The sequence below is a fragment of the Stenotrophomonas maltophilia genome, from assembly GCF_013464915.1.
GTDB classification, from domain to species: domain Bacteria; phylum Pseudomonadota; class Gammaproteobacteria; order Xanthomonadales; family Xanthomonadaceae; genus Stenotrophomonas; species Stenotrophomonas maltophilia_AT.
In genome coordinates this window covers 1-57,671 of the sequence record NZ_RAVT01000026.1, presented here as the reverse complement: position 1 = coordinate 57,671, position 57,671 = coordinate 1, and the positions used below count along the sequence as shown (strand labels likewise).

Genomic DNA, 57,671 nt, shown 5'->3' with positions numbered 1-57,671 from the left:
GGCGGCTGGAGTCTGGTAGTGCCGGCCGCTGGCCGGCAGCCTCATCAGGCAACCACCCCGATGCCTCGATGAAGGCCCGCACCGCCTCCGGATCGGCGTAATCCAGCTCGATCATCCGCGCGATCCCCGCCTTCTCATCGGCCTGCTGCCGCATGTACTCCTGCGCTATGCGATACCCGGCGTAGTACCCCAGATCACTCACCCCGAACGGATTGCGGGCGCTGTTGTACAGCCAGTTGTCCAGATCCTCGCCGTCCATTTCAGCGACGAAGCGCGCGCGGATTTCAGCCTCGTGCGCGGGCCCGTAGGCATACAGCGGCAACGCCGGCCGGCGCCCACTCAACCGCTCTGCCACGTACTCAGCCACACCCTCGCGCACCGCGTACTGGGCAAGGCTGCCGGTGGTCTCACGCTGCTGCGTGTGCACGTACTCGTGCAGGTTGTTCTGTGCGTTGTTCGTGCCCGGCCGGCTGTCGTAGAAGATCCGCAGGCGGTCGCGCATCTTCACGGGGAGTTCGCTCACGTCCACGTGCTCATCGCCCAGCGCCATCTCCGCGCCAATCAGTACCTTGTCGCCCAGTGTGGTGCCGCCGGTGCGCAGCACACCCACTGCATAGGTGATGGTGGCCGGGCGCAGGGCAGGGTAGAGCGCACGGAACGCGGCCAGATCGCGTTCCAGCGTGGCACTGGCCTGCTGCGCGTTGGCGGTGAGCGGTCGTACCGAGGCCCAGAAGCGCGGCCACGCGTTCATGGCCTCGGCGTATTCGTGGGCGGTGTAGTTGCGCACCTGCATCAGCGCATGCAGGCCGGGGCTGCCCGGATCGATGTAGTGCTGCTGGACCAGCGCCACCTGGCGTTCGGCATCGGGTTCGGCGCGCACCGCATCGTAGGTGGCCCAGAAGCGGGTGATGTCGTCGGTGACGATCTGGGACGGGGCGGCCATGGCTGTGCAGGGCAGCAGCAGGGCGGCAAGCAGGCTGAAGGGCAGGCGCATCCGGAGTTCCGCGGTGGGACCACAACTGGGATGCGCCATTGGCCCGGAAGGTTTAAGCCCGCGGCCCAGATCGAGGTAGTGCCGGCCGCTGGCCGGCAGCCTCGGCACACCAGGGTTTCACGCGACCCACCAAAGTAGGGTAGAATGCCCACCCCGCCGAAAGGCCGGGGCAGTGCAATGGGCCGTTAGCTCAGTCGGTAGAGCAGAAGACTTTTAATCTTTTGGTCGAAGGTTCGAATCCTTCACGGCCCACCATTGCATCAATGACCCAGGTCATCCAGAAAGGCACCGCCAAGCGGTGCCTTTTTTGTTGCTTGCCGCCAAACGCCTACCGGGCCTTGGCACCCTGCGCTCGGGCCGCCTCGCGTTCCGCTGCTGCCTGTGCGGCAGAGGCTGCGGCGTTGGCGGCCCGTTCGGCCGCAGCACGATCCGCATCGAACCGCGCCTGCCGCTGGGCGCTGTAGGTGCGTTCCAGTTCTGCCGACGCGACGTAGCTTTCCGGATGCTTCGAGGCGCAGGCCTGCTGCACAAGCTGCACAGCGCGATCGGACAGGCCAGGCTGAATGTTGCTGAGCAGGCAATCGGCGTACGGTACGGATGCAGCGGGGCCAGCAGCCAGCGCGGCAACGATCACGACATTCAACATGCAAACCTCCTTGTAGGTTTCGATGGGACTCGGGATCGGTCCGGCGCCAGTATGGGCCGGTTCGTGGCACTGGTGCATCTACTCCGGCCGCACATCCCGGCACACCAGCTCCGCCAGGCTGCGGACGGCGAAGAACAGCCCCTCGACCAGGCCCTCATCCAGATGGCATTCCAGTGTTTCCATCGATCAACAGCGGTCAGCAGTGCGCAGCATCTCCGCCACGGTCAGAATGCCGACGCCGTCGAGCAGCGTGGAGTGGGGCCACCTACCCGCCCCTCCTGGGGCTCCTGCAGGTTCTGGTGCCGCAGCCGTAGACCATTGCCTAGCTTAAAAAACTGAGCTGCCAGTTGATACGAGCACGCCCGCGGTGGAGCTGTAACCTGGCGAGCCCGTCATGCCGGAGCATGACGGGTCCCGGACGACGCAATGCGCTGATCGACGCAACTTCCCGTCGCCTGCCAGGAGCAGGCCAGCGTGTTCGGCGGGGAGTAGTCGCCGCATGCATTCGTTGCTCCTATACGCACGGTCCGGCGAGAAATGTGGATAGCCTGATGGCCGACGGCTGATTGGCCATGCTCCGAAGGCAATGAGCCTAACCGCCAACTCTTCCTGCCACGGAGTAGAGTGGCTCGAGGATCCACTCGTACAGTCGTCTACGCTCTCCCATGATGTCCGCTTCCAAACGCATCCCAGGGCGCAGTGCTTCCGGCACCCCATACGCCAGAACACTTTGCTTATCCAAGGAAACAAGCACCCGGTAGACGGGCTCTCCGGTTTCACCTCTGGAGTTGGCAGCTGCAACTGCACTTCTAGAAACACGAATGACCGTGCCTTCGTGGCTTCCAAATTTCTGGTATGGATAGGCCAGATAACGCAGTAGCACGCGATCACCGGGCTTGACGAACCCTATTGCGGCGCTTGGAACCAACAGTTGTGCGCGCAACTGTGACCCTTCTGGCAGGAGGCTAAGAATCGGTTGACCGATTTGCACCGCCTGCCCCGTTTCTACCAATCTACTGGCAACCAGACCAGAGACCGGAGCGCGCAACAACAACTCGCCGCTGGCCTCTGCCTGAACAGACTCCTGGCTGAGCGCCGCCAAGTCACGCTCAGTCGTAGCTTGGGCAGCACGCCGCTGCTCGGGAAGTTCTGCAAGTGACTGGTCTAGTTGAGCAAGCGTGCGGCGCATTGACGTTGCCTGACGCTGCAGAGATTGCTGTGCATTGAGCATGTCCAACATCGACTGTTCCTGCTGGCCAAGTTGGATCAAGCTGACATAGCGTTGATCGACCACTTGACGAAAGCGCTGAACTGTTTCCTGGCCAATGCGCACCTGCTCCCCACGAGTGTGGATCTCGCCTTCGATTTGCTTCAACTCACGACGCAATGCGTCGCGTTGCTGCTCAATGCCACGCTGCTGGACCTGCAGTTGTCGATCTTGTGCGTCCTGAAGCGTGCCCAAGCTCACAGCCCGAGTCTCTTGACCATCACGCATGACCTTAAGCGCATCGTCACCAGCTGCCGTGACTCGTGGCACGTTGATCAAGAGCAATGCCGCCTGGCGCTGAACACGGTCGCCTTCTTCTGCATGCAGAGCGGCGACAACGCCAGCAGAAGGCGCTACGACCGTGGAGAGGCCAAGATCCGGAACCAACTCGCCCTCCACCCTCGACCGTCGGGTGTACTCTCCAAAGGTGAAGAAGCCCAACACAACTGCAGCAGAGCTGGCCGCCAAGATCGCGAGCACCCACAGCTTGATGGGCTGGGCAAGTGAGATGCTTCCAAGCCAACTTCCTCGCTTGGCTTCGAGAACTTCCCGGCGAAACAGCCCGTTCATGCAAGCACCTCGCTGGTAACTGACCGCTCGCTCTCCGGACTTGTCGAAGGGTGCAGTTCGCGAACGATCGCGCCTGCATGCATGACCAGTACTCGATCGGCGCTGGCAATCGTCTCTGGACGATGCGCAATGACGATGCGCGTCAAGTCAAGCTGACGCACTGCCTCGTTGACCTGACGTTCGCGCTCCACGTCAAGGTGACTGGTCGCCTCGTCCAGGAACAACAACTGGGGTTTCCGATACAAGGCTCGCGCCAGGATCACCCGTTGCTTCTGGCCACCAGACAAAGTGGTGCCCATATCGCCAATCAGACTGTTGTATCCCATGCTCATTGCTGCGATGTCGTCGTTCACTGCAGCGAGCTTGGCCGCCTCCCGAATACGATCTTCGTCAATACTCTCACTCTCAAAGCTGATGTTATCGCTAATGCTTCCGGCAAAAAGTTGATCATTCTGCATCACTGCGCCAATGACGCGGCGGTAGTGCTCCATTCCAATATTCTGCAGTGGAACCCCGCCAATCCGGATTTGCCCTTCGGTTGGCGTCAGGAGTCCAAGCAACAGCTTAAGAAGAGTGGTCTTTCCACAGCCAGATGCCCCAACAATTGCGACCGACTCTCCGGGCTCGATCGACAAGTTGCAGCTGCGAATCACCCACGGCTCCCCAGACGCATAGCGGAAGCTCAGGTTCTCCACCTCAATACGCAACTCGGTCGGCAGGCCCAGTCCGCCTCCACACTCTCCGGTAGCTTCAGGCTCGGTCAGCACGATGTCAGATAGCCGCTCTCCATGCAGCCTGAGCATCCGGAACTCTACCCATTTTTCGATCAGACCACTGATCCTTTGAGCGAACTGATCCTTGTAGGCGAGGTAAGCGATGAGCATGCCAACCGAGAAAACGTTCTGCATCGCCAAGATAGCTCCGATCCAGATGACTGCAATGCGCTCTATACCAAAGATGAGTTGACTGGTGCCGTTGAACGCCAGCCCGAATCGCGCAAGCCCAACGTCGCGATTGATCGTTTCATTCATCAAGTTGTAGTAGCCCGAGCGGCGTAGCGTTTCCCTGCCTGCAATCTTGATGGACTGCACGCCCCGAATGGTCTCCATCAAATGGCTCTGCTGAAGGGCCGATGCGATCAGCTGCTGCTCAGTACCGTTGCGAAGAGCACGGAATGCCAAGGTTCGCACGATCAGGTAGAGACTGACGGCGAGCAGCGTCACCAATGCAAGCTTCCAGCTATAGAGCAGCATCATGCCAAGCGTCACGACCGCCATGAGGCCATCAATCAAGGCTTCCACAAAGCTTGTCGTAAGGGTCCGCTGGATGGCCTGCACGCTGCTCATGCGTGAGGTGATATCACCCAGATGGCGCTTCTCGTAGAAATCAAGTGGAAGCCGAATCAAATGGCTGAAGACATTTCCCATCCATTGTAGGCCGAGTCGATTGGAGAGATGGATGACTGCCCATCCCCGCACCGCTCCAATTCCTATCTGCAGTAGCAGTGCAAAGCCAAACCCAATGCCGAGGACCGTCAGAAGATCTCGATCTGCCGCGATCAACACCTGATCGACGACCCACTGCATGAAGAAGGGGGCCAGCAACACAAAGACCTGCAAAGCCAGTGATAGAAGAAGAATGAGCCCAAGTGCGCGCCATAGACCACTGACCCTGCCGGTCAATTGTGAAATTGCGATCGCGGGCGCCGGTATGGATGGACGCATATCAGTATCGGGGTTCAGCTCTAGAGCAACTCCCGTGAAATGATGTGAGAACTCCGCCAAAGGCAGAACGCGTTTTCCGAATGCCGGATCAAGGACCGTAACGTGACGCTTGCTGACGTGTGTGAGAACAACGAAGTGATTGAGGTCCCAATGCAGGATGCATGGAAGTCTTAGATCCGCCAAGTGCTCCAGATCCAATCGTAGTGGGCGGCAGAGAAAGCCCATCTGCACCGCGATGTCCATCAGCTGGGAGAGTGTCGCACCCTTGAGGGATAGCGAATGTCGCCTGCGCAACTCGCGCACGCCTATCCGATTTCCATGATGGGAGGCAATCATGGCTAGGCAAGCAAGGCCGCACTCAGCAGCTTCTGATTGTAGAACAGCATCCATTGCTTCGCGTTTCCTGGGTAATCGCCAAGCCGCCAAAGAGCCAATGTGGCCGCAGCGGCTTTGAGAAGAGGGTGACGGCGGACGTTCTTTCCGTTCTCCATAAATACACAGAAGGAGTCGGAGTTCGCAATAGCTACTTCTTAGTGAGCGCGGCTTGCGAGTGACCTTCGATCAGTAGTGGGTGCTGCAATGGATTGAAATTATTCCTACGTCGATTGTTGTTGACGGAGCGAGAACCCAGATGTTATCCCTGGTCCCAAGATTGATTGGTTCAACGGTTGGGGCCTCGGCGCGCCGCAGGGCAATGTAGATGTCTATTGAATGTTGATTTCGATGCAGGGACGAATCGTCCAGGTTTGAAAAGCTTGGTGGGAGGATGTCGAGTCGATGCGCGTGCCGGGAGATTCATTGACCGTCCGGTGTCGCTGCTTGGAATTCCTGATGTGTCAGGAGCCCATGGCGTAGGGTATGCGCCTTTTTGAAAAGGAGTTTTTATGCGTGAACTGACTATCTTTGAAGTGTCTGAAGTCTCCGGCGCTGCGTCTCTGGCTCAGCCGATTGACAATCCCCAGTCGGAGTACGGGAAAACCCTCAACGACGCCGCTCAGCTGCTGGATAACATTGGATCCGCCATCGGCATCTGGCTGTACGATACGTTCAACTAAGCGCCAATCGAAATGAGTGCGAGGGAAGGGCGCAACCTTCCCTCGCCTTCGGAGGGTACTAGCATCAGACTCAGGGATGTCGTTGGGATTGTGGTCGCCGCCGTATTCCTGCGGGCCGCATTGGAAATTCTTGCTGGATCCGTGTATCGAGGGGACGCGTACTACTGGTCGTTGCTGTTCCAGTTGGTGATGTATGGCGTCATGTTCGCCTTGTTGCGCAGAGATGCCTTGCTCGTTGGGATGTACAGCGGAAGCAGGCTTGGCAAACCTCTCCTTGTCGCGATTGCCCTGGCCGCTGCATTCGTGGGGGTTACGGTGGCAGGTCAACAGGTCATCAGGGACGTTGCTTCACGTGTTGGAACGGGAGATTTTCTGACGCCGGCAGCTGTCGTTTCTCATGGCACGTATTCGATGTTCAGCGCCAGGGTGGTGGCATTCGTTGTCGTAACGTGCCTGGTTGCCCCATTCGTTGAGGAAGTCATTTTTCGCGGGGTTCTGATCGGGCGGGGTGTGATCAGAGGCAGCAATGTCAGGAGGGTTGTGGTCTCATCTTTGATCTTCGCTGCGTTCCACGCGTTGTCCGGCCACATCGTCAATGCCTTCATCTTCTCCATGGTCTGCGGCTTTCTCTTCTGTCATTTCAGGTCGATAGTTCCTGCATTCGCGTTCCACGCCACGTTCAATATGCTCGCCTTCCTGTGGAGCTACTACCTTGCCCATGATGGCGCGGGGGGAGTGATGGACCAGACGATGTTTGGAGTGGATGCGTACCATTTGTGGTTCTGGGTTTCCATCACTGCCTTTGCGGGCTGTACTTTCTGGATACGTAGACGCGGGGCGTGGCGGGAGCACGGTTTGCATCGATGAACGCCAGCGGAGCCCGCAAGCGGACTTGGGGGGCGATGATCAGTAGATCAACGTCGCGCTGATTCATTGTTCAGTGCCATCGCCGTTCTGCTGAACGGAGCTTCGGTAAGGCCGGTGTCGGCCTCTTTCACTTGGGGCCTTTTTGCCAGCCCCGCGTTGGGCTCCGGATTCATCCGATACTTCACGAGCCCGTGCAGCAGCATCATGTTCCGCTGCAGGAGGGGGCGCATGTAGTGCCTTCCCGCTGTGCGCCTACTCCAGCCGCACATCCCGGCACACCAGTTCCGCCAGCCCACGGACGGCGAAGAACAGCCCCTCGACCACGCCTTCATCCAGATGGCGTTCCGGCGCTGCCATTGCCCGGCAGCGGTCGGCCGCGTGCAGCATCTCTGCTACGGTCAGCATGCCGATGGCCGTCCGTTCCACGCGCGACAGTGCGACCTTGCGTCCGGCGGAAAGCCTGGTTTCAGGCCAGGGCAGGCCATCCGCACCCTCGCCAGCGCGGATACGCTCAAGGCAGCCCAGGAAGGTGCTCAGTTCGGGCGAGGGGTTGTCATTGTCATCGTTGACGCTGGCGGTATCTGAAGCATAGGTCGGACGCTGGGTCATGTCGGCTTCCTCGGCGCTGGGGGGAATGCCACCGCGCAGGACGGGTGGCAGGCGATGCGTGGCTGCAAGCCGGAATGACATCACGCAGTAACCGGCGGGCCCGAAGACCCCCACGCACCGCCCACCATGAAGGCCGACGGATCACCCGCCGGCACGGTCCAAAGACAGTGTCGGCGGGTGAGCGCAAACAACAGCGTGAATGTCATTGCGGGCTTGCAGGCCCGGGCCACCCGTTGTCGGTGGCGCTGCATGGTGTTTACGCACGCGCTTGGATTTCAATGAGGATTCTCCGAAGAGAAATGCGGAACCAAGGCGCGCGACGATGGTGGCGCAGGCGCATCTGATGCAGCAAGCGACAGCACGCGACGTGTTCATGCTTGCGCCCGGTCTATCGCGTTGGCAAATGTCGAGAACAGCTGGTGGCGGCGATGATGCCGTGATGTATCACGCGGAAAGTTGGCGTGATTTTCGCCTGCAGTGATGGCATGACCTGCGAGTCATGTCCTCAAATATCGGTGCATTTGCGACGCCTTGGCGCTGGCGTCCACGTTGGGGGGATGCATTGTAGAGCCGAGCCATGCGCGGCTGCGGTTTGCACCAAGGCCTAGCCGAGCGTGGGCTAGGCTCTACAGTGATCCATCGACGCATGGCGTGGATCTACGCATCTGGCAGGGGTGTTGAGCGTGCCGAAGCCGCCAATGCCTGCGGCAGGGCGGTATCCTCGGTCTCTTTCCCAGGATGGGTTTTCCCCATGCGCCTCATCGTGCTGTCGCTGTTGTTGTCCGCTGTCTCCACCACGCCACTGATGGCCGCCGAACCGGCGCCGTCCGCGCAGACAACGCCGGCCACGCCGCTGGTGATCGGCGAGACCTTCACCATCGAATCGAAGGCGCTGGGCGAGACCCGCCGCATCAACGTCTATCGCCCGCAGCCCTGGGGCCTGGACCCGAAAACGCCGCTGCCGGTGCTCTACATGCCCGATGGCGGCATCGGCGAGGACTTCCTGCATGTGGCCGGGCTGGTGCAGGTGCTGAGCGGCAACGGCAGCATGCGTCCGTTCCTGCTGGTCGGCATCGAGAACACCGAGCGCCGCCGCGACATGACCGGCCCCAGCAACGACCCGCAGGACCAGAAGATTGCGCCGCGCATCGGCGGCTCGGCGGCCTACCGCACGTTCCTGCGCGATGAACTGATGCCGCAGGTGCGCCAGCGTTACCCGACCACCGACGAGCGCGCGCTGATCGGTGAATCGTTGGCCGGCCTGTTCGTGGTTGAAACGCTGCTGCAGGAACCGACACTGTTCAACAGCTACATCGCGCTGGACCCCAGCCTGTGGTGGAACCGGGGCACGATGTTGGCCGCTGCGGCCAAGCGGCTGCCGGCGGTGACGCGTGCGCAGCCGCGCGTGTTCCTGGCCAGCAGTGGGCAGCCGGAGCTGGCTGCGTCCGCCGCGCAGTTGGCCACGCTGCTGCAGCAGGCATCGCCGTCGCCGCTGGTGAAATACCTGCCGCTGCCGGAGGAAACCCACGCCACCATCTATCATCCGGCCGCATTGCAGGCGCTGCGCACGCTGTTCCCGGCGCCGCCGCCGGCCTCGCCCTGACCGCACTGGCAGCGGCTTGCGCACCATGCAAGGATGCGGCAGCGGCGCCATCCGGTGCGCCGCCCGCAACGGGAGAGTGTGGATGCTGCGTGTGCGTGGATGGAGTGTGGCGGCCTGCCTGGCCGTGAGTGGCTGTGCGATGTCGGTGGCGCCGCCGGCAGCGCAGAGTGAAGCGAAGGAGAGCCCGGCCACCGCTGCGCCGGGTGTGGTACTGCCGGATACCGAAGCGCTGCGCGTGCACGACCCGGTCGGCCGCGATTACCCGGTCTGGGTGGCGTTGCCGGCCGACTACGCCGCACATCCGGAAAAGCACTACCCGGTGCTGTACGTGACCGATGCGCTGTACAGTTTTCCGTTGGTGCGCAGCGTGCGCAACATGGTGGGGCAGAAGGGCGTCAACCTGGAGGATTTCATCCTGGTCGGGCTGCCGCCGCAGGAGGGCCTGACTTCCAAGCAGAGCCGCTCGCGCGATTACACGCCCAGCGACCCGGCGCGTACCGATCCGCGTGATTACAGCGATGACGTCAGCTACGGCGGCGCGGCGCACTACCGCGATTTCCTCGCTGAGCAGGTGCTGCCGATGATCGATGCGCGCTACCGCACCGATCCGGCGCGGCGTGCCTATGCGGGTCATTCCTATGGTGGCCTGTTCGGGGCCTATGTGCTGACCACGCGCCCGGACATGTTCCGCACCTACATCCTGTCCAGCCCATCGCTGTGGTTCGACGACCATCGGGTGCCGCGCATGCAGGCCGAGGCCAAGGCGCCGGCGCAGCCGACCACGGTGGTGTTGTCGGTGGGCAGCTTTGAAACGGTCAAGCCTGAGCCGCGATATTTCACCCGCAACGACATGCTGCGCCACAACGCCGAATTCGCCGAGCAGCTGCGCAGCAGCGGGCGATCGGTGAAGGTGGAGAACATGGTGATCGATGACGAGGACCACTTCACCGTCTACCCGGACATGATCACCCGTGCGCTGCTGAAGGTGTTCCCGGGTACCGGACCGTACAGCAGCGGTTGATGGTGGGCGGCATCCACGCATGGCGTGGATCTACTGCAAAAAACCGGTAGATCCACGCCGTGCGTGGATGAATGCCTCAGGCCGCCTGTGCATCCGGTCCGGTCAACACGCCCACATCGGCGTGCCGGAAGCACAGCCGGATGGCGTCGAGCAGCTCGCTCATGTTGTAGGGCTTGGGCAGGAAATGGATGCCATCGCGCAGCTGCGGCAGCACCTGGTGCTGGTCCATGCCCGACGTCACCAGGATCGGCAGCTGGGGATGGAGGCCGCGGACCCGGTTGGCGGCTTCAATGCCGCTGATCGGGCCCAGATTGACGTCGGTGAACAGCAGGTCGAAACGCTCGCCTGCGGCCAGCAGGCCCAGTGCCGCTTCGGCGGAGCTCACGCCCACCACGTGGCAGGCCTGGCTTTCCAGCGCAAGACGGCTCAGCTCGCGGGTTTCCTCGGCGTCCTCGATCAGCAGGACGCGGGGTTCAACGTGGCGCTTGGACAGCAACATGACGCTACAGCTCCGGAAAGCAGCAATGAAAAGGCGCGCAAGTATGCGCAAGCCGGGGGTGATCCCGGCGTGCACGCCAGGCTAAGTGGGCGTTACAGCGGGCGCTGGCGCCGCTGGCGTACCTGCCAGGCCAGTACCGCTACTGCCAGCCGGGCAGTGCCGATGCGCAGGCTGGTGGCCTGCCAGCCGAGCGCGACGGCGTCATCAAGGCTGAACACATTCCAGGCCAGGTTCATCGACACGTGCAGCACCAGGCCACACCAGAGGGTGTCGCCATCCAGATGGTCCAGCCAGGCGAAGATGAAGCCGCCCAGCGCGATGACCGCGCCGACGAACAAGGCGGTGCCGCCGCCGTCGAAGCCGCCGAAACCCAGCCAGTGCACCCAGCCGAACAGCAGCGCCTGAGGCAGCGCGAGCAGGGCCCACGGGCCGCGAATGAGCTTCACCAGCAGCACGAAGCCGAGGCCGCGGAACAGCACTTCCTCGGCCAGCGGGAACAGCACGGCAAGCATCGTTGCATCCAGGGCGGTCAGTGCGGCGTTGGGCGTGCCCAGCAGCGCCAGGCCCAGCCAGCAGGGCAGGCTGGCCAGCAGCACCCACATCGGGCCGCGCCAACTTTTCCCCCGCAGGCCGAGGCTGGCCATCAGGCCCAGCCCGCGGGGGCGCAGCAGTGCGGCCAGCAGCAGCGCCAGCAGCACGGCCAGTGCGTTGTCGAGCAGGCTGCCGCCGTAAGGCATAGGCAAGGCGGGAATCGGCGCGCCTGCGGCCGCAGCAACATCACGCAGATTCAGACCGAGGCCGACGCCGAGCAGCACCAGCAACAGGCGTAGTGGGCCGGGCAAACGGGACAGGACGGTCATGTACGCACTCCTTGCGGGTCTGGGCGCAGTGTGCGGGCGCAGCGGCGGCTGAGGCGCACGCCGGAAGTCCCTGTGCCATCGGTCATGCGTTGCCGCACAGTCATCACAGGGCAGGTACAGTCGATGCCAGACCGACAGGAGCAATGCCGATGCTGTGCCCCGTGTGCAAGACCCAGACCCTGCAGATGGCCGAGCGCCATGGCATCGAGATCGATTACTGCCCCGGTTGCCGTGGCGTGTGGCTGGACCGTGGCGAGCTGGACAAGATCATCGAGCGCGCCGGTGCCGGTGCCGGTGCTGCAGTACCGCCACCCGCGCCGGTGCAGTCGCAGCCGGCCGCTGCGCCGCCGCCGGTGATGCACCGCGATACCCGCCACCTTGGCCAGCGCTACGAGGACAACCGTGGCCAGCAGTACGGCCACGGCTACAAGAAAAAGAAGAAGGACAGCTTCCTGTCGGAGCTGTTTGATTTCTAGGCGCGCCGCTTTTGTAGAGTCGAGTTTGCTCGACTCTAAAAAGGCTGGAAAGCAGTCGAGCAAGCTCGACTCTACGGCGCGATTACCCGCGGCGCAGAATGAACTCGCGGTCGTGGGTGTCGCCGACGATGAACTCGTACTCGCCGACCTTGCTGCAGCCGTAGCGCGCGTAGAAGCGTTGCGCGCCGAAGTTCTCTTCCCATACGCCCACCCACAGGGTGCGGCGCTGCGGGTGGTCCAGCCACGCCATGAACGCTTCCATCAGGCGCGCGCCATGGCCGCCATTCTGGTAGGCGCCCAGGATGTAGAAACGCTTCAGTTCGATGTCGCCTTCGCGGGCCTCGGCATGCGGCAGGGTGTTGGCACCGGCGGCCAGGTAGCCGACCACGCTGTTGCCGTCCATCAGCAGCCAGATCGCACTGCGCGGGTCGGACAGTTCGGCGCGCTGCGGTTCGCTGCTGTAGTGCGCCTGCAGGAAATCCTGCAGCTCCTGGGCCGGGTACGAGTCGCCCCAGGTTGCGTTGTAGGTGGTGATGGCGATGGCCGACAGCGCGTCGACATCGGCGAGGGTGGCGCGGCGGATCTGCAGCGACATGGCGGGGCCTGCATTGGAACGTGGCGCAGTGTAGCCGGCCCCGGCGGCTGCCGGGGCTGGCGGTTGCTCACATTCCGCTGATCAGAACCACATGCGGATGCCGGCCACCCAACGCGTGTCGCGCGCGTGGTCACCGGCATAGTCGGCGGTGCCGCCGAAACTGCGTTCGTGGCTGATACCGATGTACGGCGCGAAGCGGCGGCTGAACTCGTAGCGCAGGCGCAGCCCGGCTTCGACCTTGTTCAGTCCGCGGCCGATGCCGTATTCCGGCTCGTCCTTGGCTGCCACCGTGGCTTCCAGCAGCGGCTGCAGGATCAGGCGGTTGGTCAACAGCACGTCGTACTCGACCTCGGCCTTGGCCAGCACCTGGCCGCCGGAGCCCATGTACAGCGTGGCCGAGCTCTCGAACTTGTACGGCGCCAGGCCCTGGATGCCGATCGCCGCCCAGGTGCGCGAGTCGGCGGGACGGAAGTCCTGGCGCACGCCGACCAGCACGTCCCACCACGGCGACACGCTGCGGCCGTACAGGGCTTCCAGCGATGACGACTCGGTGCGGCCACGGCTGCGTTCACCGTCGGTGCGCAGCCACAGGCGGTTGATGTTGCCGCCGATCCAGCCGGTGGCTTCCCAGGCCTGGCCGTTGCTGCTCTTGCCGTCCCAGTGTTCAAGGCGATCGATCAGCAGCAGGCTGTTGATCTCCGGCGCGTGTTCCATCGCGCCATGCGCGATCGGCGGGAAGGCGGCGGCGCGGTCGGCATCGGTGGGTACCGGAATCGGTTCGCGCGGTTCGGTCGGCGCAGGCGTGCCGTGGCCCATCGCCGCGTGGTCCATCCTGGAGTGATCCATGCCGGAATGGTCCATCGCCGCTGGCTGCATCGCGCCGTGGTCCATCTTCGAATGATCCATGGTCGAGTGGTCCATCTTCGAATGATCCATCTTCGAATGATCGACCGGATCGACCGGCGTCGTCGCGGTCTTCGCAGGCGCGTCCATCGCGCCCATGTCATGGCCCGCGTGCGACTGCGCGAACACCGGCAGTGCGGCGGCCAGGCCCAGGGCCAGCAGGCTGGGGGAAAGCACTGAGCGGTTCATTCTTCGATCCTCACTTCGCGCATCATCCCCGCTTCCATGTGGTACAGCAGATGGCAGTGGTAGGCCCAGCGACCGAGTGCATCGGCACGCACGCGATAGCTGCGGCGGGTGCCCGGCGGCATGTCGATGGTGTGCTTGCGGACCTGGAACTCATCTTGCGCGTTTTCCAGATCGCTCCACACGCCGTGCAGGTGGATCGGGTGCTGCATCATGGTGTCGTTGACCAGCACGATGCGCATGCGTTCGCCGTAGTTCAGCCGCAGCGGCTCGGCGCTGGCGAACGGGATGCCGTCGAACGACCAGGAGAATTTCTCCATGTGGCCGGTCAGGTGCAACTCGATCTCGCGGATCGGCTCGCGACCATCGGGGTCTTCGAACAGGCTGCGCATCGCGCCGTAGGTCAGCACCTGGCGGCCGTTGTCGCGCAGGCCGATGCCGGGGTCGTCCAGCTTCGGTTCGGAGGCCGAACTCTGCATGTCCACCAGCGGGTTGTTGCGTTCGCTGGCAGGGTGCTTCGGTGCCTTGCTGGCGGCATCGCCACCGCCGTGCGCACCGTGGCCCATGCTGGCGCCGCAGCCGCCTTCCATGCTCTTCATCGCGGCCATGTCGTGACCGCCATGCCCGCCCGAGCCCATGTCATGCCCCATGTCGCTCATCGTCAACAGCGGGCGCGGGTCGCGCGCAGGGATCGGTGCCTGCAGGCCATGGCGCACCGCCAGCGTGCCGGCGGCGTAGCCGGTGCGGCCCATGTCCTGGCAGAAGATGGTGAAGGCGTCCTGGCCGGTCGGCTCAACCAGCACGTCGTAGGTTTCTGCCGGGGCGATACGGAACTCGTCGATGCTGACCGGATGGATGTACTGGCCATCGGCGGCCACCACGGTCATCTTCAGGCCGGGGATACGCACATCGAAGTAGGTCATCGAGGCGCCGTTGATGAAGCGCAGCAGCACCTTCTCGCCACTGCGGAACAGCCCGGTCCAGTTGCCGGCCGGGGCGGTGCCGTTCATCAGGTAGGTGTAGGTGTGCGCGTTGATGTCGGAGATGTCGGTCGGCGTCATCCGCATCCGGCCCCACATGCCACGGTCCGACAGCGCGGCCGACCAGCCCGCGCGCTTCACGTCACGCAGGAAGTCGGGCAGGGTGCGCTTGTAGTAGTTGTCATGCTCGGCGAGCTTCTTCATGCGCCGGAACAGCGCGCCGGGATCCATGTCGGTCCAGTCCGACAGCATGATCACGTGCTCGCGGTCGTGGTGGTACGGCGCCGGTTCGGCCGGGTCGATGATCAGCGCACCGTACAGGCCGGCCTGCTCCTGGAACATCGAGTGGCTGTGATACCAGTAGGTGCCCGACTGCTTCAGCTGGAAGTGGTAGTGGTAGGTCTCGCCGGGGCCGATGCCGTTGAAGCTCAGGCCCGGCACGCCGTCCATGTTGGCCGGCAGCAGGATGCCGTGCCAGTGGATCGAGGTCGGGTGGCGTTCCAGCGTGTTGCGTACGAACAGATCCACCGTCTGGCCTTCGCGCCAGCGCAGGATCGGCGCTGGCAGCGAGCCGTTGACGGTGATCGCCGGGCGGGTACGGCCGGTGAAATTGGCCAGCGATTCGCCGATGGCCAGTTCGATGCGGGTGTCACTGAGGACAGCGGGCGCACCGGCCAGGCGTGGGGTGGCAGTGGCCGCGGCAAGCGCGCGCTGCGGCACGCCGACGGCAGCGATGCCGGCGACCACGCCACCGGCGGCAAGACCCTGTACGAACAGGCGTCGCGACGGCATGGGCACAGCGCCCGGACCGGGGGGATTGCGGGTATTCATGGTGGAGACTCCAGACACGGAAAGACGCCGGCAGGCGGCCGGCTCCGGTGCGCAGGGCGCACAGTGCGTCGGGAATCAGCCGATGGGAGGGCGTGAGATGGGCGGCAGCGGTGGCGCCGGGCGGCCGGTGGCCGGCATCGGCTGCGGGGCCAGCGACAACGCCGGGCCCGCCAGGTACGGCAACGGCTGCACCACCAGCAGCGGGTGCTGGGCGCAGCTGCGCACGCAGTCCTTGATCTGGCAGTGGGCGTCGTGGGCGGGGGCCTTGGCCTGCGGGGCCTGGTCGGCCTGCATGGCGGCGTGGTGGTGGCAGTCGGCATCACCGCCTTCAACCGGGGCGGCCATGGCATGGGCCATCCGCCCCATTTCCTCATGACCGCTGGCCATCGCCGCGTTCAGCCCGTTGAGCAACAGGCTGAGCATGAGCAAGACACGAAGCAGGGTCGAGGCGAGGGACATGGCGCTAATCTAGCCGCAAGCGGGCGTGGATGCACTTCCGGCTGAATGGCCGGTTCAAGGTTGGACCTGCACCAATGTCCCGGCGCACGGGTTGCGGTAGCGCCAGGCCATGCCCGGCGAGCGCGTAGCGCGGCGCGGAAAAACGGTCACCCCTCTTCGCGCACGATCTCGACCAGGCGCGGGCCGTAGCGGCTCAGCTTGGTGCCGCCGATGCCACCCACCCGGGCCAGTTCATCCAGGCTGGTCGGGCGTTGCTCGGCGATGTTGCGCAGGGTGCTGTCGTGGAAGATCACGAAGGCCGGCACGTTCTGTTCGCGCGCCAGTTCGGCACGCAGGCCGCGCAGGGCGTTGAACAGGGCCAGATCCTGCGGCAGTACCGACAACCCGGTGCGCTGCGCACTGCGCTCGCGTCCACTTGTGCTGTTGGCCGGATCGCGGCGCATGCTGATCTGACGGCGGCCGGTCAACACGTCGCGGCTGGCATCGGTCAGGCGCAGGCCACCGTGGCCCTCGCTGTCCACTTCCAGCAGGCTGGCGGCGACCAGTTGGCGGAACACGCTGCGCCAGGTGCGTGCATCCAGGTCGCGACCGATCGCATAGGTACTGAGCTTATCGTGGCCCTGCTGCTTCACCTTCTCGTTCTCGCTGCCACGCAGCACGTCGATCAGGTGGCCGACGCCGAAGCGCTGGCCGCTTCGGTAGACACAGCTCAGCGCCTTCTGCGCCGGAATGGTCGCGTCCCACGAGGCCGGCGGCGTCAGGCAGTTGTCGCAGTTGCCGCAGGGCTGGGGATAGGTCTCGCCGAAACCGGCCAGCAGCACCTTGCGTCGGCACTGCATGGATTCGCAGTAGCCCAGCAGGTGATCGAGCTTGCCCCGCTCCAGCTGCTTGCGTTCTTCGCCGGCCTCGGATTGTTCGATCATCTGCTTGAGCAGGACCACGTCGCCCAGGCCGTAGCACAGCCAGGCTTCGGCGGCTTCGCCATCACGGCCCGCGCGGCCGGTTTCCTGGTAATAGCCTTCCATCGACTTGGGCAGGTCGGTATGTGCGACAAAGCGCACGTCCGGCTTGTCGATGCCCATGCCGAAGGCGATGGTGGCGCACATCACGATGCCGTCCTCGCGCAGGAAGCGGCGCTGGTTGTTCGCGCGCACTTCAGGCGGCAGGCCGGCGTGGTAGGGCAGGGCATTGAAACCCTGGCCGCACAGGAACTCGGCGGTTTCCTCGACCTTTCGCCGCGACATGCAGTAGACGATGCCGGCTTCGCCACGATGGCCACGCAGGAAGTCGGTCAGCTGTTTGCGGGCGTTGTCCTTCTGCACCACGGTGTAGCGGATGTTGGGGCGGTCGAACGAGCTGACGAAGTGGCGGGCTTCCTGCAGGTCCAGCCGCTCGGCGATCTCACGCTGGGTCGGTGGGTCGGCGGTGGCGGTGAGCGCAATCCGCGGGATCTGCGGCCAGCGCTCGTGCAGCACGGTCAGCTGGCGGTACTCGGGGCGGAAGTCATGGCCCCACTGCGACACGCAGTGTGCTTCGTCGATCGCGAACAGCGCGATGTGGCTGCGCGACAGCAGCGACAGGAAGCGGCCGGTCAGCAGGCGCTCGGGGGCGACATAGAGCATGTCCAGCTCGCCCGCGAGCAGTTCGCGCTCGACGCGGCCGGCGGTCTCGGCATCCAGGGTTGAATTCAGGTACTCGGCACGCACGCCGAGCTGGCGCAGGGCTTCGACCTGGTCCTGCATGAGCGCGATGAGCGGCGAGATGACGATGCCACATCCGTCACGCAGCAGGGCCGGCACCTGGTAGCACAGCGACTTGCCGCCGCCGGTGGGCATGAGGACGAGTGCGTCATGTCCGGCAGCCACGTGCTCCACGATGTCCTGCTGGGGACCACGGAAATCGTCGTAACCAAAGACGCGTTGGAGCAGTTCGTGCGCGGGACGGGAAGCCATCCAGCTAGTTTACCTCCCGGAGGCGGCGGCAGGGCTGCGCCCTGCACCCGCCGAATCAACGGCAACGTCAACGTCAAAAGCGGGCTATCCGTGGGTTGGCGGGGCGGTGTCGGATTGCGGGGACGCCGTGAACCCATCCTTGGGGGCTTGGCAGCCGCATCCATGCGGCTGACACCCCGCAATCCGACACCGCCCCGCCTTCGACAGTTGACCGGCGGCTCGTAGATCCACGCCATGCGTGGATGAAATCTGTCAGATATCGACAAACAAAATGGGGTCAGAGCCGTTTTMCTGCGGAAAACGGCTCTGACCCCAATGGCTTTGCCGGCAGATCGCGGAGACCTGTCGAAGGCGGGGTGGGTTCGGTGGCAGGGGTGTCCGCGGCATGGATGCCGCGGCCAAGCCCCCATGGACGGGTTTACGGCGTCCCCTGCCGCCGGACCCACCCCGCCAACCCACAGGAAACCAGCTTTTGCTCCGGCTGTTGCCGTTGCAGTGGCCTCTGCGGGTGCAGGGCGCAGCCCTGCCGAGACCCCCCAAACCCTTACTGGAGCAGGGAGCGCAGCATCCAGGCGTACTTCTCGTGGGTCTGCAGGCGCTGGGTCATCAGATCCTCGGTCGGCGCGTCGTCGCCCTTGGCCGCCACGTCCAGCACTTCACGTGCCGTACGGCAGACCGCTTCGTTGGCGACCACCAACTGGCGTACCATTTCACGCCAGTCCGCACTGTCGGTCAGGCCCGGTTCCTCGGCGATCGAGGTCAGCGCAGCGAATTCCCGGTAGGAGCCCGGGGCATTGAAGCCCAGCGCGCGGATGCGCTCGGCCACGTCGTCCAGTGCCGCCCACTGCTCGGTGTACTGCGTCTCGAACATGGTGTGCAGCGAGTTGAACATCGACCCGGTCACGTTCCAGTGGAAGTTGTGCGTCTTCAGGTAGAGCGTGAACGCATCGGCCTGGAAGCGCGACAGGCCGTCGGCGATCTTCTTGCGGTCGCCCTGGGTGATCCCGATATCGATGTTCGGCGCCGACGGTGCCGCCGCTGCAAGCTTCTGCTTGCCGGTCTTGGCCTTGGTCGTGCTCTTGGTCTTCGCCATGGGGTTCCTCCTTGTGGAATCGTTGGCCTTCACAATAAACCGGTCGTGATGACTGGTCGCTTTCAAAGTTTTGAACGAACCGATTGATGAACTCTATCGATAAAAATCCATCGCCCCGCCTGCGCCAACAGCGCGCCGCCATCGACGGCGCCATGAGCCGCGACCGGGGCCGTTTGCTGGGGATGCTCTCGCGGTGCCAGGCCAAGCCACAGGATGCGGCACTGGCCGCCACCTTCGAGCAGGCCTTGCAGGCGTCGGTGCAGCGCCGGATGACACGGGCGCAGCAGCAGCCGTCCATTACTCTGGACCCGCAGCTGCCGATTGCGCGTGAAGCCGACGCCATCATCGGGCTGATCCGCGATCATCAGGTGGTGGTGATCGCCGGTGAAACCGGCTCGGGCAAGACCACCCAGCTGCCGAAACTGTGCCTGGCCGCGGGTCGTGGCCAGGCCGGGATGATCGGCTGCACCCAGCCGCGACGGATTGCCGCACGCGCGGTGGCCAGCCGCGTGGCGCAGGAGCTGCAGAGCGAACTGGGCCAGCTGGTCGGCTACCAGGTGCGCTTCAATGACAAGGTCAGCGAAGACAGCCGCATCAAGTTCATGACCGACGGCATCCTGCTGGCGGAGATCGCCAGCGACCGCTGGCTGTCGAACTACGACACGATCATCGTCGACGAGGCGCACGAACGCAGCCTCAACATCGACTTCCTGCTGGGCTACCTGAAGCAGCTGCTGCGCAAGCGCCCGGACCTGAAGCTGATCGTGACCTCGGCCACCATCGATACCGAGCGCTTCGCCCAGCATTTCGACAATGCACCGGTGATCAGCGTCGAAGGCCGTACCTATCCGGTGGAAGTGCGTTACCGCGCGCTGGAAGGCGAAGGCGAAGACCAGGGCGAGCGTACCGTCAACGATGCCATCGTGTCGGCCATCGACGAGATCACCCGCCTGGATGCGCGCGGCGACGTGCTGATCTTCCTGCCGGGCGAACGCGAGATCCGCGATGCGCACCAGTCGCTGGAGCGCCGCAAATACCGCAATACCGAGGTGCTCCCCCTGTACGCGCGCCTGTCCAACCAGGACCAGGACAGGGTGTTCAACCCGGGGCCGAACCGGCGCATCGTGCTGGCCACCAACGTGGCCGAAACCTCGCTGACGGTGCCGCGCATCCGCTACGTGGTCGATCCGGGCTTCGCACGCGTCAAGCGCTACAGCCCGCGCAACAAGCTGGACCGCCTGCACATCGAGCCGATCTCGCAGGCCAGCGCCAACCAGCGCAAGGGCCGCTGCGGCCGTATCGCCGAGGGCATCTGCTACCGCCTGTACGCCGAGGCCGATTTCCAGGCGCGGCCGGAGTTCACCGATCCGGAAATCCGCCGCTCCAGCCTGGCCGGGGTGATCCTGCGCATGCTGCAGCTGGGCCTGGGCCGCATCGAAGAATTCCCGTTCCTGGAAGCACCGGATGAGCGCGCGGTGGCCGACGGCTGGCAGCAGCTGACCGAGCTGGGCGCGATCGACGCCGAGCGGCGCATGACCACCATCGGCAAGCAGATGGCCCGCCTGCCGGTGGACGTGAAGCTGGCGCGCATGCTGGTGGCCGCGCAGGCCGCCGGCTGCCTGCGGCCGATGCTGGTGATCGCCTCGTTCCTGGGCATCCAGGACCCGCGCGAGCGCCCGCCTGAAGCGCGTGGCGCGGCCGACAGCGCGCATGCGCAGTTTGCCGATGGGCGTTCGGAATTCGTCGGCGTGCTGCGCCTGTGGGATGCCTACCGGCAGGCCCACGAAGACCTGACCCAATCCAAGCTGCGCGACTGGTGTGGTCGCCACTTCCTCGGCTTCCTGCGCATGCGTGAATGGCGCGAACTGCATCGTCAGCTGCGCCTGCTGTGCGAAGAGCTGGGCTGGAAGGAAGAAGCCATCGAGGCATCGATGGCACCGTTGCTGGCCGGCAGCAGTGCGCCTGCCCCTGCGCGCGATGATGCCGCCGCAGTGAAAGCCACCCGAGGCCAGCTGCACCGTGCCGCGCGCCTGGCCCGCGAAGGCAAGGCCGAGGCCGCACCGGCGCCGGTAGCCGTGCGTGCGCAGAAGGAACAGGCGCCCGCCGGCGGCGGCTTCAGCGAACGTGTACGCGCTGCCGCCTACCAGACCCTGCACCGGGCGCTGGTGGCGGGCCTGCCGACGCAGATTGGCCACCGCACCGAGAAGGGCGATTTCCAGGCACCACGCCAGCGTCGCTTCCTGCCGTTCCCGGGTTCGGCGCTGTCCAAGCGTCCGCCGCCATGGCTGCTGGTGGCCAATCTGCTGGATACGCAGAAGGTGTGGGGCATGACCCTGGCCGCGATCGAACCGGACTGGGTGATCGCCGAGCTGCCGCACCTGCTGCTGCGCAAGCATTTCGATCCGCACTGGTCGCGCGCGCAGGGCCAGGTGCTGGCGTCCGAGCAGATCAGCCTGTTCGGCCTGGTGCTGGCGCCGAAGAAACCGGTGCACTACGGCCGCATCGAGCCCGTTGAAGCGCACGACATCTTCGTGCGCCAGGCGCTGGTGACCGGCGAGATCAATACCCGCGCCAGTTTCGTGGCCGACAACCAGAAGGTGCTGGAACTGGCACGCGAGGAAGAGGCGAAGCTGCGCCGTGCCGGCATCGTGGCTGACGAAGATTGGCAGGCCCGCTGGTACCTGGACCGGGTGCCGCCGCAGATCCACTCGGCTGCGGGTCTGGATACCTGGTGGAAGGGGCTGGCGCCGGAACAGCGCAAGAGCCTGCACTGGTCGCTGGTCGACCTGTTGCCGGGCGAGGGCAGCGAACAGGAGCGCTACCCGAAGTACCTGGCGCTGGGCCAGGCGCGCCTGCCACTGCATTACCGCTTCGAACCGGGTGCCGACGACGATGGCGTGACCCTGGACGTGCCCCTGCACCTGCTCAACGCGTTGGACCCGGTGCAGCTGGGCTGGCTGGCGCCTGGCTTCGTCGCCGACAAGGCGTCGGCACTGATCCGCAGCCTGCCCAAGGCGATGCGCCGCAACTACGTGCCGGCGCCGGACTTCGGTCGCGCGTTCTACGAGGCGTTCCCGCAGCCCAGCGCCGATGCCATTACCGGCGAACTGGCGCGCTTCCTGTCACGCGCAACCGGCGCAACGGTGACGGCGCTCGATTTCGAGCCGGGTTCGATCGAACCGCACCTGCACATGAACCTGCGGCTGCGCGACGAGCAGGGCAAGGTGCTGGCCACCTCGCGCGATCTGGACGCACTGCGCGCGAAATTCGGTGGTCGTGCCGGCGATGCGTTCGCTGCACGCGCTGGGCGCGAGATGGCCGCCGATGGCCTGCGCACGTTCCCGGCCACGCCGATTCCGCTGCAGGTACCCGGTGAAGCCGGCGTGCCGGCCTATCCGGCGCTGCTGGACGAGGGCGACAGCGTGGCGCTGCGCATCTTCGCCGATCGGCAGCAGGCGCAGGAGGCCCACCCGCTGGGCGTGCGCCGGCTGCTGGAGATCGCCCTGGCCGAGAAGGTCAAGCAGGCACGCAAGCAGTTGCCGGTGGGCGCCAAGACCGGCCTGCTGTATGCGGCGATCGAATCGCAGGAACGCCTGCGCGGAGACCTGGTGGATGCGGCGATGAACGCGGTGCTGGCCGAAGGCCTGGAAGACATCCGCGATGCGGCAACCTTCGAGCAGCGCCGCGAGCATGCGGCCAAGGCCCTGTTCGGCGAGGCGATGTCGCGGCTGAAACTGGCCGAGTCCATCCTGGCGCTGGTGGCGGAACTGAAGCCGATGCTGGAGGCGCCGTTGATGGGTTGGGCGCGCGGCAACCTGGACGACATGGAAGCGCAGCTGGCCGGGCTGATCCATCCCGGCTTCCTGCGTGACACGCCTGCCGACGCCCTTGCCCAGTACCCACGCTACCTGAAGGCGATGATCCTGCGTACCGAGCGGGCCAAGCGCGATCCACCGCGCGACCAGGCGCGCATGCTGGAACTGTACCCATTCCTGGAAGCGCTGGAGGTGGGCGAGCAGCAGGGCCTGCGCGATCGCCCGCAATGGCAGGCGCTGCGCTGGGATCTGGAAGAGCTGCGGGTGTCGCTGTTCGCGCAGGAGCTGGGCGCACGCACCGGCATCTCGGCGAAGAAGCTGGCGCAGCGGGTGACCGCATTGCGCCAGGCCTCGTAACCCCCGGCCCGACCCCGCCGGACAATGACCGGCGGGGTGCGGTGGAATGTCATCCACGCGTGGCGTGGATCTATTACTTGGAGCGGCGCACCTTGGGCTGGCTGTTCACGCCTTCCACCTTCATGTACCACACGCCCATCACGCCAGGCTTGATGCTGACCTTGGGCGACTGCTTGCGCACGCCGACCACGCTGGTGCTGTCGGTCTGCTCCCATTCCTGGCCGTTGTCCAGCACGTAGACACGGCCCTTGCCGAAGCCACGGAACTCGCCCTGCAGTACGCCGGTGATCGGCTCGCTGCTGCCGAAATCGAAGAACCCGCGGTTCTTCACGATCACTTCCTGGCGGCCCTGCTCGCGGGCTTCTTCGCGCACCGCCGCCACCGCCTGGGTCGTGGCCGCTTCGACCTTGCCCTGCAGCCAGCGGTTGAGCGTGGCCAGTTCCTGCGCGCTCAGCTTGTCCAGGCCAGCCGCCTTGAACTCGGTCGGCGACATCTGCTGCTGCAGGTCACCGTCCACCACGCGCTGGGCCAGCGCAGGCGCCGACAGGGACAGCAGCAGTGCGGCGCAGGCCAGCAGCCGTGGGCGGAAACGCGGGGCGATCGAGGGCATGGCGGAACTCTCCTGGGTTTGCCCGCGAGTGTAGCGGCATGTCTTCATGCCGGGTGATGGTGGCCGCGGTGATTGTCCCTGAACGGCACCGGCGCTAGTGTAGGAACCTCTGTCTTGCCTGCTCGATGCTGTGAACCGCGCTTCTGTCCCCGGCCTGGATGCCTTGTTGAACCGCCCCTCCGCAGCGGTGCTGCCCGCTCCGCTGCGCCAGGCCCTGCGCGAGCACTGGGAATCACCGGAGTGCGACCACCAGATGCGCGCCAGCTGGTCGGTGCTGGGCGATACCCTCGATGCATTGTCGATGCTCTCGGCCGACGAAGGCGCGGTGGTCGCCGCGCTGTTGTTCGACCTGCCCGGCCTGCGCGCCAGCCTGGACCAGCTGCCGCTGGGCAACCACAAGGCGGCGGTGATCGGCCTGCTCGATGGCCAGGACGCGGCCGATCCGGTCTGGGCGCTGCATGCTGGCCGGGAGGCCGGGCGCAACAGCGAGGGCCTGCGCCGCCTGCTGCTGGCGATCATCCGCGACCTGCGCGTGGTGCCGATCCTGCTGGCCCGGCAGCTGGCGAGGATGCGCGCTGCCGACAAGCTGGACGACGAACAGCGCCGGGCGCTGGCGCAGCTGACCCGCGACATCCACGCGCCGCTGGCCAACCGGTTGGGCATCTGGCAGCTGAAGTGGGAGCTGGAGGATCTGGCGTTCCGCCACCTGGAGCCGGAAACCTACCGCCGCATCGCGCGTGAAGTGGACGAAACCCGCGTGGCCCGCGAGCGCTATGTGCAGAACGTGAAGAAGCAGCTGTCGCGCGAGCTGGCCGCACAGGGCATCCATGCCGAAGTAAGTGGCCGCCCGAAGCACATCTACAGCATCTGGCGGAAGATGCAGAAGAAGCGGCTGGCGTTCGACCAGCTGTACGACATCCGCGCGGTGCGGGTGATGGTCGACGACGTCGCCGCCTGCTACGCCGCGCTGGGCGTGGTGCATGCGCTGTGGGCGCCGGTGCCGAGCGAGTTCGACGATTACATCGCACGCCCGAAGGCCAACGACTACCGTTCGCTGCACACCGCCGTGGTCGGCCCGGAAGGGCGCACGATCGAAGTGCAGATCCGCACCCACGAGATGCATTCGCAGGCCGAGCTGGGCGTGGCCGCGCACTGGAAGTACAAGGAAGGCGGCAAGGGCGCGGAAAAGTCGTTCGACCGCAAGATCACCTGGATGCGCCAGCTGCTGGAGCAGGCACAGGACGGGCAGGGCAATGAGCTGGCCGGGGCACTCGACGCCGAGCTGACCGAGGACCGGGTCTATGCGCTCAGCCCCAAGGACGAGGTGCTGGACCTGCCACAGGGGGCCACGCCGCTTGATTTCGCCTACCAGGTACACACGATGGTGGGCCACCGCTGCCGTGGCGCCAAGGTCAATGGCCGCATCGTGCCGCTGACCTACCGCCTGCGCAGCGGCGATCGCGTCGAGATCCTCACCGGCAAGGAAGCCGACCCCCGCCGCGACTGGCTGATGCCGGCGCTGGGCTTCCTGGCCAGCAACCGCTCGCGCGAAAAGGTGCGCAGCTGGTTCCACAAGCTGGACCGCGCGCGTAACGTGCAGGCCGGGCGCGAACTGCTCGAGCGCGAGCTGAAGCGCCTGGGGCTGCAGCATTCGGATCTGGCGGTGGCGGCGAAGAAGTTCCACGCCGACAGCGTTGATGACCTCTACATCCAGGTGGCGTTGGGCGATACCGGCCCGAACCAGGTCAGCCGTACCCTGCTGGAAGCAGAGCGCGCCGCCAGCCAGCCGGCCCCGGCACCGACGCTTCCGCGCCCGACCGCCCGCCGCGAGAACCTGGGCAAGTCCAAGTTCACGGTGCAGGGCGTGGGCAACCTGCTGGTGCAGCTGGCGCGCTGCTGCCAGCCGGTGGCCGGCGAACCGATCGTCGGCTACCTCACCCGTAGCCGCGGTGTCACCGTGCACCGGGCAGACTGTGCCGCGCTGGCCCGGCTGGCGGCCACCAGCCCGCAGCGCATCCTGCCGGTGGAATGGGGCCAGGCCGGGGGCGGCTACGAAGTGGACGTGGTGGTCGATGCGGTCGATCGCCGCTGGCTGCTGAAGGACATCACCAACCTGATCGCCCAGGAAGACGCCTACGTGCTTGACATCCACAGTGACAACGTGCGCAACAGTGGCCGTGCCCATCTGCGCCTGCGGCTGAAGGTCAGCGACTACGACCAGTTGTCGAACCTGCTGGGCAAGCTGGACGCGCTGCCGGGCGTGAGCGAGGCGCGTCGCCTCGGCTGAGCTTCACGCTGCCCCGGCTACCCTGCACGCATGGAACGCGAGCCCCCGCATCGCCCGCATGGCGCTGAACATCCTGCGCTGGATCGCGTCCGCCGCGAGGGCCGCTGGTGGTGGCTGCAGGCACGCCATGCGCGGCGGGTCTGGCGCTGGGCGCTGGTCGCGGCGCTGGCGGTGTTCGTGCTGCTGGTGCTGCTGCGCAAGCCGCTGGCCGACTGGTTCTGGGACGAGCCGCAGATCGAACAGCTGCTGGTCGAAGGTGATCGTGCGCTCGCCGCCGGTCGGCTGAGTGCGGCTGACGGCAGTGGTGCGCGCGAGCGCTACCAGGCGGTGCTGGCACTGGATGGTGATCGGCCGCAGGCCCGTCAGGGCCTTGCACGAACCGCAGCGGCGGCCCTGCAGCAGGCCCGCGACAAGCTGCAGGGCGACGATCTTGAGGGCAGCGCGCAGTCACTGGCGCTGGCCCGCGAGCTGCAGGTGCCGCAGGGCGACGCCGACGCCGTGGCCCGGCAACTGCAGGCGCGGCGTAGTGCCGGCGCCGGTATCGGCGCGTTGCTGGCCCAGGCCCGCAACGCGTTCGCGGCCGGCCGGCTGGACGATGGCGAGAGCAGTGCGTTGCCGCTGTTCCAGCGCATCCTGGCACTGCAGCCGGACAACCTGCCTGCACTGGAGGGGCGCGAAGACGCACTGAGCGATCTGCTGCAGCACGCGCGCACGCTGGCCGGACGCGGGGAACTGGCTGAAGCCGCTGCGACGTTGCAGCGCGCGCGCCTGTTCGACGCAGGCCACGCCGATCTGCCCGCCAGCCAGGAGGCACTGGCACGGGCGGTCGACGAGCACCTGCTGCAGGCACAGCGCGCGCTGAAGCGACAGCAGCTGGAAAGTGCCGCAAAGGGGTTCCTGGCCGTGCTGGCGGTGGCGCCGGATGATCCCACTGCCCAGCGCGGCCGTGAGCAGGTGCTGCAGGCGGTGCTGGCGCGAAGCCAGGTCCAGGCCGACGATTTCCAGTTCGAGGCGGCGCAGCGTGATGCCGTGCTGGCAGAAGCACTGGGCGCTTCGCAGGCCGCACGACAGCAACTGGCGCAGCGCCTGCAGCGTGCACGGCAGGCCCGGGAGGCACTGCAGCAGCCCGCGGTGAGCAACGCGCAGCGTGAACGCGAGCTGCGCGATCACCTGCGCCGGATCGAGCGCGCCGAGCGCGCAGGGCAATGGATCAGCCCGCCGGGGCACAGCGCATTCGATGCCCTGCGCGAAGCACAGGCGCTGGCACCGCGCGATGCACGGGTGAAGGCTGCTGCCGCGCGCCTGCTGCCTGCCAGCCGCAGTTGCTTCGACGACAACCTGCGGCAGAACCGGGTGCAGGCGGCAGGTGCCTGCCTGCAGGCCTGGCAGACGCTGGCTCCCACCGCTGGTGGCCTGCCTGTGGCCCGCCAGCGCCTTGCGCAGCGTTGGCTTGCGATTGGCAGCGAACGATTGGGCAACGGTGATGTCGCCTTTGCCGAACGTGCGCTCCAGCAGGCCGGCGAGCTTGGCGTTGGCACTTCCAGCAGCGAGTACCAGCAGTTGCGGCAGCGCCTGCGCGACATCGGGGTGTCGTCGCCCTGAGCCCGCCGCTGCCGGAGGGGCCGCTATAGTAGCCACCCCTTGCAACATCCCCACGGAGTGCCGATGACCGTCCTCGTTTCCGGAGCCACCAGCCAGATCGGCCGTTTCCTGCTGCCGCGCCTGCTGCAGGCGCATGGGCGGGTGCAGGCGGTGAGCCGGCGACCGCAGCCGGCACAGGACGGCGTGCAGTGGCTGTGCGGGGACCTGGCGGCTGCGCTGGACAGCGTGCCGTCTCCGGACTGGCAGGCCATGGCCAGCTTCGGCCCCCTTGAAGCATTGGCGCAGTGGTTGTCGCGGCAGACGGCGGCCCCGGCGCGGCAGGTCATTGCCACCAGTTCGATGAGCGTGCTGAGCAAGCAGCATTCCGAGCAGGCCGACGAGCAGGACGTTGTGGCGATGCTGCAGCGGGGCGAAGCGGGCCTGATCGCGCAGGCCGAGCGTCTTGGCATGGCATGGACGATCCTGCGGCCAACCCTGATCTATGGGGCCGGCATCGACCGCAGCATCACCCCGATCGTGCAGCGCGCGCTGCGCCTGCGCCTGTTCCCGATACCGCTGGTGGGAGGCCTGCGCCAACCCGTGCATGCCGACGATATCGCCCGCGCCGTGGTGGCCTGCATCGCCACCGGTGCAGCGTCGGCGCGGGTGCTGGAAATCGGCGGCGGCGAGCGCCTGCCGTACCACGCGATGTTCCGCCGCGTGCACGCCAGCCTGGCACAGCCAACATTGGCGCTGCCGTTGCCGGGCGGTGCACTGCGAGGCCTGGCTGCGGTGCTGCCGCGAGCGCGTGGACCGGTGTCACGCCTGCAGCAGGATCTGATTGCGGACAACGGCCCCCTGCAGGCGCTGCTGGGCGTGCATCCGCGGCCGTTCCAGCCTGACGCGGACACGTGGCGACCGATGAGCGCGGCCCAGGCCCTGCAGCGGATCGCTGCGTATCCCGGCAACGGCTAGCCAGCCACCGTATCCATCCGCCTGGGGGCCTCTGCTACCATCCCCCGGCCCTTGTTTCCGCGAGTACGTTCGATGCCTGACGCGCCATCCCGATCGGCCCCTGCCGAGCGCATTGGCGTCGTGCTGTGCACCTACAACGGTGCGCGCTACCTGCAGGCGCAGCTGGACAGCATCCTCGACCAGGATCTTCCGGTGAACGAAATCATGATCGGCGATGACGGTTCCAGCGACCAGACGCCGCAGCTGCTGCAGGCCTTCGTGCCGCGCGCACAGGCGCTGGGCATCCATGTCGAGATCGTCCAGCACGCGCGCAATCTCGGCTATGTGCGCAATTTCGCCGACGCACTGATGCGTTGCCAGGCCGACATCCTGTTCCTGTGCGACCAGGATGATGTCTGGCATCCGGGGCGTGTCCGCAGCTACGTGGAGCGCTTCCACGCCGATCAGGGCCTGTTGCTGCTGCACAGCGATGCACGGTTGGTGGATGCGCAGGGCGCGCCGCTGGGCCAGCGGCTGCTGGAGGTACTGGTGGTCCATCCGGCCGAGGTCGAGCTGGAACGCTCGGGCCTTGCGATCGACGCAATCCTGCTGCGCAACTTCATCACCGGTGCCACCTGTGCGCTGCGCCGTGGGCTGCTGGCCGAATCGCTGCCGGTCCCGCCGGGCTGGAGCCACGACGAATGGCTGGCTGTCCACGCGTCGCTGCGTGGAGGATTGGACATGCTGGCCGAACCGACCATCGACTACCGGCAGCATGGCAACAACCAGATCGGGGCCCGTCGCCGCGGTTTCCTGCAACGCCTGCGCCATCTCGATCTGTTCGATTCGCAGGCACGCCAGCGCACGGCCGGGCGCCTGCTTGCCCTGGCCGATCTGCTGGGGCAGCGCGGCGTGGTGGTGGCGCCGGAGCGCTTCCAGGGACTTCACGCGCTCGCCTGGCGCATGGCCTGGTCACGACTGCAGCTGTATCGCCGCGCGGATGTGCAGGCAGGCTGGATCGCCCATGATGCGCCGCGGTTGATCGCACGCCTGGCCAACGTCTGCCTGGCGGGAGGCGGCTGGAAAGGGGGCTGGGCAGCGCTTGCGGGCGCCTGGGCCGGCTGGCGGGCGCCGCGCGCTGCTTGAACTGCAGTGAAACCGCGGGCCATCGCCTGCCAGCCACCACGGCGCCTGCGTTAGACTCGCCAGACCCTATCTGCCTGCATTCCCGTGCCCCGACGCTACGATTCCGACGACATCGACGATTTCGACGACGACGACCAGCAGGACGACAGCCCGCTGTGGCGTCGTCGCCTGATCACCTGGAGCATGGCTGCGGTCGCGTTGGGATTGGGCTTCCTGATCCCCTATACGCTGTACCTGAACCAACAGGTGACCCAGCGCTTCGGCGAACTTCGCTGGCAGATTCCGACCCGCGTGTACGCACGCCCGCTGGTGCTCACGCCGGGCAAGGCGATGGACGCGGCGACCCTGAAGACCGAGCTCGCCGCATCCGCCTACCGCGATGACGGGCAGGGCAAGGAGCCGGCCACCTATGCAGTGAACGGCGGGCGCTTCATCATTTCCAGCCGTGGCTACAACGACGTGGATGGCCGCGTGGCGCCGCGCCGGCTGGAACTGTCGCTGGCCGACGGTGCGGTCGCCTCGCTGCGTGACGCCGACAACCGCAAGGCGCTGAAGGCTGCGCGCCTGGACCCGGCACGTATTGCCACCCTGTACGGGCAGAAGCAGGAAGAACGCCGCCTGATCCGCATGGACGAGGCGCCGGACCTGCTGGTGACCGGCCTGCAGGCGGTGGAGGACAAGGACTTCAACCGCCATCACGGCATCGATCTGTCCGGCATTGCGCGCGCGGTGTGGGTGACGATCCGCTCCGGTGGCCAGAGCCGCCAGGGTGCTTCCACGTTGACCCAGCAGCTGGCCCGCAGCGGCCTGCTCGGGATCGGCAAGGAACAGACCGTCACCCGCAAATTCAACGAAGTGCTGTACGCGCTGATCATGGAAGCGCGCTACGACAAGCGCACCATCTTCGAGGCCTATCTCAACCAGGTGTACCTGGGCCAGCGTGGCAGCCAGGCCATCCACGGCATGTCCTCCGGCGCCGAGTTCTGGTTCGGCCGTGACCTGCAGTCGCTGGAAACCGAGCAGATCGCGCTGCTGATCGGCCTGGTCAAGGGCCCGTCCTTCTACGACCCGCGGCGCAACCCGGAACGCGCGCTGGATCGCCGCAATTTCGTGCTGGGCAAGCTGCACGAGGCGACGCTGATCGACGATGCCGAGTACCAGCGCGCGCTGAAAGCGCCGCTGGGCGTGCCCAAGACGCCGGGCCTGGTGGCGGCCAACCGCTTCCCGGCCTATGTGGACCTGGTTCGCCGCCAGCTCGGCCATGACTATCCGGAATCGGCGCTGCAGGGCGCCGGCCTGAGCGTGATGACCGGCATGTCGCCGTCCGCGCAGGCCTATGCCGAAGGCGCGGTGACCCGCACCATCAAGTCGCTGGAAAGCAAACGCCGTCCCGAACTGCAGGCCGGCATGGTGCTGACCGACGTACACAACGGTGACGTGCTGGCGGTGATCGGCAGCCGTGAAGTGTCCGAGGTGGGCTTCAACCGCGCGATCGAAGCACAGCGCCCGGTCGGCTCGCTGCTGAAGCCGTTCGTGTACCTGCTGGCGCTGGCGCAGCCGGATCGTTACTCGCTGGCCAGCTGGGTCGACGATTCACCGGTGACGGTGCAGCTCGGCCGCGGCCGCAACTGGAACCCCGGCAACGCGGACAACCGCAGCCACGGTACGGTGCGCCTGATCGATGCGTTGGCGCATTCCTACAACCAGGCCACGGTACGCGTGGGCATGCAGGTCGGTCCCGAGCGCGTGACCCAGCTGATCCATGTGCTGGCGGGCATCAAGGCTGAGGCCAACCCTGCGGTGATCCTCGGCTCGACCGACCAGAGCCCGTACGCGATGGCGCAGCTGTACCAGTTCCTGGCGTCCGGTGGCGAGATCCAGCCGCTGCACGCGGTGCGTGGCGTGCTCGATCCGCAGGGCAAGCTGCTCAAGCGTTACGACAAGACCCCGGCACCGGCGCAGGAGGGCGACTCGATTGCCGCCAACCTGATCAGTGTCGGCCTGCAGCAGGTGGTTGCCAGCGGCACCGCGCAGCGGCTCAACGCCGATGGCCTCGGCCGCCTGCAGCCGGCTGGCAAGACCGGTACCACCAACGATGGCCGTGACAGCTGGTATGCCGGTTACACCGGCGATCACCTGGCTGTGATCTGGATCGGCAACGACCAGAACGAGCAGGCCGGCCTGTACGGTGCCACCGGCGCGATGCGGGTCTGGTCGGGCATCTTCCAGCGCCTTCCCAGTGCGCCGCTGCGGGTCAGCAACAAGGGCCTGGATTGGCAGTCGGTGGCTGCCACCGGCCTCAACACGACCGATGAAGGCTGCCCGGGAGCGCGCCGCTTCCCGTTCGTGGTCGGTTATGCGCCGGCCTATGCGCCCTGCGCACCGGCGGTGTCGCCGGACGGGCAGGGCGAGGCCGAAGGCGAGGGTGGTGGTTGGCGCAGCTGGTTCGGCCTGGACCGCAAGCCGGACACCCCTGCCGAACCTGCCGCGGCGCCTGCCGCTGCCACTCCTCCTCCGGGCCGATGATGCCGATGAACATGCGATCCCTGCTGCAGCCCCTGGCCTTGACCGGCCTCAGCCTGGCCCTGGCCGCCTGCGTGACCCGTGCGCCGCCGGTGGTCAAGCCGGTCGATACCACTACGCCGGCGCAGCGCCTGGCCGCAGTGGACGCAGCCGCTGGCCCGGACGACAAGGAACTGTCGGTGCAGCCGCTGCGTGATTCGCAGGTGGAAGACCTGCGGGTGACCGCGCAGGCACAGCGCCAGGCCAATGACCTGGCCGGTGCTGCCAGCAGCCTGGACCACGCGCTGGAAATCGTCGCTGGTGATCCGGCGGTGCTGCAGGAGCGTGCCGAGCTGGCGCTGCTGCAGGGGCAGTGGGCGCAGGCGGAGACGTTCGCACGCAAGGCGGTCGACCTGGGTTCGAAGACAGGGCCGCTGTGCCGCCGGCACTGGGCGACGATCGAGCAGTCGCGCCTGGCACGGGGCGAAAAGGAGAATGCGGTGTCGGCGCATGCACAGCTGGAAGGCTGCACCGTGCCGGGGATCAAGCGGTACTGAGGTATTCCACTCCATCGGGCGCTGCCCCCTCTGCGGCAAGCTCTCGCACTGATGGATGGTCGTGATGGGCCGTGTGGGTGGGGCGTGCAGGACACGCCGTAAACCCATCCCTGGGGGCTCGATGGCGCCATCCATGGCGCCAACGGTCCTGCACGCCCCACCCACCCGGCCCGCCATACATCGCGCGGGCCGCAGGCAAGAATAAAATCAAAATCAAAAGCGGGTCGCGCGCTGCGCGCGCTCGCCATGGGGTCGGATCCGTTTTCCGCAGGAAAACGGCTCTGACCCCTTCTATTTTCTCCGTCGTATCCACTGCTTCCGCTCTACCGCACTCCTCCGTCACCGGGAAACTGTCGGAGGCGGGGGACTGTGGGTTTGCGGGGTGTCCGCGGCATGGATGCCGCGGCCAAGCCCCCAGGGACGGGTTTACGGCGTCCCCGCAAACCCACAGTCCCCCGCCAGTCCCCAGTACAACCCAGAGCCAAGAACGCCGTTGCGGTTGCTGTTGCTCTGGCTCGGGCTTGAAACGGGTGCCGGGCAGCGCCCGGCCGGGTATCCTTTCCCTCTGATGTCCGACCTTGTCCATGCCAGCCGCGAAGCCCTCAGCGACGGCGGCGCGCTCGCCTCGCATCTGGACGCCTTCGTCCCGCGCCCGGCCCAGCTGCGCCTGACCGAAGCCATCGCCGACGCGATGCAGCAGCGCGATCTGTTGCTGGCCGAGGCCGGTACCGGCACCGGCAAGACCTTCGCCTATCTGGTGCCGGTGCTGCTGTCCGGGTTGCGCACCATCATCTCCACCGGTACCCGCGCGCTTCAGGACCAGCTCTACCACCGCGATCTGCCGCGCGTGCGCCAGGCGCTCGGTGTCGGCCTGCGCAGCGCGCTGCTGAAGGGGCGTGCGAACTACCTGTGCCGTTACCGTCTGCAGCAGGCGCGGGGCGAGCCGCGGTTCTCCAGCCCTGAACAAGCGGCGCAGTTCCAGCGCATCCTGGCGTGGTCCGGTCGCTCGGAGTTCGGCGATGTCGCCGAGCTCGACGGGCTGGCCGATGATTCACCGCTGCTGCCGATGGTCACCTCCACCGTCGACAACTGCCTGGGCACCGATTGCCCGTTCTGGGACGACTGCTTCGTGGTGCGTGCGCGACAGCGCGCACAGGCCGCCGACGTGGTGGTGGTCAACCATCACCTGCTGCTGGCCGACCTGGCATTGAAGCAGGATGGTTTTGGCGAGTTGTTGCCGGGGGCGCAGGCCTTCGTCATCGACGAAGCGCATCAGCTGCCCGAGCTGGCTGCACAGTTCTTCGGCGAAGGTTTCGGCATGCGCCCGTGGCAGGAACTGGGCCGCGACTGCCTGGCCGAAGCACGCGGCGTAGGCGGCGCGCAGTCAGCCGTGCAGGAACCGGTCGACCAGTTGCAGCAGGCGCTGTTGGCACTGCGCTCGACGATGGAAGGGCTGCCACCGCGTGGCACGCAATGGCGTGCGCTGGCAATGCCGCAGGTGCGCGATGGCTTCGACACGGTGATGGCAGCCCTGGTGGCGCTGGAACAGGCGCTGCAGCCGCTGCGCGAAGCGGCTGCCGGCCTCGATGCTTGCCATGCGCGTGCGCGCGAAGCGGTTTCGCGGCTCAGCCGCTGGTTGGGCGATGACGAGCCCACACTGGATTTCGACACCGATCCCGCAGAGGTGGCAGGTGGCGCCGATGTGCTCTGGTACGAGCTCACGCCGCGTGGTTTCCGCTGTCAACGCACGCCGATGGATGTGTCCGGCCCGTTGCGCGAGCATCGCGAACGCAGCCGTGCCGCATGGATCTTCACCTCGGCGACGCTGACCGTCGGCGGCGGATTCGATCACATCGCCACCCGGCTGGGCCTGGACGATCCGCACACGCTGGTCCAGCCCAGCCCGTTCAACTGGCCGGAGCAGGCCTTGTGCTACCTGCCCGAGGGCCTGCCTGATCCGGCCGCGCGCGGGTTCGGAACCGCGCTGATCCAGACCCTGCGGCCGGTGCTGCAGGCCTCGCAGGGCAGGGCGTTCCTGCTGTTCGCTTCGCATCGCGCCCTGCGTGAGGCGGCCGAGGCACTGCGCGATGGGCCATGGCCGTTGTTCGTGCAGGGTGAGGCGCCGCGCGCGACGCTGCTGCAGCGCTTCCGCGAATCGGGCAATGGCGTGCTGCTGGGCTCGGCCAGTTTCCGCGAGGGCGTGGACGTGGTTGGCGAAGCGCTGAGCGTGGTGATGATCGACAAGCTGCCGTTTGCCGCCCCGGACGACCCGGTGTACGAGGCACGCCTGGAGGCGATCCGCAGCCAGGGTGGCAACCCGTTCCGCGATGAGCAGCTGCCGCAGGCGGTGATCGCATTGAAGCAGGGCGTCGGCCGCCTGATCCGCAGCGAGAGCGACCGTGGTGTGTTGGTGTTGTGCGACCCGCGCCTGCTCAACCGGGGCTACGGCCGGGTGTTCCTCGATTCACTGCCACCGTTCCGCCGTACCCGCAGCCTGGCCGATGTCCAGGCCTTCTTTGCGCCACAATGGGTGCCCGTGGCCGATGATGCCGTGCCGACCGCCACCTCCGCGGCGGGCCCGGAACCGGCGCCCGGTGCCACGTTCCCCCTGTTCTGACCTGATCCGATGAAACTGCTCGCCTTTGAAACCGCCACCGAAGCCTGTTCCGTTGCCCTGCACGTCGATGGGCAGGTGCTGGAGCGCTTCGAGATCGCCCCGCGCCGGCATGCCGAACTGAGCCTGCCGTGGGCCGAGGCGCTGCTGGCCGAAGCCGGCATCAGCCGCCGCCAGCTGGACGGCATCGCACTCAGTCGCGGTCCTGGTGCGTTCACCGGCGTGCGCCTGGCGATCGCCATCGCGCAGGGCATCGCACTGGCGCTGGATCGTCCGTTGCTGCCGGTCTCGACGCTGCAGGTGCTGGCGCTGCGGGCACCAGCGGAAGAAACGCAGATCCTGTCGGCGATCGACGCACGGATGGGGGAGTTGTACGTTGCGCGCTTCGAGCGTGTTGACGGCCTGCCGGTCGCGCGCGATGGCGAGCGTGTGTGTGCACCTGACGCGGTGGCGTTGCCGGAAGGGCTGTCCGCCTACGGCGTCGGCACCGGCTTTGGCGCGGCCGACGGCGCGCTGGTCGCGCAGTTGGGCAGCGGCCTTCGCGGATTCGATGCGACGGCGCTGCCGCGGGCATCGGATGTGCTGGCGCTGGCGGTGCCGGCCTTTGCGCGCGGCGAAGCGATCGCACCGGAGAAAGTCGAGCCGGCCTACCTGCGCGACAACGTGGCACTGACCCTGGTCGAGCAGCAGGCCGCGCGCGAGGCGAAGGCGAAGGCCAACGGCTGAGCCCCTCGTGGCGGGGTTGGTTGATCGCGTAAATCAAAAGCCGCGCTTGGCCGGGCGGGGKGGGTTCGCGGGGGACGCCGTGAACCCGTCCCTGGGGGCTTAGCCGCGCCATCCATGGCGCGGATACCCCCGCKAACCCACCCCGCCCGACCTCTGACAGTTTCCGTGTGCGTCCGCCACGGAAAATCAAAAGAAAATCAAAGTCAAAAGCGGGTCGCTTCGCTCGCATCCACGCATAGCGTGGATGTGTGTCGACCAAGGTCGACACCTACCAATAGCAAAAATGCGCCGCGATCTGTCAAAGGTGGGGCGGTGTGGGCTTGCAGGACCGTTGGCGCCATGGATGGCGCCATCGAGCCCCCAGGGACGGGTTTACGGCGTGTCCTGCAAGCCCACACCGCTCCGCCAAACCCAAAGCCCAACCGCAGCTCTTGATCTTGCAGTTGCAGTTGCAGTTGCTTGGGCTTGCAGCGGGTCCCGGGCCGCAGGCCCGGGCAACAAAACCCTATCGGTCGTCGTGCAGGGTGCCGCCCGGCAGGAACACCCACGTGCGCGTGACCTGCAGGATGTCGATCTCGTCCTCGGTCTTCGGCAACGGCGGGAACGGCTGCGCCAGCTGCACCACCCGCAGGGCGGCCTCATCCAGCAGCGGCGTCCCGCTCGAACGCAGGATCCGGCTGCTCTCCACGCTGCCATCGCGGCGCACGCCCACGCTGATCACCACCTGGCCGCCAAGGCGGCGCTGTCTGGCCTCATCCGGGTAATTCAGGTTGCCCACCTTCTCGGCACGGTCGACCCAGGCGCGCAGGTAATTGGCGTAGGCATATTCACGCGTGCTGGCCGACACGAACTTGCGGTTCGGCCGCTTGGCGTACTGTGCCGAGCGCAGATGCACTTCAGCAGCCAGCCGCGCCATCTCCACATCGCGCTGTTCGCGTGCGCTCAACGGCGCATCCGGTTCGGGCTGATCCGGCGTGGGGCGGGACTGTGCCTGCGCCACCACGTCTTCGCCATTGCGGCTGCTGACCACCCGTGCCTGTGGCGGCGGAACCGGTGCGGCCGATTGCTGCTGCTGTGGAACCGGGCTGATTCCGGACCGGGCCTGCGGCACGATGCCGGCCTGGTTGTCGCGTGGGCGCTGCGCGCGGTCGTGCTCGCCACCCCCTTCCTGGTTGGCCGCAGCCAGGAAATCGGCCTGTTTCGGGGTCAGTGCGGTGCGGGTCTGGCTGAAGATCACTTCCAGTGTCGGCACCAGCGGCGCATCGCCCTTCACCGCAAAGCCCACGCCCAGGATCAGCAGGGCGTGGACCACGACCGACAGCGCGATGGTCGCGCCCAGCCGTTGCGCTTCGCGCGGCGGCGGGGGCAGGACGGCAGGTGCGGCCGCCATCAGCGCAGGCCGGCCTCGAGCGCGTCGAACAGGGTGCCGGCGATGTTCAGGCCGTACTGCGCGTCCAGCTCGCGCACGCAGGTCGGGCTGGTCACGTTGACCTCGGTGAGGTAATCGCCGATCACGTCCAGGCCGACGAAGCGCATGCCGCGGCGCTTCATCTCCGGACCGACCTGGGCGGCGATCCAGCGGTCGCGTTCGCTCAGCGGGCGGCCTTCGCCACGGCCACCGGCGGCCAGGTTGCCGCGGAACTCGTCACCCTGCGGGATGCGCGCCAGGCAGTAGTCGACGGGCTCGCCATCGACCAGCAGGATGCGCTTGTCGCCGGCGGTGATGTCCGGGATGAATTTCTGCGCCAGCGCCATCCTGTGGCCACCGTCGGTCAGCGTTTCCAGGATCACGTTCAGGTTCGGATCGCCCTGGCCGCTGCGGAAGATCGAGCGGCCACCCATGCCGTCCAGCGGCTTCAGCACAGCCTGGCCATGCTCCAGCGCGAAGGCCTTCAGCGCCTTGGCATCGCGGCTGACCAGGGTCGGCGGGCAGCATTGCGGGAACAGCAGGGCGGCCAGCTTCTCGTTGTAGTCGCGCAGGCCCTGCGGGTTGTTGACCACGCAGGCGCCGGCAGCGGCGGCCACGTCCAGCACCTGGGTGTCATAGATGTATTCGGCGTCGACCGGCGGGTCCTTGCGCATCAGCACGATCTGGCCGGGGCCGAATTCGGTGCGGCTGAATGCGCCCAGCTCATACCAGCCGGCCGGGTCGTCGCGCACCTGCAACGGCGCGGTCTGGGCCACCGCCACGCCGCCTTCCAGGGCCAGGCCGCCCGGGCGCACGTAGTGCAGGGCATGGCCGCGGCGCTGGGCTTCCAGCAGCATGGCGAAGGTGGTGTCCTTGGCGATCTTGATGTGGGCGATGGGGTCCATCACCACGATGACGTTCAACGGCATGGGCGCACCTGTCAGGCAAGGCGTTGATGGTAGCGGCAACGCCGGTCGCGCGCCTCCCCGCCGTACTGCAACGCTGCGTCCGCCCGGCGCTCGCGCAGTCATTGCGAAACCCGTCACGTTCAGGAGGCTGCCATGCCCCACGCCATGGGGCGGCCTTGAAGCGGGCGCGGAAAGTGCGATATAGATACGCTTTCGTAGCGGCCCCCGCCAGAGATCGGGCCGTGCGCTTGGGGATAGGCAATGACTGAAAACACGACTGCGGGCGGGGAACTCGCAGGACTCCGGGTGATGGTCATCGATGATTCGAAGACCATCCGCAGGACTGCGGAAACGCTGCTCAAGCGCGAAGGCTGCGAGGTGGTCACCGCCACCGACGGCTTCGAAGCGCTTGCGAAGATCGCAGACCAGCAACCGCAGATCATCTTCGTCGACATCATGATGCCGCGCCTGGACGGGTACCAGACCTGTGCGCTGATCAAGGGCAACCAGCTGTTCAAGGCGACCCCGGTCATCATGCTGTCGTCCAAGGATGGCCTGTTCGACAAGGCGCGGGGACGCATCGTCGGCTCGGAGCAGTACCTGACGAAGCCTTTCACGCGTGAAGAACTGCTGGGTGCCATCCGCACATACGTCAACGCCTGACCAGGGGGGAAAGGCACAATGGCTCGTATCGTTCTGATCGAGGATTCACCGACCGACCGCGCGGTGTTCACCCAGTGGCTGCGCCGTGCCGGCCATGAGGTGCTGGAAGCGGACAACGCCGAGGATGGACTGCAGCTGGTGCGCGACCAGGTGCCGCAGCTGGTGCTGATGGACGTGGTCCTGCCCGGCATGAGCGGCTTCCAGGCGACCCGGGCGATGGCCCGTGACGCAGCGATCAAGCACATCCCGGTGATCATCGTCAGCACCAAGGCGATGGAAACCGACAAGGCCTGGGGACTGCGCCAGGGCGCGGCCGATTACATCGTCAAGCCGCCGCGCGAGGATGAACTGATCGCGCGGATCAACGAACTGGTGGCCTGATGCGCTCGCCCTTCGACATCCTCGAAGCCTATGAACGGCGCAGCCTGGCCCATGCGGTGCAGCTGCCCGAGCGGCAGTTTGCCCAGGACCTCTGGCGTGGCGTGGGGTACCGCGTCGGCCAGCGCCGGCTGGTATCCGATTTCCGCGAAGTGGTGGAAATCGTGCCGATGCCGCCGGTCACCCCGGTGCCGTGCGCACAGCCGTGGCTGCTGGGCGTGGGCAACCTGCGCGGCAACCTGTTCCCGGTGGTCGACCTGAAGTACTTCCTGGAAGGCACGCGTACCGTGCAGCAGGAAGGCCAGCGCGTGCTGATCATGCGCCAGGCCGGCGGCGACGTCGCGCTGACCATCGATGAACTGTTCGGCCAGCGCAGCTTCGAACTGGACCAGCAGATCGCGGCCGGCACGCTGGCCGAAGGGCGCTACGGCCATTTCGTCGATCGCGCCTTCCATGCCGACGGCCACGACTGGGGCGTGTTCTCGCTCTCGCTGCTGTCGCGCACCCCTGAATTCCGGCAAGCCGCGGCCTGAGGCCGGGCATCGCCCCCTGCATTGAAGATCGAGGTTGAACGATGAGTACTGCTTCGGACGCCACCAAATCCGGCAAGCTGCGGCTGGGCGGCAGCAACCTCTGGCTGTTCCTGCTGCTGGCATCGATGATCCTGTTCGGCGTCAACACCGGCGTCGCCACCTGGCAGGGCAGCCGCCTGGCCGACGCCGGCTCCAAGGCCGCCGACCTGCAGGTGCTGTCGCAGCAGCTGGCCAACCAGGGCCGTGACGCGGTGGGCGGCAACGCACAGGCGTTCACCGCCTTCAAGGCGACCCGCAACGCGATCGAACAGAACGTGTCGACCCTGCAGGGGCGCTACGGCAAGGAGCCGGGCGTGTCCGGCGCGATCACCACGCTGGGTGAAACCTGGGCGCCGCTGGGCAAGCAGGCCGGGCAGCTGGTGGCCAGTGAGCCGGCGGTGCTGGCTCTGGCCGGTAATGCCAACAACTTCACCGGCGCGGTGCCGGGCCTGCAGGCCCAGCTGAACGAGCTGGTGCGTGCGATGTCGGCCTCGGGTGCGCCGTCATCGCAGGTGTACAGCGCACTGCAGCAGGTCGTGGTGGCCGGTTCGATGGCCCGCCGCGTGACCGAAATGCGTGCCGGCGGCAGCGCCGCGGCGACCTCCGGCGATGCGCTGGCACGTGACATCACCGTGTTCTCGCAGGTGCTCGACGGCCTGCGCAACGGCAACGAGGAACTGGGCATCACCGCCGTGCGCGGTGCCGCCGCCGTCGCCGCGCTGGAGCAGTCGCAGCAGAAGTGGGAAGCGATGAAGCAGGACGCCGATGCGATCCTGGCCAGCTCGCGCCAGCTGTTCGCCGCGCAGTCGGCGGCCACCGCGCTGGGCCAGGGTTCGGCGCACATGCTGGATGACAGCCGCAAGCTGTTCGAGGCGTTCTCTTCGTTCGGTTCGGTGTCCGATACCCGCCTGTTCCCGAATTTCTGGATCGGCGTGGTGTCCGGTGCGCTGTCGCTGATCGCGATCATCGGCTTCGTCTCCACCAACGTGCGCAGCCGCTCGCGCGAGCAGGAACTGCGTTACCAGACCCAGGTGGAATTCAACAGCCGCAACCAGCAGGCCATCATGCGGCTGCTGGACGAAATTTCCTCGCTCGGTGAGGGTGACCTGACGGTGAAGGCCTCGGTGACCGAGGACATGACCGGCGCGATCGCCGACGCAATCAATTACGCGGTCGACGAGCTGCGCCACCTGGTGACCACCATCAACGACACCTCGGCCAAGGTCGCGCTGTCCACCCAGGAAACCCAGGCCACCGCCATGCAGCTGGCAGAGGCGGCGGGCCACCAGGCCAACCAGATCACCTCGGCGTCGGACCGCATCGGCGAAATCGCGGCGAGCATCGAGCAGGTGTCGCGCAACTCGGCCGAATCGGCCGACGTGGCACAGCGCTCGGTGGTGATCGCCGCCGAGGGTGCCGGCGTGGTGCGCGAGACCATCCAGGGCATGGACCAGATCCGCGACCAGATCCAGGAAACCTCCAAGCGCATCAAGCGCCTGGGCGAGTCGTCGCAGGAAATCGGCTCGATCGTGGAACTGATCAACGACATTTCCGAGCAGACCAACATCCTGGCGTTGAACGCGGCGGTGCAGGCGGCGTCGGCCGGTGAAGCGGGCCGCGGTTTCGCGGTCGTGGCCGACGAAGTGCAGCGCCTGGCAGAACGCACCTCGGGCGCGACCCGACGCATCGAGAACCTGGTGCAGGCCATTCAGGCCGATACCAACGAAGCGGTCACCTCGATGGAACAGACCACCGCCGAAGTGGTGTCCGGTGCACGCCTGGCCGAGGACGCCGGTACTGCGCTGACCGAAATCGAGCGCGTGTCCAATGCACTGAACACCCTCATCAAGAACATCTCCATCGCCGCCCAGCAGCAGTCGGCCGCGGCCTCGGACATCACCCGCACCATGGGCGTGATCCGGCAGATCACCGGCCAGACCTCGCAGGGTGCCGGGCAGACCGCCGAATCGATCGGCCACCTCGCGCAGCTGGCGGCCGACCTGCGTCGTTCGGTCGCCGACTTCAAGCTGCCGGCGTGACGCGGGCAGGGCGGCGAGCAAGGAACCAGTCGATGAAGCATTTCCATTCCCCACGCCAGAACTCGCGCGGCTTCCGCGCGGCGGCGAACGGAGCGCGTCCATGAGCAGTCTGCGCGATGCGATGAGCCACGCAGCGCTGGGCTGGGTCAAGCCCGAGCTGGACGAGACCCTGCGCCAGGTGCGCAACGAGGTCGAGTACTACGCCGAAGACCCGGCCGATGCCAGCCGCATGCGCATCTGCGCCGGCTACCTGCACCAGGTGCAGGGCACCCTGCGCATGGTCGAGCTGTACGCCCCGGCCATGGTGGCCGAGGAGCTTGAACAGCTGGCCCATGCCATCGGCGCCGGTGGCGTGGCCGACCGGGATGAAGCCTGTGCGACCCTGATGCGCGGCAGCGTGCTGCTGCCCGATTACCTGGAGCGCCTGCAGAACGGCCATCGCGACATTCCGATCGTGTTGATGCCGTTGCTCAACGAGATCCGTGCCGCGCGTGGCGAGGAAGGCGTGCATGACAGCGTGCTGCTGGCGTTCGCGCCGGACAGCGTCACCGCCACCGAGGCCGAACTGGACCATGCGCGTGGCAGCCTGAGCGGGCGCAACCGCGAACTGCTCGACACCGTTGGCAGTGCGGTGAAGGAAGAACTGCTGCGCATCAAGGATGCACTGGACCTGCACCTGCGTACCGGCGGTGCGCCGGAACAGCTGCAGACCCAGGCCAATGAACTGGGCGCGGTGGCCGATACGCTGGGCATGATGGGCCTGGGCGTGGCCCGTGGCGTGGTCGTGCAGCAGCGTGATGCACTGCGTGGCGTGGTCGAAGGCCGCCAGCGGATCGACGAAAACCTGCTGCTGGATATCGCCGGTGCGCTGCTCTACGTGGATGCCTCGCTGGATGACCAGGTCGCCCATCTGGGCGCCGGCGGCAGTGGCGAGGACGATCCGAGCGCAGTGGAGAACCGGCGCACGGTAGAGGTGCTGGCCCATGAGGCCATCGCCAACTTCGCCGCCGCCCGCGAGCATTTCGTCGCTTTCATCGAAACCGGCTGGCACCATGCCGAGCTGCAGGACGTGCCGCGCCTGCTGGGCGATGTCTCCGGTGCGCTGCGCATGCTCGACCTGGGTACCGCTGCCGACTACCTGCGCGGTGTACAGCAGTACATCGAGGCCGAGCTGATTGGTCGCCAGCGCGTGCCGAGTGGCCGCCAGCTGGACACCCTGGCCGACGCCATGGCCAGCCTGGAGTACTACCTGGAAGCCCTGCGCGACCGTCGTCCGGGCCGCGAGGACATCCTCGACATCACCCGCAGCAGCCTTGAGGCGCTGCGCTACTGGCCGCTGCCGGAACGCGATGCGGCCGGGCCGGCAACGTTTGCGCCGCAGCCCATCGAGCGCGAGCCGGTTTCGCTGCTGGCCACGGCGCCGCAGCCGGAGCACATCGAGATCCCGGTACAGTCGGCCGCGCCGGCACCCGGTGAGGTGCCGGTACCGCTGCCGGACTTCACCTTCGATCCGCCACCGGCCACGCCTTCGCCGGCGGCGGTGGACAACAGCTTGATGTTCGATGGGCTGGCATCCGTCGCCTCCGCGCCGCTGTCGCTGCATGACGAGGCGGATGCACCGCTGGTCTTTGCCGCTTCCAGTGCACCGGCGCCCGAGGTCCCGCAATGGGATCTGGCACCGTTCCATCCGGAGGCCGATCCGCTCGCTCCGGCGGAGGATGAGCGCAGTCCGACGTTTGCCAGCTTCGATCCGGTCAGTTTCGAACAGGTCGATGCAGCGCAGGGGGCCGCCACGCAGTGGACGCTGGCGGAGACAACGCTGCCGGTGCCGTCCGATGCGACGACTGGCCTGGACGTCGAGGGCGCCGCAGACGCGACGCTGTCCGTCCAGGCCGACACGCATGCCGCACCGGTGTTCGACCCGGTGGCCGCCGAACATGATGCGGTTCCTGCAAGCGACGACGTCGTGTTCCGTTTCGATGCCGATGCGCTGGACAATGCCGACGATGTGCTGTCGCTGCATGCGATGGAGACATTGCCGCTGGAGGACGCTGCCGGGCTGCATCCGTCGCTGGAGAGCGTCGATGCCACCGCCCCTGTGGTGGTGGAAGAGAATCCTGTTGCCGCGGAACCGGACATCACCGCTGTGGACGTGCCGGTGGAAACGCCCGCACCGCTTGGCGATGTACCGGCAGCGGCGGTGTCGATGATCGACATCGACACCATTGCGCCGATTGATTTCAGCGAAGCCGACGCGCAGTTCTTTGCCGAGCTGAGCGCTGCCGCCGCGGACTTCAATCCGCAGGCGACCCCGACGCCGGCCGATGCGGAAGCGCTGGTCGCCGTGGGCGACGCGGCAGGTGCAGAAGCCGGCTTCGAGGCGGGTTTCGACGACGATGCCGAGAACATCGACGAGGACATCCGCGAGGTGTTCCTGGAAGAGTTCGACGACGAGCTGAACAACCTCGGCACGTTGCTGCCGGCATGGCGCATGCAGCCGGACAACATGGACCGTCTGCGTCCCATCCGCCGCATCTTCCACACGCTCAAGGGCAGTGGCCGACTGGTCGGTGCACGCACCCTGGGTGAATTCGCGTGGAAGATCGAGGGCATGCTCAACCGCGTGCTCGACGGCAGCCGCCCGGCGACGCCAGCCGTGCTGGCCATGGTCGACAACGCGCATGCCGCGCTGCCGCAGCTGAACGCCGCACTGCGCCATGGCCAGCGGATCAGCGTGGACCTGCAGGCGATGCAGGCCATTGCCGATCGCGTCGGCGCGGGTGAGGAAACCTATTACGTACCGCTGCCGGTTGCGGCCGCTCCCGCCGCGCCGGTGGTCGAAGCCGAGGGCGAGGACGAGATCAGCCGCATCCTCGAGGCCGAAGCAATGGCGTCGGTGCAGGCTGAAGCCGATGCGGACCCGGCGCCTGGAGCACTGGGCACGCCGGCCAACATCGACAGCGTGCTGCGCGAGATCCTGGAAGCCGAAGTGGAAGTCCACCAGGCGACCCTGCAGGACTGGCTGCGCTCGGCGCAGCAGGCGCCGCAGCCGGTCAGCGACGCGCTGCTGCGCGCGGTGCACACCATGAACGGCGCCTTCGCGATGACCGAAGTGCCGGAAATCACAGCCGTTACCGGCGGTGCCGAGTCCTACATCAAGCGCGCGCTGGCTGCAGACGTGGTGCCGGGTGACGAGGGCGTGGCTGCGCTGGATGCGACCGCGCAGGCGATCACTGCGACCATGGAAGCGCTGCAGGCCGAACAGCCGCGCATCACGCCACAGGAAGCGCTGGTGCAGCGCCTGCAGGCGCTGGCTGGTGAACTGCCGGAAGCGCGCTGGCCGATGGTCGGGCTGGAGGACGACGACGAGGATCTGGCGCTGGAGACCGGGGAAACCGGTCCTGCGTTCGAAGCTGCCACGCCCGGGATCGAACCTGCCGCGCCCGAGCTGGAACCGCTTGCCGCCGACGCGCAGGCAGCCGGGACTGCGGGCGTGATCGACACCGGCCTCGATGTCGGCGAACTGACCGGCAGCGATGATCTGTCGCGCTACTTCGATGCCGGATGGCCGTCGGTACCGGGTGAAGGCGAAGCCACCGCCGGGGACATCGGATCGATTGAATCGATCCAGCCGGTCGAGAGCGAGCCGGTTGTTGCGACGACCAAGCTGGAGGCCGCAACGACGCCGGTCGCCGAGGCCGATCTGACCGCCGCGGACGACCTGTCGCCCTACCTCGATGCCCGCGCGCTGCCGGTGGATGACCGCGACGCCGATGAGATGCCGGTGTCCGTGCAGGTTGACGCAATCGACCTGAATAGGTCGGTGTCCGCTGACCTGGGCGATGCCGACGCCAGCCTCGACGACGACGCTGCTGCACTGCCACTCGACAGCGAGCTGTCGAGCCTGCAGGATGAAATGGCTGCGCCGGGTTTTGCAGAACCGGTCACGCTGGCAGCCGCGCTCGAGGCCGGCCTGCACGTGATCGACGAAGAGCAGACCCTGGACGACGACGGGCAATGGCCCGTGCTCGGCCTCCAGGCCAGCGAACTCGCGCCGGGCGAGGCGGAAGCCTTTGCCGAGGATGCGGACGTCGGCGGGGAGGCGGCGGTCGGCGAAGGAGAGAGCGCCGATCAGCCGTCCCCGGCGACGGTGAACGAGGTGAGCGCTGCCGAAGCGCTGCAGGCCACCGCCGAGCCGGTGCGGTTCTTCGAACTGGAAGATGCACCGGGGCAGGGCACGGCCCACGCCGATGCCGAACCTGCCGAGGCCGAGGCTGTGGAGCGCGCCGCGCTCCACGATGAAGCTTCCACTCTGGAAGACTCCGCGGACGGCGCCGATGCGCTCGACTTCAGCGTGTACGACCGCGAGCTGGTCGACATCTTCGTCGAGGAAGGCAAGGATCTGCTCGACCACTGCGATGGCCTGATCAGCGAACTGCGCGATGCGCCGCAGGATCGAGAGGTACTGGCCGGCCTGCAGCGTGACCTGCACACCCTGAAGGGTGGCGCACGCATGGCCGGCATCAATGCCATCGGCGACCTTGGCCACAGCATCGAATCCCTGCTGGAAGCCGTGGCGGCCGGCCGCACCGAGATCGAACGCCGCGACGTGCAGCTGCTGGAGCGTGGCTTCGACCGCCTGCACCAGCTGCTCACGCGGACCGGTGCCCATCGCGTGGTGGAGCCGGCACAGGATCTGGTGGAGGCCTTCGAAGTCCGCACCACCACCGATATCGCGGCGGCCGCTGCGGCCGCGCGTGCGGCCAGCGAGGCCGAGACCGTGCCGGCACAGGCTGCGGGCACGCTGACGACGCCGGCCGATGCCCCGCTGTCGGCACCGCTGCCGGCCGAAGGGGTGGCCGACGAAGACCCGTTGGCCCGTCCGCAGCAGGAACAGGTGCGCGTGCGCGCCGACCTGCTCGACCGACTGGTCAACCACGCCGGTGAAGTGGCGATCTACCGTTCGCGTCTGGAACAGCAGCTCGGCGCCTTCCGTGGCGCGATGGGCGAACTGGAGCGCACCAATGCGCGTCTTCGCGACCAGCTGCGCCGCCTCGACCTGGAAACCGAGGCGCAGATCGTCGCCCGCTATCAGCGCGAGCAGGACCAGGCTGACCAGAAGTTCGATCCACTGGAACTGGACCGTTTCTCCACCCTGCAGCAGCTCAGCCGTGCCCTGAACGAATCGGCGGCCGACCTGGGCGGCCTGCAGGGCGTGCTGGACGATCTGTCGCGCCAGTACGACTCCCTGCTGCAGCAGCAGTCGCGCGTCAGCTCGGAACTGCAGGACGGCCTGATGCGCGCGCGCATGGTGCCGTTCGATGGCCTGGTGCCGCGCCTGCGCCGCGTGGTCCGCCAGTCCGGCATGGACACCGGCAAGCAGGTCCACCTGACCCTGGAAGGCACTCACGGCGAACTGGACCGCAACGTCCTCGATCGCATGGTCGCGCCGCTGGAGCACATGCTGCGCAACTCCGTGGCCCATGGCCTGGAAGCGCCGGAACAGCGTCGCGCCGCTGGCAAGCCGGAGGAGGGCGAGATCGCCATCCGCCTGCACCGCGAAGGCTCGGAAATCGTGCTGGAAGTGGCCGATGACGGCGCTGGCCTGGACCGCGAGGCGATCCGCCGCCGCGCCATCGACCGTGGCCTGCTGGCTGCCGATGCGCAACCGAACGAGCAGGAACTGGACAACCTGATCTTCGCCTCTGGTTTCACCACCGCCGACCAGGTCAGCCAGCTGGCAGGCCGTGGCGTGGGCATGGACGTGGTGCGCAACGAAGTGCGCCAGCTGGGTGGTTCGGTCGACATCCAGTCGGTGCGTGGCCAGGGCGTGCGTTTCACCCTGCGCCTGCCGCAGACGCTGGCCGTCACCCAGGCGGTGTTCGTGCAGATCGGCGAAACCACCTTTGCGGTGCCGGTCGCCTCGGTCAGTGGCATCGGCCGCCTGTCGCGCGAGCGTTTCGAAGCGGCCGACAGCAGCTATCGCTACAGCGGCGAGGACTATCCGCTGTACGACCTCGGCAGCCTGGTCGGGCAGGCGCCGGCGCGTGCCGATGGCCAGGACCAGGTGCCGCTGCTGCTGGTCCGTGCCGGTGATCTGCGTGCCGCCGTGGCGATCGACCAGGTGCTGGGCAACCGCGAAATCGTGGTCAAGCCGGTCGGCCTGCAGATTGCTTCGGTGCCGGGCATCTACGGCGCCACCATCACCGGCGATGGCCGCGTGGTGGTTATCCTGGACGTGGCGCCGCTGGTGCGCCGCTTCCTCGCCAACCCGACGCTGCCGGTGCTGGCCAACGCTCCGCGCCAGGAGCGCCAGGTGCCGCTGGTGATGGTGGTGGATGATTCGCTGACCATGCGCAAGGTCACCGGGCGCATCCTCGAACGCCACAACTTCGAGGTCAGCGTCGCCCGCGACGGTGTGGAAGCACTGGAGCGCCTGGAAGAGCGCGTGCCCGACCTGATGCTGCTGGACATCGAGATGCCGCGCATGGATGGCTACGAGCTCGCCACCGCGATGCGCGCCGACCCACGCTACAAGGACGTGCCGATCGTGATGATCACCTCGCGCAGCGGCGACAAGCACCGCCAGCGCGCCTTCGAGATCGGCGTGCAGCGCTACCTGGGCAAGCCGTACCAGGAGCTGGACCTGATGCGTAACGTGTACGACCTGCTGGGGATCGCCCGTGTCCGTGAGTGAAGCCCAAGCGGCCCCGGCCGTCGCCCTGCTGGCCCGCCCCGGCGCCGCGCGCGAGCGCCTGCGCGAGGCGTTGTCGCATGCCGATGTGCAGCTGGTGCTGGAAGACGACCCGAACGGCCTGGAGCCGCAGCTGCTGCAGGACGCGCGTCCACAGTTCGTGGTGATCGCGCTGGAGGCGGCCATCGAGGATGCTCTGGAGCGGCTTGAAGCGGTGCTGTCCGCACCGGGCCTGACCCTGGTCTTCGACGAGGCCGAACTGGCGGCGCGCCGTGATGGTTGGGAGGCACAGCGCTGGGGCCGCCACCTGGCCGCCAAGCTGCACGGTCACCAGCAGGTGCTGCCGCCGGGTGCGGAAGACGAACCCGCCCTGCAGCTGGAGCCGGGTCACCCGGCACCGCCGCCGGCACCACGGGAAGAAGCGCTTCAGTCGCATCTGGAGCAGGCATTGAGCTGGGCCGACGAAGTACCGGCGGACAGCCTGTATGCGCCACCGGCGCACCTGCACGAACCGATCGCGCTGGAGCAGGCACTGGCCGCGCTGCAGCCGGTCGTGCCGGAGCCGCTGGAGGCAGCGCCGATGCAGCCGGTTGCCATGCCGGCCGCAGCGGCCACGCCGCCGGTCTCCTTCGACCACACCGCGTGGTCGCTGGTCGAGGACGTAGCAGACGCAGCCGCAGCCACCGGCCACAGCGCCGCGGTGGAAGCGCCGCTGCCGTCCTTCGATACCGATCACCTCAGCCTGGTGGACCTGGACGCTGCGGCGCCTGCGGGGGCACGCGCCGGTTCGCTGCTGGTGCTGGCCGGCATTGGTGGCCCGGATGCGCTGCGCCGCCTGCTTGGGGCGCTGCCCTCGTCGCTGAGCGTGCCGGTGCTGGTGCACATGCGCCTGGATGGTGGCCGCTACGGCAACCTGGTCAAGCAGATGGCACGCGTGTCGCCGTTGCCGGTGCAGCTGGCCGAGGCCGGCCAGCGGGCCCTCCCCGGTGAAGTGCACGTGCTGGCCGATGACATCGGCGTAAGCGTGACCGCCGACGGCCTGCATTTCCTCAGCGATGCGCAGGGTATCTCGCTGGCCGCGCTGCCGGCGCAACACACCGCGCTGGTGCTGCTCAGCGGTGCCGACCTGGCCCATGTCGGGCCGGCACTGGACCTTGCTGCGGCCGGTGCCTGGGTGGCTGGACAGGTTGGCGAAGGCTGCTACGACCCCGCCGCGGCGACGGCGGTGGTGGCTGCCGGCATGGTGGCCGGCGAACCGCAGGACCTGGCGCAGGCGATTGCCGCGCGCTGGGGCGAGCAGGACGACAACGGAGACGCACCATGAGCTACGCCAGCAATGACGAAATCCGCGGCGTCCTGATCCAGGCCGGCAACGAGCGGGTGCTGCTGCCCAATGCCACCGTGGCCGAAATGATGTCGCGGGTGCCGGTGCAGCCGGTCTCCGATGCACCGCGCTGGCTGGTCGGTGAGATCGGCTGGCACGGCTGGCAGGTGCCGCTGGTGTCGTTCGCGCGGCTGTCCGGGCTGGGCGAGGAAGCGGTGGGCGGCCACAATAAGGTGGTGGTGCTGAAGGCCCTGAGCGGCAACGCGCAGCGCCCGTACTACGCGCTGTTGACGCAGAATTTCCCGCAGTTGATCTCGGTGCCGCGCGATGGCCTGCTGGCCGATGCTTCGGAGGAAACCCTGCCGCAGATCGTGCACATGCGCGTGCTGCTGGGTGAGCAGAGCGCATTGCTGCCGAACCTGGACGCGCTGGAAGCCGCACTGGATTCGCTGGCGGCCTGATCGGACRTCCGCCGGTCGGATTCCCGGTAGTGCCGGCCGCTGGCCGGCAACCTCATGATCCCGTRGATGCCGGCCARCGGCCGGCACTACCACGAATCAGCCTCAGCCCAGATCCCCCAACCGCGCCTGCAATGCCGCGATCGCGGCCAGGCCGGCCGTCTCCGTGCGCAGGATGCGCGGGCCCAGCTGCAGCCCCTGGAAGCCGGCCGCCGCCAGCTGATCGCGGTCGCGCGGCGACCAGCCGCCTTCCGGGCCGATCGCGATCACGATGCCGCCCGCCGGCGCCGCGTCCAGCGTCGACAGGCGATGGGCGCCGAGCGGGTCCAGGGTCAGCCGCAGCGTGTCGGCCGGCAGCGTCGCCGCAGCCTGCGCCAGTGACAACGGCGATCCAACCTGCGGAATGCGCGCGCGCCCGGACTGGCCGCAGGCCGAGGTCACCACGTTGTTCCAGTGCGCCACGCGCTTCTCCGCGCGCGCGGCATCCAGCTTCACCTCGGTGCGCTCGGCGTTCACCGGAATGATCGCCGCCACGCCCAACTCGGTGGCCTTCTGCAGGATCAGGTCCATCTTCTCGCCTCGGGCAATGCCCTGCAGCAGAGTGATGGCCAGCGGCGATTCGTTGTCCACCGCCTGCACCGCATCGATGCGCACCTGCACCTCGCGCTTGCCGGCCGCGGTCAGGGTGGCGCTGTAGTCGTGGCCATCGCCGTTGAACAGCACGCAGGTATCACCCTCGCGCAGGCGCATCACCCGCACCAGATGGTTGGCCGCCTCTTCCGGCAGGGTCACGGTCTGGCCGCTGTGCAGCGCCAGGTCGATGGGGCAGCGGGTCACGCGCATGCAATCGCCTCGTCAATCGCCGCCAGCGTGGTATGTGCCAGCAGCTCCAGTTGTTCGTCGTCCACGCAGTAGGGTGGCATCCAGTACAGCACGTCGCCCAGCGGGCGCAGCACCACGCCACGCTTCAGCGCGGCCTTGTAGGCGTGCAGGCCCAGTCGCAGCGCCGGGTCGAACGGGGTGCGCTTGTCGCCACCACACGACAGTTCGAAGGCCACCACCATGCCGGCCTGGCGGACGTCGGCCACGTGCGGATGGTCGCTGAATGGCGCCGCCAGCGTGCCCATCACCGAGGCGATGCCACGGTTGCGGGCGATCACATCGTCGTCGCGGAAGATGTCCAGCGTCGCAAGCGCGGCGGCACAGGCCAGCGGGTTGCCGGTGTAGCTGTGCGAATGCAGGAAGGCCCGCTCGCGCGAGTCGTCAAGGAAGGCGTCGTACAGCGCCTGCGTGGCCAGCACCGCGGCCAGTGGCAGGAAGCCGCCGGTCAGGCCCTTGGACAGGCACAACAGGTCCGGCATCACCCCGGCCTGCTCGCAGGCGAACAGGGTGCCGGTGCGGCCGAAGCCGGTGGCGATCTCGTCGGCGATCATGAATGCGCCGTGCGCATCACACAGCTCACGTACACGCTGCAGGTAGACCGGGTCATGCATGCGCATGCCGCCGGCGCACTGCAGGCAGGGCTCCAGGATCACCGCGCAGATCTCGCCGGGATGCTGGTCGAACAGGGTGGCCAGGCCATCGGCGGCCTGGCGTGCACGATCCGCCGCACTCTGGCCCGGTTCGGCCAGGTAGGCATCGGGCGAGGGCGCGAACAGGCCTTCGGCCAGCAGCGGTGCGTAGACGCGGCGGTACAACGGGATGTCCGCCATCGCCAGCGCGCCCAGGGTCTCGCCGTGGTAGCCGTTCTCCAGCGCGATGAAACGCGTGCGCCGGGGCTCGCCGCGGTTCTGGAAATACTGGAACGCCATCTTCAGCGCGACTTCCACGCCGGCCGAGCCGTTGTCGGCGTAGAACACCTTGGCCAACGGCGCGCGGCCGGGCTGGCGTGGCGCCAGCGCCAGCAGGCGCTCGGCCAGGGTGATCGCCGGCTCGTGGCCGAAGCCAGCCAGCATCACCTGTTCCAGCTGCCCGGCCTGCGCCGCGATGGCGCCGCCGATGCGCGGCTCGGCATGGCCGAACAGGTTGGTCCACCAACTGCTGACGGCGTCGAGGTAGCGGTTGCCGTCGTGGTCGATCAGCCATGCGCCTTCACCACGGGCGATCGGCACCAGCGGCAGGGTATGCGGGTGCTCACGCATCTGCGTGCACGGATGCCACAGCACCTGCAGGTCGCGTTGCCGCCAGTGCTGGGCCAGCGGGGAGGGGGTTGGGTCTGCTAGCATTTCGGGCTCATGAACATGTTGCTGCCTGCACATTCTATCGGCCCCGGCGCTGGCGCCGGCCGCCGCGGAGATTCCGCATGAACGATGACCGTGCCGGCCGTCGCTTGCCGATCATCCATCGGATCACCGATGAGGAGAACGGCCCCTTCCAGCGCCAGCACCTGGACCTGGAGTTCTCCAACGGCGAACGACGCCGCTTCGAGCGCCTGGTCAGCCGTGGCCACGGTGCGGTGGTGGTGGTGCCGATGCTCGACGACGAGACGGTGCTGCTGGTACGTGAATACGCCGCCGGCATGCACCGCTACGAACTGGGCCTGGTCAAGGGCCGGATCGACGCCGGCGAAACCCCCGGGCAGGCTGCCGACCGTGAACTGAAGGAAGAAGCCGGTTACGGTGCGCGCCGGGTCGACGTGCTGCGCGCGATGACCCTGGCCCCTACGTATATGAGCCATCAGTCGTGGCTGGTGGTGGCACGCGACCTGTATCCGGAAAAGCTGGCCGGTGACGAGCCGGAAGAACTGGAAGTGGTGCCGTGGAAGCTGGCCGAACTGGACCAGCTGATGCTGCGCGAGGACTTCTCCGAGGGACGCTCGCTGGCGGCGCTGTTCATCGCCCGCCAGTGGCTGCAGGGAACGCGATGATCAAACTGACCACGGACCTGCGCGAGACCGCCATCGCCATCGCCCAGGAAGCCGGACAGGCCATCATGCAGGTGTATGCCGATGGCTTCGAGGTGCAGATCAAGGATGACAACAGCCCGGTTACCGCCGCCGACCTGGCCGCCAACCTCGTGATCGAGCAGGGCCTGCAGCAGCTGACCCCGGACCTGCCGATCCTGTCCGAGGAATCGGCGCAGGTGGGGTGGGAGCAGCGGCGCCACTGGGGCGCGTACTGGCTGGTCGATCCGCTCGACGGCACCCGCGAGTTCGTCAAGCGCAATGGCGAGTTCAGCGTCAACATCGCCCTGATCTACCAGGGCGCACCTGCCTTCGGCGTGGTGCTGGCCCCGGTCACCGGCATCGTCTGGCATGCCATGCGTGGCGAACTGGCCTATCGCCGGCAGGGCCTGCACGACACCGTGCTGCGCACCCGCACGCCGGCCACCGCCCCGCTGCGCGTCGCCGCCAGCCGCTCGCACCGCTCGCCGGAAACCGAAGCGCTGCTGGCGCGGATGGGTCGCATCGAAACCATCGCCCAGGGCTCGTCGCTGAAATTCTGCCGGATCGCCGAAGGCGGCCTGGATGTCTACCCGCGGCTGGGCCCGACCTCCGAATGGGACACCGCTGCCGGCCAGTGCGTGCTGCATGCCGCCGGGGGCGCGGTGCTGTCGGCGGCCACCGGCAAGCCGTTCCGCTACAACCGCCGCGAAACCCTGTTGAACGGCGATTTCATTGCCCTTGGTGATACCAGCCTGCCCTGGCGCGACTGGTTGTCCGACTGACCCTGGAGGCCGCATGAGCGCGCACGACACCCCCACCACCGGCAGCGCCGCCACCCATGAGCTGGAGCGCCTGCTGGCGATCATGGCGCGCCTGCGCGACCCGCAGGGCGGCTGCCCGTGGGACCTGGAGCAGAACTTCGCAACCATCGCGCCGTACACCATCGAGGAAGCCTACGAGGTGGCCGATGCGATCGACCGCGGCGACCTCGACGACCTGTGCGACGAGCTGGGCGACCTGCTGCTGCAGGTGGTGTTCCATGCGCGCATGGCCGAAGAGCAGGGCAGCTTCGCCTTCGCGGACGTGGCCCGCGCGATCAGCGACAAGATGCAGCGCCGCCACCCGCATGTGTTCGCCGAGGTCAGCGTCGATGATGCCGACGGGGTGATGCGCAACTGGGAGGCGATCAAGCGCGCCGAGCGCGCCGCCAAGGGCGAGCAGGACAGCTCCGCGCTGGCTGGCATCTCGCGCGGCCTGCCGGAATGGCAGCGGGCGGTGAAGCTGCAGTCGCGCGCGGCCAAGGTCGGCTTCGACTGGCCAGGCCCGCTGCCGGTGCTGGACAAGGCCGCCGAGGAACTGCAGGAGCTGCGCGAAGAGTTCGAGCGCGGCGACATCGCCGGCAACAAGGCGCGCCTGCAGGAAGAGCTGGGTGACCTGCTGTTCGTCTGCGCCAACCTCGCCCGTCATGCCGATATCGACCTGGGCGCGGCGCTGCGCGGGGCCAACCACAAGTTCGAACGTCGCTTCCGTGCGATGGAAGCGCAGGCCGCCGCGCAGGGTGAAGCGTTGGCCGCGATGGACCTGGATGCGCAGGAAGCGCTGTGGCAGCACGCCAAGGCGGCGGAGAAAGCGTGAAGACACTCGGCCTGTTCCTGCTGACCGCGTTGGCGGAGATCATCGGCTGCTACCTGCCGTGGTTGTGGCTGCGCAAGGGCGGCAGCATCTGGCTGCTGCTGCCGGCGGCCGCCAGCCTGGCGCTGTTCGCCTGGCTGCTGACCCTGCACCCGACCGCCAGCGGCCGGGTCTATGCGGCCTACGGTGGTGTCTACATCGGCACCGCGCTGTTCTGGCTGTGGCTGGTCGATGGCATCCGCCCCAGCCGCTGGGACATGCTGGGCGCGGCCCTGTGCCTGGCCGGCATGGCCGTGATCATGTTCGGGCCGCGCACCTCATCAGTGTAGAGCCGAGCCATGCTCGGCTGCTCTTCCTTCCGACCACGCTGGCGCGCACAAGCCGGGCGTGGCTCGGCTCTGCAAGAGCAGCGATGCGTCCCCGGAAGGTGCATGATGGGGGCGACCCTGGTCCCCGGAGCACGCGCATGTCCCGCTTCGCCAGCTTCCGCGAGTTCTATCCGTTCTATCTCAGCGAGCACCGCCACCCGGTGTCGCGCCGGCTGCACTTCATCGGCAGCTGCGGGGTGCTGCTGCTGGTTGCGGCCGCGATCCTGCGCGGGCAAGCCATCCTCGTGCTTGCCGCCCTGTTCTGCGGTTACGGCTTCGCCTGGGTCGGTCATTTCTTTTTCGAGAAGAACCGTCCGGCGACATTCCAGCATCCGCTGTACTCGTTCATGGGCGACTGGGTGATGTTCGCCGACATCCTGCGCCGGCGCGTGCCCTGGTAGTTCCGCTGTGCATGCGGCCTTCACGCGCTATGCTGGGGCCTGGGCGACATAGATAAGGAAAGCGCGATGTTCCCGACCATGTTCTTTACCGTGGTACTGGCCTTCGTGGCCGTGGTGATCCTGTTCAAGGCGGTGCGGATGGTGCCGCAGGGGTACGAATGGACCGTCGAGCGCTTCGGGCGCTACACGCACACCATGACCCCCGGCCTGCACTTCCTGATCCCGATCGTGTACGGGGTCGGGCGCAAGGTGAACATGATGGAGCAGGTGCTGGATGTACCCAGCCAGGAAGTGATCACCAAGGACAACGCCGCCGTGCGCGTGGACGGCGTGGTGTTCTTCCAGGTCCTGGATGCTGCCAAGGCGGCCTATGAGGTGGCGAACCTGGAAGTGGCGATGATCGCCCTGGTGCAGACCAACATCCGTACCGTGATCGGTTCGATGGACCTGGATGAATCGCTCAGCCAGCGCGAGGTGATCAACGCCCAGCTGCTGAGCGTGGTCGACCATGCCACCAACCCGTGGGGCGTGAAGGTCAACCGCATCGAGATCCGCGACATCCAGCCCCCGCGCGACCTGCTGGATGCGATGGCGCGGCAGATGAAGGCCGAGCGCGAGAAGCGCGCGCAGATCCTTGAAGCCGAAGGCTCGCGGCAATCGGAAATCCTGCGTGCCGATGGCGAGAAGCAGGCCACCGTGCTGGAGGCCGAAGGCCGGCGCGAGGCTGCGTTCCGCGACGCCGAGGCCCGCGAGCGCCTGGCCGAAGCCGAGGCGATGGCGACCAAGGTGGTGTCGGCGGCGATCGCAGAGGGGGACGTGCAGGCGATCAACTACTTCGTTGCCCAGAAGTACGTGGAAGCATTCAAGGAGCTGGCCAGTTCGCCAAACCAGAAGCTGGTGTTGATGCCGATGGAGGCCAGCGGCGTGATCGGCTCGATTGCCGGCGTGGCCGAACTGGCCAAGCAGGCGTTGGCCAGCCAGGACAACAAGGCCGCCGGCAAGCGGCCGCCGCCGATCGGAGGCTGACATGCGCTGGGAGGTCGTAGGCTGGGGCGCGCTGGCACTGCTGCTGTTTGCCGCAGAGGCGTTGGCGCCCGGGGCGTTCATGCTGTGGATCGGCATCGGCGCGGCAGCCGTGTTCGTGCTGGTGGCCGTGTTCAGCGGCATTCCATTGCTGTGGCAGGTCGTTGCCTTCGTCGTGCTGAGCGTGGTCTCGATCCAGTGCTACCGGCGCTGGGGCAGGGCAAGGGCGCGACCCAGCGATGCACCGTTGCTCAACCGCCGCGCCGAGCAGCTGGTCGGCCGGGTGGTGCCCTTGCAGCAGGGCATCGTCGGTGGGCAGGGCCGGGTCAGCATCGATGATGCGTACTGGCAGGTCAGCGGGCCGCAACTGCAGGCCGGTACCCTGGTGCGGGTGGTGGCGGTGCAGGGCAGCACGCTGGTGGTCGAAGCGGTGGCCTAGGGGTTCCCAGCCAACGGCGGAGCCCCTCGTGGGTGGTCGCGGAAGGCGGTTCATGCGTTTGGGTCGGGGGGGGGGGGGGGGGGGGGGGGGGGGGGGGCGGGGCGCGGGGGGGGGGGGCGGGGGGGGGGGGGGGGGGCGCCC

At 67.1% G+C, this 57,671-nt stretch carries 48 protein-coding genes and 1 tRNA gene (1 of these 49 running past the window's edge); 30 read left to right on the top strand and 19 right to left on the bottom strand.

Annotated elements, in window-relative coordinates; translation table 11 throughout:
• Positions 1-994, bottom strand: the 5' portion of a protein-coding gene (locus tag D7T59_RS09755; protein WP_180852427.1) for a DUF2268 domain-containing putative Zn-dependent protease. The gene continues 5 nt to the left of window position 1, outside the view; only the first 994 of its 999 coding nucleotides appear in the window; its start codon is at positions 992-994; its stop codon lies beyond the left edge, outside the window.
• 179 nt (positions 995-1,173) lie between these two features.
• Between D7T59_RS09755 and D7T59_RS09750 the strand changes: the two genes are divergently transcribed.
• Positions 1,174-1,249 (top strand) — tRNA-Lys (locus D7T59_RS09750).
• Between the two features lie 73 nt (positions 1,250-1,322).
• Here D7T59_RS09750 and D7T59_RS09745 read toward each other — a convergent pair.
• From D7T59_RS09745 to D7T59_RS09735, 3 genes are all read right to left on the bottom strand, one after another.
• A complete protein-coding gene (locus D7T59_RS09745) occupies positions 1,323-1,640 on the bottom strand; it encodes a hypothetical protein (protein ID WP_180852426.1) in 318 nt (105 codons plus the stop codon).
• Positions 1,641-2,232: 592 nt separating this feature from the next.
• Positions 2,233-3,477, bottom strand: a complete 1,245-nt coding sequence (locus D7T59_RS09740) for an HlyD family secretion protein (protein ID WP_180852425.1) — start codon at positions 3,475-3,477, stop codon at positions 2,233-2,235.
• On the bottom strand, positions 3,474-5,591 hold the full coding sequence (locus D7T59_RS09735; protein WP_180852424.1) for a peptidase domain-containing ABC transporter: 2,118 nt from the start codon (positions 5,589-5,591) through the stop codon (positions 3,474-3,476). Before D7T59_RS09735 ends, D7T59_RS09740 begins: the two co-directional genes overlap by 4 nt.
• A gap of 494 nt (positions 5,592-6,085) precedes the next feature.
• On the opposite strand from D7T59_RS09735, the gene D7T59_RS09730 reads away from it, so the two are divergent.
• Both D7T59_RS09730 and D7T59_RS21435 read left to right on the top strand, forming a co-directional pair.
• A complete protein-coding gene (locus D7T59_RS09730; protein ID WP_180852423.1) occupies positions 6,086-6,256 on the top strand; it encodes a hypothetical protein in 171 nt (56 codons plus the stop codon).
• 90 nt (positions 6,257-6,346) lie between these two features.
• On the top strand, positions 6,347-7,123 hold the full coding sequence (locus D7T59_RS21435) for a CPBP family glutamic-type intramembrane protease (protein WP_180852422.1): 777 nt from the start codon (positions 6,347-6,349) through the stop codon (positions 7,121-7,123).
• Positions 7,124-7,170: 47 nt separating this feature from the next.
• Here the strand turns inward: D7T59_RS21435 and D7T59_RS09720 are convergent, their stop codons facing one another.
• A complete protein-coding gene (locus D7T59_RS09720; protein WP_180852421.1) occupies positions 7,171-7,329 on the bottom strand; it encodes a hypothetical protein in 159 nt (52 codons plus the stop codon).
• Between the two features lie 46 nt (positions 7,330-7,375).
• Positions 7,376-7,813, bottom strand: coding sequence for a hypothetical protein (locus D7T59_RS09715; RefSeq protein WP_258013101.1), 438 nt, complete (start codon positions 7,811-7,813; stop codon positions 7,376-7,378).
• Between the two features lie 187 nt (positions 7,814-8,000).
• Here D7T59_RS09715 and D7T59_RS21200 point away from each other — a divergent pair, with 187 nt between their 5' ends.
• From D7T59_RS21200 to D7T59_RS09705, 3 genes are all read left to right on the top strand, one after another.
• Entirely contained in the window at positions 8,001-8,213 is a 213-nt protein-coding gene (locus tag D7T59_RS21200; RefSeq protein WP_180852420.1) for a hypothetical protein, read from the top strand.
• A 270-nt stretch (positions 8,214-8,483) separates the two neighbouring features.
• Positions 8,484-9,335: an alpha/beta hydrolase gene (locus tag D7T59_RS09710; RefSeq protein ID WP_180852419.1), complete on the top strand. Its 852-nt coding sequence runs from the start codon at positions 8,484-8,486 to the stop codon at positions 9,333-9,335.
• An 82-nt stretch (positions 9,336-9,417) separates the two neighbouring features.
• Positions 9,418-10,356, top strand: coding sequence for an alpha/beta hydrolase (locus tag D7T59_RS09705; protein WP_164138008.1), 939 nt, complete (start codon positions 9,418-9,420; stop codon positions 10,354-10,356).
• A 76-nt stretch (positions 10,357-10,432) separates the two neighbouring features.
• Here D7T59_RS09705 and D7T59_RS09700 read toward each other — a convergent pair whose 3' ends face one another.
• Both D7T59_RS09700 and D7T59_RS09695 read right to left on the bottom strand, forming a co-directional pair.
• Positions 10,433-10,855 carry a response regulator gene (locus D7T59_RS09700; protein ID WP_164138006.1) on the bottom strand — a complete coding sequence of 141 codons (423 nt, stop codon included), beginning with the start codon at positions 10,853-10,855 and terminating at the stop codon, positions 10,433-10,435.
• A 92-nt stretch (positions 10,856-10,947) separates the two neighbouring features.
• Positions 10,948-11,715, bottom strand: coding sequence for a CPBP family glutamic-type intramembrane protease (locus D7T59_RS09695; protein ID WP_180852418.1), 768 nt, complete (start codon positions 11,713-11,715; stop codon positions 10,948-10,950).
• Positions 11,716-11,864: 149 nt separating this feature from the next.
• On the opposite strand from D7T59_RS09695, the gene D7T59_RS09690 reads away from it, so the two are divergent.
• Positions 11,865-12,191, top strand: coding sequence for a TFIIB-type zinc ribbon-containing protein (locus D7T59_RS09690; protein ID WP_180852417.1), 327 nt, complete (start codon positions 11,865-11,867; stop codon positions 12,189-12,191).
• An 82-nt stretch (positions 12,192-12,273) separates the two neighbouring features.
• On the opposite strand, the gene D7T59_RS09685 is transcribed toward D7T59_RS09690, so the two are convergent.
• From D7T59_RS09685 to D7T59_RS09660, 6 genes are all read right to left on the bottom strand, one after another.
• On the bottom strand, positions 12,274-12,786 hold the full coding sequence (locus D7T59_RS09685; protein WP_180852416.1) for a GNAT family N-acetyltransferase: 513 nt from the start codon (positions 12,784-12,786) through the stop codon (positions 12,274-12,276).
• A gap of 81 nt (positions 12,787-12,867) precedes the next feature.
• Positions 12,868-13,878 carry a copper resistance protein B gene (locus D7T59_RS09680; protein WP_180852415.1) on the bottom strand — a complete coding sequence of 337 codons (1,011 nt, stop codon included), beginning with the start codon at positions 13,876-13,878 and terminating at the stop codon, positions 12,868-12,870.
• A complete protein-coding gene (locus tag D7T59_RS09675) occupies positions 13,875-15,686 on the bottom strand; it encodes a copper resistance system multicopper oxidase (protein ID WP_180852414.1) in 1,812 nt (603 codons plus the stop codon). The genes D7T59_RS09680 and D7T59_RS09675 overlap by 4 nt, the downstream gene beginning before the upstream one ends.
• A gap of 75 nt (positions 15,687-15,761) precedes the next feature.
• Complete coding sequence (locus D7T59_RS09670; protein ID WP_180852413.1) at positions 15,762-16,145, bottom strand: CopL family metal-binding regulatory protein; 384 nt, start codon at positions 16,143-16,145, stop codon at positions 15,762-15,764.
• A gap of 146 nt (positions 16,146-16,291) precedes the next feature.
• Positions 16,292-18,097: a DNA helicase RecQ gene (recQ, locus tag D7T59_RS09665; protein WP_180852412.1), complete on the bottom strand. Its 1,806-nt coding sequence runs from the start codon at positions 18,095-18,097 to the stop codon at positions 16,292-16,294.
• Between the two features lie 544 nt (positions 18,098-18,641).
• Positions 18,642-19,190, bottom strand: coding sequence for a Dps family protein (locus tag D7T59_RS09660; RefSeq protein WP_006439098.1), 549 nt, complete (start codon positions 19,188-19,190; stop codon positions 18,642-18,644).
• Positions 19,191-19,276: 86 nt separating this feature from the next.
• Between D7T59_RS09660 and hrpA the strand changes: the two genes are divergently transcribed.
• Positions 19,277-23,362, top strand: coding sequence for an ATP-dependent RNA helicase HrpA (gene hrpA / locus D7T59_RS09655; RefSeq protein ID WP_180852411.1), 4,086 nt, complete (start codon positions 19,277-19,279; stop codon positions 23,360-23,362).
• Positions 23,363-23,435: 73 nt separating this feature from the next.
• Here the strand turns inward: hrpA and D7T59_RS09650 are convergent, their stop codons facing one another.
• Positions 23,436-23,972, bottom strand: a complete 537-nt coding sequence (locus D7T59_RS09650; protein ID WP_005410728.1) for a hypothetical protein — start codon at positions 23,970-23,972, stop codon at positions 23,436-23,438.
• A 130-nt stretch (positions 23,973-24,102) separates the two neighbouring features.
• Here D7T59_RS09650 and D7T59_RS09645 point away from each other — a divergent pair, with 130 nt between their 5' ends.
• The 8 genes from D7T59_RS09645 to tsaB all read left to right on the top strand — a co-directional run bounded on the left by D7T59_RS09645 (position 24,103) and on the right by tsaB (position 36,339).
• Positions 24,103-26,259, top strand: coding sequence for a bifunctional (p)ppGpp synthetase/guanosine-3',5'-bis(diphosphate) 3'-pyrophosphohydrolase (locus D7T59_RS09645; RefSeq protein WP_164139220.1), 2,157 nt, complete (start codon positions 24,103-24,105; stop codon positions 26,257-26,259).
• A 30-nt stretch (positions 26,260-26,289) separates the two neighbouring features.
• Positions 26,290-27,861: a hypothetical protein gene (locus D7T59_RS09640; RefSeq protein WP_180852410.1), complete on the top strand. Its 1,572-nt coding sequence runs from the start codon at positions 26,290-26,292 to the stop codon at positions 27,859-27,861.
• A gap of 63 nt (positions 27,862-27,924) precedes the next feature.
• Entirely contained in the window at positions 27,925-28,815 is an 891-nt protein-coding gene (locus D7T59_RS09635; protein WP_164139217.1) for an NAD-dependent epimerase/dehydratase family protein, read from the top strand.
• Between the two features lie 72 nt (positions 28,816-28,887).
• Positions 28,888-29,940 carry a glycosyltransferase family 2 protein gene (locus tag D7T59_RS09630; protein WP_180852409.1) on the top strand — a complete coding sequence of 351 codons (1,053 nt, stop codon included), beginning with the start codon at positions 28,888-28,890 and terminating at the stop codon, positions 29,938-29,940.
• A gap of 84 nt (positions 29,941-30,024) precedes the next feature.
• Complete coding sequence (gene mrcB, locus D7T59_RS09625; protein ID WP_180852408.1) at positions 30,025-32,466, top strand: penicillin-binding protein 1B; 2,442 nt, start codon at positions 30,025-30,027, stop codon at positions 32,464-32,466.
• Positions 32,463-32,999, top strand: a complete 537-nt coding sequence (locus tag D7T59_RS09620; RefSeq protein ID WP_180852407.1) for a hypothetical protein — start codon at positions 32,463-32,465, stop codon at positions 32,997-32,999. The genes mrcB and D7T59_RS09620 overlap by 4 nt, the downstream gene beginning before the upstream one ends.
• Positions 33,000-33,567: 568 nt before the next feature.
• Positions 33,568-35,616 carry a DNA repair helicase YoaA gene (locus D7T59_RS09615; RefSeq protein ID WP_180852406.1) on the top strand — a complete coding sequence of 683 codons (2,049 nt, stop codon included), beginning with the start codon at positions 33,568-33,570 and terminating at the stop codon, positions 35,614-35,616.
• A 9-nt stretch (positions 35,617-35,625) separates the two neighbouring features.
• On the top strand, positions 35,626-36,339 hold the full coding sequence (gene tsaB / locus D7T59_RS09610; RefSeq protein WP_049481813.1) for a tRNA (adenosine(37)-N6)-threonylcarbamoyltransferase complex dimerization subunit type 1 TsaB: 714 nt from the start codon (positions 35,626-35,628) through the stop codon (positions 36,337-36,339).
• Between the two features lie 505 nt (positions 36,340-36,844).
• On the opposite strand, the gene D7T59_RS09605 is transcribed toward tsaB, so the two are convergent.
• Positions 36,845-37,729, bottom strand: coding sequence for an energy transducer TonB (locus D7T59_RS09605; RefSeq protein WP_164138783.1), 885 nt, complete (start codon positions 37,727-37,729; stop codon positions 36,845-36,847).
• Complete coding sequence (gshB, locus tag D7T59_RS09600) at positions 37,729-38,676, bottom strand: glutathione synthase (protein WP_012511876.1); 948 nt, start codon at positions 38,674-38,676, stop codon at positions 37,729-37,731. The genes D7T59_RS09605 and gshB overlap by 1 nt, the downstream gene beginning before the upstream one ends.
• 240 nt (positions 38,677-38,916) lie before the next feature.
• On the opposite strand from gshB, the gene pilG reads away from it, so the two are divergent.
• From pilG to D7T59_RS09565, 7 genes are all read left to right on the top strand, one after another.
• On the top strand, positions 38,917-39,318 hold the full coding sequence (gene pilG, locus D7T59_RS09595; RefSeq protein WP_005418455.1) for a twitching motility response regulator PilG: 402 nt from the start codon (positions 38,917-38,919) through the stop codon (positions 39,316-39,318).
• Positions 39,319-39,336: 18 nt separating this feature from the next.
• Positions 39,337-39,699: a response regulator gene (locus D7T59_RS09590; protein ID WP_005410717.1), complete on the top strand. Its 363-nt coding sequence runs from the start codon at positions 39,337-39,339 to the stop codon at positions 39,697-39,699.
• The gene (locus D7T59_RS09585) at positions 39,699-40,229 is read left to right on the top strand and encodes a chemotaxis protein CheW (protein ID WP_005410716.1); all 531 of its coding nucleotides are present in this window, start codon (positions 39,699-39,701) and stop codon (positions 40,227-40,229) included. The genes D7T59_RS09590 and D7T59_RS09585 overlap by 1 nt, the downstream gene beginning before the upstream one ends.
• 41 nt (positions 40,230-40,270) lie before the next feature.
• Positions 40,271-42,307: a methyl-accepting chemotaxis protein gene (locus D7T59_RS09580; RefSeq protein WP_111203647.1), complete on the top strand. Its 2,037-nt coding sequence runs from the start codon at positions 40,271-40,273 to the stop codon at positions 42,305-42,307.
• Between the two features lie 100 nt (positions 42,308-42,407).
• The gene (locus D7T59_RS09575; RefSeq protein ID WP_180852405.1) at positions 42,408-49,004 is read left to right on the top strand and encodes an Hpt domain-containing protein; all 6,597 of its coding nucleotides are present in this window, start codon (positions 42,408-42,410) and stop codon (positions 49,002-49,004) included.
• On the top strand, positions 48,991-50,325 hold the full coding sequence (locus tag D7T59_RS09570; RefSeq protein WP_180852404.1) for a chemotaxis protein CheB: 1,335 nt from the start codon (positions 48,991-48,993) through the stop codon (positions 50,323-50,325). Before D7T59_RS09575 ends, D7T59_RS09570 begins: the two co-directional genes overlap by 14 nt.
• Positions 50,322-50,786 carry a chemotaxis protein CheW gene (locus tag D7T59_RS09565; RefSeq protein WP_005410712.1) on the top strand — a complete coding sequence of 155 codons (465 nt, stop codon included), beginning with the start codon at positions 50,322-50,324 and terminating at the stop codon, positions 50,784-50,786. The genes D7T59_RS09570 and D7T59_RS09565 overlap by 4 nt, the downstream gene beginning before the upstream one ends.
• A gap of 102 nt (positions 50,787-50,888) precedes the next feature.
• On the opposite strand, the gene D7T59_RS09560 is transcribed toward D7T59_RS09565, so the two are convergent.
• Positions 50,889-51,626, bottom strand: a complete 738-nt coding sequence (locus D7T59_RS09560) for a 16S rRNA (uracil(1498)-N(3))-methyltransferase (RefSeq protein WP_180852403.1) — start codon at positions 51,624-51,626, stop codon at positions 50,889-50,891.
• Positions 51,617-53,008, bottom strand: coding sequence for an adenosylmethionine--8-amino-7-oxononanoate transaminase (gene bioA / locus D7T59_RS09555; protein WP_219629911.1), 1,392 nt, complete (start codon positions 53,006-53,008; stop codon positions 51,617-51,619). The genes D7T59_RS09560 and bioA overlap by 10 nt, the downstream gene beginning before the upstream one ends.
• Positions 53,009-53,085: 77 nt before the next feature.
• Between bioA and nudE the strand changes: the two genes are divergently transcribed.
• From nudE to D7T59_RS09520, 7 genes are all read left to right on the top strand, one after another.
• The gene (gene nudE, locus D7T59_RS09550; protein WP_033833433.1) at positions 53,086-53,649 is read left to right on the top strand and encodes an ADP compounds hydrolase NudE; all 564 of its coding nucleotides are present in this window, start codon (positions 53,086-53,088) and stop codon (positions 53,647-53,649) included.
• Positions 53,646-54,449 (top strand): 3'(2'),5'-bisphosphate nucleotidase CysQ, encoded by an 804-nt coding sequence (gene cysQ / locus D7T59_RS09545; protein ID WP_099552045.1) that lies wholly within the window; start codon positions 53,646-53,648, stop codon positions 54,447-54,449. The genes nudE and cysQ overlap by 4 nt, the downstream gene beginning before the upstream one ends.
• Before the next feature lie 13 nt (positions 54,450-54,462).
• Entirely contained in the window at positions 54,463-55,302 is an 840-nt protein-coding gene (gene mazG, locus D7T59_RS09540) for a nucleoside triphosphate pyrophosphohydrolase (RefSeq protein WP_164138773.1), read from the top strand.
• The gene (locus D7T59_RS09535; protein ID WP_180852401.1) at positions 55,299-55,628 is read left to right on the top strand and encodes a YnfA family protein; all 330 of its coding nucleotides are present in this window, start codon (positions 55,299-55,301) and stop codon (positions 55,626-55,628) included. The genes mazG and D7T59_RS09535 overlap by 4 nt, the downstream gene beginning before the upstream one ends.
• Before the next feature lie 137 nt (positions 55,629-55,765).
• Positions 55,766-56,068 (top strand): Mpo1-like protein, encoded by a 303-nt coding sequence (locus tag D7T59_RS09530; protein ID WP_049431766.1) that lies wholly within the window; start codon positions 55,766-55,768, stop codon positions 56,066-56,068.
• 66 nt (positions 56,069-56,134) lie between these two features.
• Positions 56,135-57,094, top strand: a complete 960-nt coding sequence (locus D7T59_RS09525) for an SPFH domain-containing protein (protein WP_053520257.1) — start codon at positions 56,135-56,137, stop codon at positions 57,092-57,094.
• A 1-nt stretch (position 57,095) separates the two neighbouring features.
• Positions 57,096-57,530 carry an NfeD family protein gene (locus D7T59_RS09520; protein ID WP_164138768.1) on the top strand — a complete coding sequence of 145 codons (435 nt, stop codon included), beginning with the start codon at positions 57,096-57,098 and terminating at the stop codon, positions 57,528-57,530.
• The last annotated feature ends 141 nt before the right edge of the window (positions 57,531-57,671 follow it).

Coding starts and splice junctions, on each gene's coding strand:
- D7T59_RS09745 (WP_180852426.1), bottom strand. CDS start 1,640: ATGTTGAATGTCGTGATCGTTGCCGCGCTGGCTGCTGGCCCCGCTGCA.
- D7T59_RS09740 (WP_180852425.1), bottom strand. CDS start 3,477: ATGAACGGGCTGTTTCGCCGGGAAGTTCTCGAAGCCAAGCGAGGAAGT.
- D7T59_RS09735 (WP_180852424.1), bottom strand. CDS start 5,591: ATGGATGCTGTTCTACAATCAGAAGCTGCTGAGTGCGGCCTTGCTTGC.
- D7T59_RS09730 (WP_180852423.1), top strand. CDS start 6,086: ATGCGTGAACTGACTATCTTTGAAGTGTCTGAAGTCTCCGGCGCTGCG.
- D7T59_RS09720 (WP_180852421.1), bottom strand. CDS start 7,329: ATGATGCTGCTGCACGGGCTCGTGAAGTATCGGATGAATCCGGAGCCC.
- D7T59_RS09715 (WP_258013101.1), bottom strand. CDS start 7,813: ATGTCATTCCGGCTTGCAGCCACGCATCGCCTGCCACCCGTCCTGCGC.
- D7T59_RS09710 (WP_180852419.1), top strand. CDS start 8,484: ATGCGCCTCATCGTGCTGTCGCTGTTGTTGTCCGCTGTCTCCACCACG.
- D7T59_RS09705 (WP_164138008.1), top strand. CDS start 9,418: ATGCTGCGTGTGCGTGGATGGAGTGTGGCGGCCTGCCTGGCCGTGAGT.
- D7T59_RS09700 (WP_164138006.1), bottom strand. CDS start 10,855: ATGTTGCTGTCCAAGCGCCACGTTGAACCCCGCGTCCTGCTGATCGAG.
- D7T59_RS09695 (WP_180852418.1), bottom strand. CDS start 11,715: ATGACCGTCCTGTCCCGTTTGCCCGGCCCACTACGCCTGTTGCTGGTG.
- D7T59_RS09690 (WP_180852417.1), top strand. CDS start 11,865: ATGCTGTGCCCCGTGTGCAAGACCCAGACCCTGCAGATGGCCGAGCGC.
- D7T59_RS09685 (WP_180852416.1), bottom strand. CDS start 12,786: ATGTCGCTGCAGATCCGCCGCGCCACCCTCGCCGATGTCGACGCGCTG.
- D7T59_RS09680 (WP_180852415.1), bottom strand. CDS start 13,878: ATGAACCGCTCAGTGCTTTCCCCCAGCCTGCTGGCCCTGGGCCTGGCC.
- D7T59_RS09675 (WP_180852414.1), bottom strand. CDS start 15,686: ATGAATACCCGCAATCCCCCCGGTCCGGGCGCTGTGCCCATGCCGTCG.
- D7T59_RS09670 (WP_180852413.1), bottom strand. CDS start 16,145: ATGTCCCTCGCCTCGACCCTGCTTCGTGTCTTGCTCATGCTCAGCCTG.
- recQ (WP_180852412.1), bottom strand. CDS start 18,097: ATGGCTTCCCGTCCCGCGCACGAACTGCTCCAACGCGTCTTTGGTTAC.
- D7T59_RS09660 (WP_006439098.1), bottom strand. CDS start 19,190: ATGGCGAAGACCAAGAGCACGACCAAGGCCAAGACCGGCAAGCAGAAG.
- hrpA (WP_180852411.1), top strand. CDS start 19,277: ATGAACTCTATCGATAAAAATCCATCGCCCCGCCTGCGCCAACAGCGC.
- D7T59_RS09650 (WP_005410728.1), bottom strand. CDS start 23,972: ATGCCCTCGATCGCCCCGCGTTTCCGCCCACGGCTGCTGGCCTGCGCC.
- D7T59_RS09640 (WP_180852410.1), top strand. CDS start 26,290: ATGGAACGCGAGCCCCCGCATCGCCCGCATGGCGCTGAACATCCTGCG.
- D7T59_RS09635 (WP_164139217.1), top strand. CDS start 27,925: ATGACCGTCCTCGTTTCCGGAGCCACCAGCCAGATCGGCCGTTTCCTG.
- D7T59_RS09630 (WP_180852409.1), top strand. CDS start 28,888: ATGCCTGACGCGCCATCCCGATCGGCCCCTGCCGAGCGCATTGGCGTC.
- D7T59_RS09620 (WP_180852407.1), top strand. CDS start 32,463: ATGATGCCGATGAACATGCGATCCCTGCTGCAGCCCCTGGCCTTGACC.
- D7T59_RS09615 (WP_180852406.1), top strand. CDS start 33,568: ATGTCCGACCTTGTCCATGCCAGCCGCGAAGCCCTCAGCGACGGCGGC.
- tsaB (WP_049481813.1), top strand. CDS start 35,626: ATGAAACTGCTCGCCTTTGAAACCGCCACCGAAGCCTGTTCCGTTGCC.
- D7T59_RS09605 (WP_164138783.1), bottom strand. CDS start 37,729: ATGGCGGCCGCACCTGCCGTCCTGCCCCCGCCGCCGCGCGAAGCGCAA.
- gshB (WP_012511876.1), bottom strand. CDS start 38,676: ATGCCGTTGAACGTCATCGTGGTGATGGACCCCATCGCCCACATCAAG.
- pilG (WP_005418455.1), top strand. CDS start 38,917: ATGACTGAAAACACGACTGCGGGCGGGGAACTCGCAGGACTCCGGGTG.
- D7T59_RS09590 (WP_005410717.1), top strand. CDS start 39,337: ATGGCTCGTATCGTTCTGATCGAGGATTCACCGACCGACCGCGCGGTG.
- D7T59_RS09585 (WP_005410716.1), top strand. CDS start 39,699: ATGCGCTCGCCCTTCGACATCCTCGAAGCCTATGAACGGCGCAGCCTG.
- D7T59_RS09580 (WP_111203647.1), top strand. CDS start 40,271: ATGAGTACTGCTTCGGACGCCACCAAATCCGGCAAGCTGCGGCTGGGC.
- D7T59_RS09575 (WP_180852405.1), top strand. CDS start 42,408: ATGAGCAGTCTGCGCGATGCGATGAGCCACGCAGCGCTGGGCTGGGTC.
- D7T59_RS09565 (WP_005410712.1), top strand. CDS start 50,322: ATGAGCTACGCCAGCAATGACGAAATCCGCGGCGTCCTGATCCAGGCC.
- D7T59_RS09560 (WP_180852403.1), bottom strand. CDS start 51,626: ATGCGCGTGACCCGCTGCCCCATCGACCTGGCGCTGCACAGCGGCCAG.
- bioA (WP_219629911.1), bottom strand. CDS start 53,008: ATGCTAGCAGACCCAACCCCCTCCCCGCTGGCCCAGCACTGGCGGCAA.
- nudE (WP_033833433.1), top strand. CDS start 53,086: ATGAACGATGACCGTGCCGGCCGTCGCTTGCCGATCATCCATCGGATC.
- cysQ (WP_099552045.1), top strand. CDS start 53,646: ATGATCAAACTGACCACGGACCTGCGCGAGACCGCCATCGCCATCGCC.
- mazG (WP_164138773.1), top strand. CDS start 54,463: ATGAGCGCGCACGACACCCCCACCACCGGCAGCGCCGCCACCCATGAG.
- D7T59_RS09530 (WP_049431766.1), top strand. CDS start 55,766: ATGTCCCGCTTCGCCAGCTTCCGCGAGTTCTATCCGTTCTATCTCAGC.
- D7T59_RS09525 (WP_053520257.1), top strand. CDS start 56,135: ATGTTCCCGACCATGTTCTTTACCGTGGTACTGGCCTTCGTGGCCGTG.
- D7T59_RS09520 (WP_164138768.1), top strand. CDS start 57,096: ATGCGCTGGGAGGTCGTAGGCTGGGGCGCGCTGGCACTGCTGCTGTTT.